Source organism: Streptomyces caatingaensis, from assembly GCF_001187435.1.
Classification (GTDB): Bacteria; Actinomycetota; Actinomycetes; order Streptomycetales; family Streptomycetaceae; genus Streptomyces; species Streptomyces caatingaensis.
The window spans coordinates 112,875-167,647 of sequence record NZ_LFXA01000003.1; the positions used below are offsets into that span (position 1 = coordinate 112,875).

Annotated in this window: 55 protein-coding genes, 2 pseudogenes and 1 riboswitch (1 of these 58 only partly in view); of the genes and pseudogenes, 19 read left to right on the forward strand and 38 right to left on the reverse strand. The window is 75.0% G+C overall.

Annotated elements, in window-relative coordinates:
* A protein-coding gene (locus AC230_RS06935) for a PP2C family protein-serine/threonine phosphatase (RefSeq protein ID WP_049715161.1) crosses the window boundary here: on the forward strand, positions 1–347 show its 3' portion. The gene continues 733 nt to the left of window position 1, outside the view; the window shows 347 of its 1,080 coding nt (coding positions 734–1,080); its start codon lies beyond the left edge, outside the window; the stop codon is at positions 345–347.
* A 36-nt stretch (positions 348–383) separates the two neighbouring features.
* Here AC230_RS06935 and rpsN read toward each other — a convergent pair whose 3' ends face one another.
* On the reverse strand, positions 384–689 hold the full coding sequence (gene rpsN, locus AC230_RS06940; protein ID WP_049715162.1) for a 30S ribosomal protein S14: 306 nt from the start codon (positions 687–689) through the stop codon (positions 384–386).
* A complete protein-coding gene (rpmB, locus tag AC230_RS06945; RefSeq protein WP_049715163.1) occupies positions 689–925 on the reverse strand; it encodes a 50S ribosomal protein L28 in 237 nt (78 codons plus the stop codon). Before rpmB ends, rpsN begins: the two co-directional genes overlap by 1 nt.
* Before the next feature lie 71 nt (positions 926–996).
* Here rpmB and rpmG point away from each other — a divergent pair, with 71 nt between their 5' ends.
* The 4 genes from rpmG to rpsR are packed head-to-tail and all read left to right on the forward strand — an operon-like array spanning position 997 to position 2,873.
* Positions 997–1,161, forward strand: coding sequence for a 50S ribosomal protein L33 (rpmG, locus tag AC230_RS06950; protein WP_049715164.1), 165 nt, complete (start codon positions 997–999; stop codon positions 1,159–1,161).
* 38 nt (positions 1,162–1,199) lie between these two features.
* Positions 1,200–1,457 (forward strand): type B 50S ribosomal protein L31, encoded by a 258-nt coding sequence (locus tag AC230_RS06955; protein WP_049715165.1) that lies wholly within the window; start codon positions 1,200–1,202, stop codon positions 1,455–1,457.
* Positions 1,454–2,605, forward strand: a complete 1,152-nt coding sequence (locus tag AC230_RS06960; RefSeq protein ID WP_049715166.1) for a CobW family GTP-binding protein — start codon at positions 1,454–1,456, stop codon at positions 2,603–2,605. The genes AC230_RS06955 and AC230_RS06960 overlap by 4 nt, the downstream gene beginning before the upstream one ends.
* 31 nt (positions 2,606–2,636) lie before the next feature.
* Positions 2,637–2,873: a 30S ribosomal protein S18 gene (gene rpsR / locus AC230_RS06965; RefSeq protein ID WP_049715167.1), complete on the forward strand. Its 237-nt coding sequence runs from the start codon at positions 2,637–2,639 to the stop codon at positions 2,871–2,873.
* Positions 2,874–2,897: 24 nt separating this feature from the next.
* On the opposite strand, the gene AC230_RS06970 is transcribed toward rpsR, so the two are convergent.
* A complete protein-coding gene (locus AC230_RS06970; RefSeq protein WP_049715168.1) occupies positions 2,898–3,620 on the reverse strand; it encodes an MBL fold metallo-hydrolase in 723 nt (240 codons plus the stop codon).
* 179 nt (positions 3,621–3,799) lie between these two features.
* Here AC230_RS06970 and AC230_RS06975 point away from each other — a divergent pair, with 179 nt between their 5' ends.
* Positions 3,800–4,078 carry a DUF1540 domain-containing protein gene (locus AC230_RS06975; RefSeq protein ID WP_198535468.1) on the forward strand — a complete coding sequence of 93 codons (279 nt, stop codon included), beginning with the start codon at positions 3,800–3,802 and terminating at the stop codon, positions 4,076–4,078.
* 212 nt (positions 4,079–4,290) lie between these two features.
* Positions 4,291–4,575 (forward strand): hypothetical protein, encoded by a 285-nt coding sequence (locus AC230_RS32430; RefSeq protein WP_157868526.1) that lies wholly within the window; start codon positions 4,291–4,293, stop codon positions 4,573–4,575.
* 39 nt (positions 4,576–4,614) lie between these two features.
* Here the strand turns inward: AC230_RS32430 and AC230_RS06980 are convergent, their stop codons facing one another.
* From AC230_RS06980 to AC230_RS06990, 3 genes are all read right to left on the reverse strand, one after another.
* Positions 4,615–9,090, reverse strand: coding sequence for a WD40 repeat domain-containing protein (locus AC230_RS06980; RefSeq protein ID WP_049715170.1), 4,476 nt, complete (start codon positions 9,088–9,090; stop codon positions 4,615–4,617).
* A complete protein-coding gene (locus AC230_RS06985; protein WP_049715171.1) occupies positions 9,087–9,470 on the reverse strand; it encodes an effector-associated constant component EACC1 in 384 nt (127 codons plus the stop codon). The genes AC230_RS06980 and AC230_RS06985 overlap by 4 nt, the downstream gene beginning before the upstream one ends.
* A 63-nt stretch (positions 9,471–9,533) precedes the next feature.
* Positions 9,534–10,142: a TetR/AcrR family transcriptional regulator gene (locus tag AC230_RS06990; RefSeq protein WP_049715172.1), complete on the reverse strand. Its 609-nt coding sequence runs from the start codon at positions 10,140–10,142 to the stop codon at positions 9,534–9,536.
* A gap of 123 nt (positions 10,143–10,265) precedes the next feature.
* On the opposite strand from AC230_RS06990, the gene AC230_RS06995 reads away from it, so the two are divergent.
* Positions 10,266–11,720, forward strand: a complete 1,455-nt coding sequence (locus AC230_RS06995) for a carboxylesterase/lipase family protein (RefSeq protein WP_241833121.1) — start codon at positions 10,266–10,268, stop codon at positions 11,718–11,720.
* A 6-nt stretch (positions 11,721–11,726) separates the two neighbouring features.
* Here the strand turns inward: AC230_RS06995 and AC230_RS07000 are convergent, their stop codons facing one another.
* Positions 11,727–12,584, reverse strand: a complete 858-nt coding sequence (locus AC230_RS07000; protein ID WP_049715258.1) for a YwqG family protein — start codon at positions 12,582–12,584, stop codon at positions 11,727–11,729.
* A gap of 164 nt (positions 12,585–12,748) precedes the next feature.
* On the opposite strand from AC230_RS07000, the gene AC230_RS07005 reads away from it, so the two are divergent.
* The 3 genes from AC230_RS07005 to AC230_RS07015 all read left to right on the forward strand — a co-directional run bounded on the left by AC230_RS07005 (position 12,749) and on the right by AC230_RS07015 (position 16,714).
* Complete coding sequence (locus AC230_RS07005) at positions 12,749–14,332, forward strand: alpha/beta hydrolase (protein ID WP_157868527.1); 1,584 nt, start codon at positions 12,749–12,751, stop codon at positions 14,330–14,332.
* A 104-nt stretch (positions 14,333–14,436) separates the two neighbouring features.
* On the forward strand, positions 14,437–15,933 hold the full coding sequence (locus AC230_RS07010; protein WP_078871040.1) for a M20/M25/M40 family metallo-hydrolase: 1,497 nt from the start codon (positions 14,437–14,439) through the stop codon (positions 15,931–15,933).
* Positions 15,934–16,318: 385 nt separating this feature from the next.
* Positions 16,319–16,714 (forward strand): YciI family protein, encoded by a 396-nt coding sequence (locus AC230_RS07015; RefSeq protein ID WP_049715176.1) that lies wholly within the window; start codon positions 16,319–16,321, stop codon positions 16,712–16,714.
* A 136-nt stretch (positions 16,715–16,850) separates the two neighbouring features.
* On the opposite strand, the gene AC230_RS07020 is transcribed toward AC230_RS07015, so the two are convergent.
* The 5 genes from AC230_RS07020 to AC230_RS07040 form a co-directional block, all read right to left on the reverse strand.
* Positions 16,851–17,417 (reverse strand): DUF4232 domain-containing protein, encoded by a 567-nt coding sequence (locus AC230_RS07020; protein ID WP_053161062.1) that lies wholly within the window; start codon positions 17,415–17,417, stop codon positions 16,851–16,853.
* Positions 17,418–17,712: 295 nt separating this feature from the next.
* Complete coding sequence (locus tag AC230_RS07025) at positions 17,713–18,759, reverse strand: 2-hydroxyacid dehydrogenase (RefSeq protein ID WP_049715177.1); 1,047 nt, start codon at positions 18,757–18,759, stop codon at positions 17,713–17,715.
* A 24-nt stretch (positions 18,760–18,783) separates the two neighbouring features.
* Complete coding sequence (locus tag AC230_RS07030) at positions 18,784–19,398, reverse strand: histidine phosphatase family protein (RefSeq protein WP_049715178.1); 615 nt, start codon at positions 19,396–19,398, stop codon at positions 18,784–18,786.
* Positions 19,395–20,903 (reverse strand): FGGY-family carbohydrate kinase, encoded by a 1,509-nt coding sequence (locus tag AC230_RS07035; RefSeq protein WP_049715179.1) that lies wholly within the window; start codon positions 20,901–20,903, stop codon positions 19,395–19,397. Before AC230_RS07035 ends, AC230_RS07030 begins: the two co-directional genes overlap by 4 nt.
* A complete protein-coding gene (locus AC230_RS07040) occupies positions 20,896–22,440 on the reverse strand; it encodes an FGGY-family carbohydrate kinase (protein ID WP_049715180.1) in 1,545 nt (514 codons plus the stop codon). Before AC230_RS07040 ends, AC230_RS07035 begins: the two co-directional genes overlap by 8 nt.
* Before the next feature lie 251 nt (positions 22,441–22,691).
* On the opposite strand from AC230_RS07040, the gene AC230_RS07045 reads away from it, so the two are divergent.
* Entirely contained in the window at positions 22,692–23,474 is a 783-nt protein-coding gene (locus AC230_RS07045; RefSeq protein WP_049715181.1) for a DeoR/GlpR family DNA-binding transcription regulator, read from the forward strand.
* 42 nt (positions 23,475–23,516) lie between these two features.
* Here AC230_RS07045 and AC230_RS07050 read toward each other — a convergent pair whose 3' ends face one another.
* From AC230_RS07050 to AC230_RS32915, 7 genes are all read right to left on the reverse strand, one after another.
* The gene (locus AC230_RS07050) at positions 23,517–24,965 is read right to left on the reverse strand and encodes a HAMP domain-containing sensor histidine kinase (RefSeq protein WP_049715182.1); all 1,449 of its coding nucleotides are present in this window, start codon (positions 24,963–24,965) and stop codon (positions 23,517–23,519) included.
* On the reverse strand, positions 24,962–25,660 hold the full coding sequence (locus tag AC230_RS07055; RefSeq protein ID WP_049715183.1) for a response regulator transcription factor: 699 nt from the start codon (positions 25,658–25,660) through the stop codon (positions 24,962–24,964). Before AC230_RS07055 ends, AC230_RS07050 begins: the two co-directional genes overlap by 4 nt.
* Before the next feature lie 45 nt (positions 25,661–25,705).
* The gene (locus tag AC230_RS07060) at positions 25,706–27,244 is read right to left on the reverse strand and encodes an alpha/beta fold hydrolase (protein WP_049715184.1); all 1,539 of its coding nucleotides are present in this window, start codon (positions 27,242–27,244) and stop codon (positions 25,706–25,708) included.
* A 118-nt stretch (positions 27,245–27,362) separates the two neighbouring features.
* Entirely contained in the window at positions 27,363–28,649 is a 1,287-nt protein-coding gene (gene thiI, locus AC230_RS07065) for a tRNA uracil 4-sulfurtransferase ThiI (RefSeq protein WP_049715185.1), read from the reverse strand.
* A 126-nt stretch (positions 28,650–28,775) separates the two neighbouring features.
* A riboswitch (cobalamin riboswitch) is annotated at positions 28,776–29,006 on the reverse strand.
* 46 nt (positions 29,007–29,052) lie between these two features.
* Positions 29,053–30,129 carry a Nickel transporter NicT gene (gene nicT / locus AC230_RS07070; RefSeq protein WP_049715259.1) on the reverse strand — a complete coding sequence of 359 codons (1,077 nt, stop codon included), beginning with the start codon at positions 30,127–30,129 and terminating at the stop codon, positions 29,053–29,055.
* Positions 30,130–30,347: 218 nt separating this feature from the next.
* Complete coding sequence (locus AC230_RS07075) at positions 30,348–30,659, reverse strand: hypothetical protein (protein WP_198535465.1); 312 nt, start codon at positions 30,657–30,659, stop codon at positions 30,348–30,350.
* A gap of 16 nt (positions 30,660–30,675) precedes the next feature.
* Entirely contained in the window at positions 30,676–30,837 is a 162-nt protein-coding gene (locus AC230_RS32915; protein WP_198535466.1) for a hypothetical protein, read from the reverse strand.
* A 102-nt stretch (positions 30,838–30,939) separates the two neighbouring features.
* Between AC230_RS32915 and AC230_RS07080 the strand changes: the two genes are divergently transcribed.
* Positions 30,940–31,551: a TetR family transcriptional regulator gene (locus AC230_RS07080; protein ID WP_049715187.1), complete on the forward strand. Its 612-nt coding sequence runs from the start codon at positions 30,940–30,942 to the stop codon at positions 31,549–31,551.
* A gap of 22 nt (positions 31,552–31,573) precedes the next feature.
* On the opposite strand, the gene AC230_RS07085 is transcribed toward AC230_RS07080, so the two are convergent.
* The 5 genes and pseudogenes from AC230_RS07085 to rox form a co-directional block, all read right to left on the reverse strand.
* Positions 31,574–32,920 (reverse strand): tetratricopeptide repeat protein, encoded by a 1,347-nt coding sequence (locus AC230_RS07085; RefSeq protein WP_049715188.1) that lies wholly within the window; start codon positions 32,918–32,920, stop codon positions 31,574–31,576.
* 79 nt (positions 32,921–32,999) lie between these two features.
* Positions 33,000–33,830 carry an ammonia-dependent NAD(+) synthetase gene (nadE, locus tag AC230_RS07090; RefSeq protein ID WP_049715189.1) on the reverse strand — a complete coding sequence of 277 codons (831 nt, stop codon included), beginning with the start codon at positions 33,828–33,830 and terminating at the stop codon, positions 33,000–33,002.
* Between the two features lie 76 nt (positions 33,831–33,906).
* A pseudogene (locus AC230_RS07095) lies at positions 33,907–34,122 on the reverse strand (VOC family protein); the annotation flags it as partial.
* 79 nt (positions 34,123–34,201) lie between these two features.
* Positions 34,202–34,960: an SIR2 family NAD-dependent protein deacylase gene (locus tag AC230_RS07100; protein WP_049715191.1), complete on the reverse strand. Its 759-nt coding sequence runs from the start codon at positions 34,958–34,960 to the stop codon at positions 34,202–34,204.
* A 68-nt stretch (positions 34,961–35,028) separates the two neighbouring features.
* Positions 35,029–36,462 carry a rifampin monooxygenase gene (gene rox / locus AC230_RS07105; RefSeq protein ID WP_049715260.1) on the reverse strand — a complete coding sequence of 478 codons (1,434 nt, stop codon included), beginning with the start codon at positions 36,460–36,462 and terminating at the stop codon, positions 35,029–35,031.
* Positions 36,463–36,698: 236 nt separating this feature from the next.
* On the opposite strand from rox, the gene AC230_RS07110 reads away from it, so the two are divergent.
* The 3 genes from AC230_RS07110 (at position 36,699) to AC230_RS07120 (ending at position 39,458) form a co-directional block, all read left to right on the forward strand.
* On the forward strand, positions 36,699–37,559 hold the full coding sequence (locus AC230_RS07110) for a chitosanase (RefSeq protein WP_053161064.1): 861 nt from the start codon (positions 36,699–36,701) through the stop codon (positions 37,557–37,559).
* A 217-nt stretch (positions 37,560–37,776) separates the two neighbouring features.
* Positions 37,777–38,238 (forward strand): amino acid permease, encoded by a 462-nt coding sequence (locus AC230_RS34255; protein WP_049715192.1) that lies wholly within the window; start codon positions 37,777–37,779, stop codon positions 38,236–38,238.
* The gene (locus AC230_RS07120; RefSeq protein ID WP_049715193.1) at positions 38,202–39,458 is read left to right on the forward strand and encodes an amino acid permease; all 1,257 of its coding nucleotides are present in this window, start codon (positions 38,202–38,204) and stop codon (positions 39,456–39,458) included. The genes AC230_RS34255 and AC230_RS07120 overlap by 37 nt, the downstream gene beginning before the upstream one ends.
* On the opposite strand, the gene AC230_RS31820 is transcribed toward AC230_RS07120, so the two are convergent.
* The 3 genes from AC230_RS31820 to AC230_RS07135 are packed head-to-tail and all read right to left on the reverse strand — an operon-like array spanning position 39,448 to position 42,519.
* Positions 39,448–41,145 carry a hypothetical protein gene (locus tag AC230_RS31820; RefSeq protein ID WP_049715194.1) on the reverse strand — a complete coding sequence of 566 codons (1,698 nt, stop codon included), beginning with the start codon at positions 41,143–41,145 and terminating at the stop codon, positions 39,448–39,450. The two genes, AC230_RS07120 and AC230_RS31820, sit on opposite strands and share 11 nt — an antisense overlap.
* Complete coding sequence (locus AC230_RS07130; protein WP_157868528.1) at positions 41,142–42,173, reverse strand: hypothetical protein; 1,032 nt, start codon at positions 42,171–42,173, stop codon at positions 41,142–41,144. The genes AC230_RS31820 and AC230_RS07130 overlap by 4 nt, the downstream gene beginning before the upstream one ends.
* Position 42,174: 1 nt before the next feature.
* Positions 42,175–42,519, reverse strand: a complete 345-nt coding sequence (locus AC230_RS07135; RefSeq protein ID WP_049715196.1) for a hypothetical protein — start codon at positions 42,517–42,519, stop codon at positions 42,175–42,177.
* Positions 42,520–42,770: 251 nt separating this feature from the next.
* On the opposite strand from AC230_RS07135, the pseudogene AC230_RS07140 reads away from it, so the two are divergent.
* Positions 42,771–43,256: pseudogene (locus AC230_RS07140) on the forward strand (diadenosine tetraphosphate hydrolase); the annotation flags it as partial.
* A 122-nt stretch (positions 43,257–43,378) separates the two neighbouring features.
* On the opposite strand, the gene AC230_RS07145 reads toward AC230_RS07140, so the two are convergent.
* From AC230_RS07145 to AC230_RS07160, 4 genes are all read right to left on the reverse strand, one after another.
* Positions 43,379–43,714, reverse strand: coding sequence for a hypothetical protein (locus AC230_RS07145; protein ID WP_049715197.1), 336 nt, complete (start codon positions 43,712–43,714; stop codon positions 43,379–43,381).
* Positions 43,715–44,108: 394 nt separating this feature from the next.
* On the reverse strand, positions 44,109–45,332 hold the full coding sequence (locus AC230_RS07150) for an N-acetylmuramoyl-L-alanine amidase (RefSeq protein ID WP_157868529.1): 1,224 nt from the start codon (positions 45,330–45,332) through the stop codon (positions 44,109–44,111).
* A gap of 101 nt (positions 45,333–45,433) precedes the next feature.
* Complete coding sequence (locus AC230_RS07155) at positions 45,434–46,573, reverse strand: MBL fold metallo-hydrolase (protein ID WP_078871054.1); 1,140 nt, start codon at positions 46,571–46,573, stop codon at positions 45,434–45,436.
* A gap of 214 nt (positions 46,574–46,787) precedes the next feature.
* Positions 46,788–47,720, reverse strand: coding sequence for a DUF5995 family protein (locus tag AC230_RS07160; RefSeq protein ID WP_157868530.1), 933 nt, complete (start codon positions 47,718–47,720; stop codon positions 46,788–46,790).
* Positions 47,721–47,851: 131 nt separating this feature from the next.
* Here AC230_RS07160 and AC230_RS07165 point away from each other — a divergent pair, with 131 nt between their 5' ends.
* The gene (locus AC230_RS07165) at positions 47,852–48,304 is read left to right on the forward strand and encodes a pyridoxamine 5'-phosphate oxidase family protein (protein WP_049715200.1); all 453 of its coding nucleotides are present in this window, start codon (positions 47,852–47,854) and stop codon (positions 48,302–48,304) included.
* Positions 48,305–48,327: 23 nt separating this feature from the next.
* On the opposite strand, the gene AC230_RS07170 is transcribed toward AC230_RS07165, so the two are convergent.
* From AC230_RS07170 to AC230_RS07190, 5 genes are all read right to left on the reverse strand, one after another.
* The gene (locus tag AC230_RS07170) at positions 48,328–49,230 is read right to left on the reverse strand and encodes a phosphotransferase (protein WP_049715201.1); all 903 of its coding nucleotides are present in this window, start codon (positions 49,228–49,230) and stop codon (positions 48,328–48,330) included.
* A gap of 126 nt (positions 49,231–49,356) precedes the next feature.
* The gene (locus tag AC230_RS07175; protein ID WP_049715202.1) at positions 49,357–49,845 is read right to left on the reverse strand and encodes a universal stress protein; all 489 of its coding nucleotides are present in this window, start codon (positions 49,843–49,845) and stop codon (positions 49,357–49,359) included.
* A complete protein-coding gene (locus tag AC230_RS07180; protein ID WP_049715203.1) occupies positions 49,842–51,104 on the reverse strand; it encodes an SLC13 family permease in 1,263 nt (420 codons plus the stop codon). The genes AC230_RS07175 and AC230_RS07180 overlap by 4 nt, the downstream gene beginning before the upstream one ends.
* A gap of 86 nt (positions 51,105–51,190) precedes the next feature.
* A complete protein-coding gene (locus AC230_RS07185) occupies positions 51,191–51,622 on the reverse strand; it encodes a pyridoxamine 5'-phosphate oxidase family protein (RefSeq protein ID WP_049715204.1) in 432 nt (143 codons plus the stop codon).
* Positions 51,623–52,041: 419 nt separating this feature from the next.
* On the reverse strand, positions 52,042–52,845 hold the full coding sequence (locus AC230_RS07190) for an alpha/beta fold hydrolase (protein ID WP_049715205.1): 804 nt from the start codon (positions 52,843–52,845) through the stop codon (positions 52,042–52,044).
* Between the two features lie 36 nt (positions 52,846–52,881).
* On the opposite strand from AC230_RS07190, the gene AC230_RS07195 reads away from it, so the two are divergent.
* On the forward strand, positions 52,882–53,505 hold the full coding sequence (locus tag AC230_RS07195; protein WP_049715206.1) for a TetR/AcrR family transcriptional regulator: 624 nt from the start codon (positions 52,882–52,884) through the stop codon (positions 53,503–53,505).
* Positions 53,506–53,519: 14 nt separating this feature from the next.
* Here AC230_RS07195 and AC230_RS07200 read toward each other — a convergent pair whose 3' ends face one another.
* Both AC230_RS07200 and AC230_RS07205 read right to left on the reverse strand, forming a co-directional pair.
* A complete protein-coding gene (locus tag AC230_RS07200; protein WP_157868531.1) occupies positions 53,520–54,083 on the reverse strand; it encodes a hypothetical protein in 564 nt (187 codons plus the stop codon).
* 216 nt (positions 54,084–54,299) lie between these two features.
* A complete protein-coding gene (locus AC230_RS07205) occupies positions 54,300–54,743 on the reverse strand; it encodes a hypothetical protein (protein WP_206743343.1) in 444 nt (147 codons plus the stop codon).
* Positions 54,744–54,773: the final 30 nt, after the last annotated feature.

Below are 54,773 nucleotides of genomic sequence, written 5' to 3' on the forward strand. Positions count from 1 at the left end.
TGCACGAGCCGCCGGGCCGGCCGCGCGGGCTGGAGCCGTCGGAGCCGGCGCTCCCCCTGTGCCTCGGCGCCCTGGCCCCCTGCGAGGTCGTGACCGACACGGTGCCGTTCCCGCCGAGCGCGACCCTCCTGCTCCACACCGACGGCCTCACCGAGGCCAGGGACCGCGCGGGCACCTTCTTCGATCCCGCGGCGGCGCTGGCCGGCCGGGACTTCCCCGGACCGGACGAGCTGCTCGACACCCTGCTCGCCGCCGTGGGCCGGCACACCGGCGGCCGCATCACGGACGACATGGCGCTGCTCGCGATCACCCGCGGCGCGGACCGCGGGGGCGCCGGCCCCGGCTGACCGCGGGCGGCGGCCGGCCGGGGCCGTGCCCACGGCTCACCAGGACGACTTCGTCACCCCCGGCAGCACCCCGGCGTGCGCCTGCTCCCGCAGCCGGATCCGCGACAGCCCGAAGCGCCGCAGATGCCCTCGCGGACGGCCGTCGACGACGTCCCGGTTGCGCACCCGCGTCGCGCTGGCATCGCGCGGCTGGCGGCGCAACTCGCGGACGGCGGCGGCCCGTTCGGCTTCGGTGGTGGACGGCCGGCGGATGATCTCCTTGAGTTCGGCGCGCCGGGCGGCGTACCGCGCGACGACCTCCCGCCGCTTCTCGTTCTTCGCGATCTTGCTCTTCTTCGCCATCAGACCTTCACCCCCCGGGCGCGGATGCGGGCCACGGCCGCCTCGACGCCGATGACGTCGACGGTCCTGATCGCGCGGGCGCTGAGCGTCAGCCGGACGTACCGGCCCTCGCCCGGCAGCCAGTAGCGCTTGCGCTGGATGTTGGGGTCGAAGCGGCGGGACGTGCGCCGGTGCGAGTGGGAGACGGCGTTGCCGAAGCCCGGCCGGGCGCCGGTCAGTTGGCAGTGGGCGGACACAACGGTACCTGCCTTCCTGGGAGGGAGGGGTAGTAGATGGAAATGATTTCCATTGCCGTATAGTAGCGCCCATGGCACGCGATGAACTCCGCCCGGTCGTCAAGCTCCGCTCCACCGCGGGTACGGGCCACGTCTACGTCACCCGCAAGAACCGCCGTAACGATCCGGAACGGCTCGTCCTGCGCAAGTACGACCCCGTCGCACGACGGCACGTGGACTACCGCGAAGAGCGCTGAGCAGAACGCCGCCCCCACCCCGATTCGAGGACACCGCCATGAAGCCCGGAATCCACCCCCCGTACGGCCCCGTCGTCTTCCGCGACAAGGCCGCCGACTACGCCTTCCTCACCCGCTCCACCATGACCGGCGACACGACCGTGGAGTGGGAGGACGGCAACACCTACCCCGTCGTCGACGTCGAGATCTCCTCGGCGAGCCACCCCTTCTGCACGGGCAGCGCCCGGGTCGTGGACACCGCCGGCCGGGTCGAGCGCTTCGAGCGCCGCTACGGAGCGCGGAGGGCCGCCCGATGAGGGACCGCTCCGTGCTCGCCGTCGCCCTCGTCGGCGGGATGCACGCCGCCGCCCGCCGGGCCGCGGTGGACGAACTGCTGCGCACGGTGCCGGGCAGCGTCGCACTGCACCACGACCTGGCGCCGGCCGCCGAGGGCCGGGTCCTGCGCACCGTGCGCGACGCCGCCGGGGTGACCGACCGCGGCGAGGCACCGCTGGTCAACGGCTGCGCCTGCTGCGCGCTGCGGGAGGACCTCGTGCCCGAGCTGCGGCGGCTGGCCGCCGGCCGCACCACGCGGCTGGCCGTCGTCGAGCTGTGGGACTCCGTCGAACCCGGGACGATGGCCGAGGTGGTGGCCGCGCACGCCGGACCGTTCGAACTCACCTCGGTCATCACGGCCGTCGACCCGGCGCTCGTCCTGCCGTACCTCGGCGACGGGGACGACCTGGCCGAGGCGGGCCTCGCCGCGGCGGCCACCGACCGGCGCACGGTGGCGGACACATGGGCGCGCCAGGTCGAGTACGCCCCGGCGCTCGCGCTCGTCGACAACGAGGAGGCCGACGACGAGGACCGCGCGCTCCTCGCACAACTCCACCCCACCGCGCGGCGGATCCGCGTCGGCTCGGGGGAGCTGGCGGCCGCGGCCTTCGCCGGTTTCGACGCCGGGGCGGCCGCCGCGGCCCAGCACCCGTCCTGCGCCCTGCTGCCCCAGGAGGCGGACGAGGCGGGGGTCGCCACCTTGGTGTGGCGCCGCCGCCGGCCGTTCCATCCCGGGCGGCTGCACGCGGCGCTGGAGGACCTGACCTGCGCGGCGGCCCGCGGCCGCGGCAGGTTCTGGCTGGCCGACCGCCCGGACACGCTGCTGGGCTGGGACTCGGCGGGCGGCGCCCTGTGCGTGGAGAGCGCGGGCCCGTGGCTCGCCGCGCTGCCCGGCGCGGCCTGGGAGCTGGTCCCCGCCGCCCGCCGGGCCGCCGCCTCCCTGGACTGGGACGACGAACACGGCGACCGCTGCCAGCACCTGGTCTTCACCTCGCCCGGGCTGGACCGGGACGGCCTGGTGCGGCTGCTCGACTCCTGCCTGCTGACCGACGCGGAGTACGCCTCGGGCCGCGAGGGCTGGAAGCGCTTCCCCGCCGCCTTCGACCCTCTCCTCGACCCCGTTCACTGACGCGCTTCACCGACACCCCGAAGGAGCCCCCATGGCCCGCCGCCACCAGCCCCGCACCCCGTTGAGGCCACGCCCCAACCCCCTCGACGCGGCCGGCATCACGTACATCGACTACAAGGACACCGACCTGCTGCGGAAGTTCCTCTCCGACCGGGGCAAGATCCGCAGCCGCCGGATCACCCGCGTCACGGCGCGGCAGCAGCGGCAGCTCGCCGCGGCGGTCAAGAACGCCCGCGAGATGGCGCTCCTGCCGTACGCCGCGCGGTAGTCCGCCGGGGTGCCGCCGCGGACCTCAGTCCACGAGCCGTTCCGCGGCGGCCCGCAGGGCCTCGCCCGCCCCGCCGACGAGGGGCGCGCCGTGGCCGAAGCAGGCGACGTCCGCGTCGAGCGCGGCCTGTCGCCGGAAGGAGGCCACCGCCTGCGCCCGGTCGGTGTTGAAGGTGCCGAGGATCACGTCCGGGTACCGGGCGATGGTGTCCCCGGTGAACAGCACGCGCGCCTCGGGCAGGTGGAGGGCGATACTGCCCGGGGTGTGGCCCGGCACGCCCACGACGCGCGCCTCCTGTCCCCAGTCGAGGACGTCCCCGTCGGCCAGTTCCCGGTCGACGCGGCAGGGCGGCGGGGGCGGTGTGCCGGCGCCGGCGATGCGGGCCTTGACGGACTCGAACACCGGGATCTCCCATTCCTCCAGGACGGGCGGCGGCTCCGGGATCTCGCCCCGGATCACGGCCGCGTCGCCCGCGCCGGCCAGCACCCGCGCGCCGGTGGCCGCGACGAGGGCCGCGGCGTTGCCCCGGTGGTCCTCGTGGTGGTGCGTGAGCACGATCTCCCGCAGCTCCCCGGGCCCCGGCAGGGCGGCCAGCGCGTCGAGCACGGCCTCCGCCTGCCCGGGATCGCCCAGCCCCGTGTCGACCAGCGCCCATCCGCCGGGCCGGCGCACGGCGTAGGCCTGGCCCACGGTGAATTCCAACATCCATATGTCCGGCGTCACTTGCCGCACCTGAAGCGTCGTCATGCAGCCACCGTAGACACGGCTCCGCCCCTCCCCCGGGGTTTTGCGCCCTCGGCGGATTGGGCCGCGGGCGAACGGGGGCTTCCGGGTGAACCCCGGGAGTGCCCGGTGTCACGGTGCGGCCCCGGAGGAACACATCGTCGGACGCCGTTGCCGAACCGTCCGAGGAGAGACCGGTGGAAATGCCGCGAGTGGCCGTGTGCGAGGTCGAGACCTGCGCCTACAACCAGGACAGTGCGTGTCACGCGCTGGCGATCACGGTGGGGGATGCGACGCATGCGCGGTGCGACACCTTCTTCACCTACCCCGTGAAGGGCGGCGACTCGGCCGCCACGGGCCGGGTCGGGGCCTGCAAGATGGCGGGCTGCCTGCACAACCAGGACCTGGAGTGCCAGGCTCCTGGTATCACGGTGGCCTCGCTCCAGGATGCGGCGGATTGCCTCACCTTCACGGCCCGCTGAGTTCATTTTTCTCTCCCGCCCCGCCCTTCCACCGTTTCTTCCGGGGCTCCGCCCCGGGGCGGACCGCGCTCCGCGCGGGCGGAGCCCCCGAAGGCACGGTGAGTCCCGTCCTGGACGGCCCGTGGACCGCCGCACGAGTGTCGCGGCAGACTGGTGGTCATGGTGCACCTACGGTTCTCACGACGAGCGACCGGCCGTTGTGGCGTGAGCGCTTGGCGACGCCCGTCGCTTACAGCGACGGCACGCATCGCGAGGCGGACGGATCACGCCGCTCGCTGAACCGGCCGGTCAGGGTTGGGATGACCTGGGAAGGACAGGTGGCCATGTGCAGCAAGTGTTTCAACGTGGGGTACATCAACGAACAGCTGCAGAACGGGACGCGCCTGGTGCATCCGTGCCCGGCCTGCAACAAAGCCGAGTCGGACAACCGTGAGCCCCGCAGGCAGCCTGCCTGGCTCAGCCGTCTGTCCGGCGCAGACAAGTCCCGCGCCAAATAGGCAAGGAGCGAAAGAGCGACCCTCCCCCGCCCACCCCGCTCACCCGCACCCGTCCCGCCGCCCCACCCCCGGCAGCATCTCCCGCCACTGCCCCTGCGGCACCCGCTCCGAGCGGACGGCGCACAGCTCCGCTCGCAGCCGGGCCATGTCCGTGCCGACGACGACCGTTCTGGCGCCGAGCGCCGCGACAGGGCTCGTGGGGCCGGCCTCGACGAAGAGATCGCCCGTGGTGTCGTCGAGGTCGCGGATCTTCGCGAACTCGTGGTCGGTGAAGAGCACGAGCAGGTCGTCGTCGCCTCCCGGGCGCGATCCATGGGGCTCGGAGACGCGCCAGAGGGCGACGTCCCCGGCGAAGTTGGAGGCGACGGCCAGCCGGCGCGGCCCGGACACGATGAGGTTCTCCATGCGGGGAACCGGGCCCGGCAGGGCGACCCCGCGCTGCGGATCGCGCAGGTCCCAGGCCACGACGCGGCCCTCCTTGGTGAGCGTGAGCACGGCGCGGCCGGACAGGGCGTCGGCGTGGAGGCCGAGGTCCTCGCCGAACGTGTGGGAGCGGTGCGGCGTGCCGTCGTCGTCGAGGGTCCACAGATGCAGCACGGACTCCCGCGTCGGCCGCTTCGCCTCCGTCGTCAGCAACGCGGCGTGCCCGTCCCCGCCGAACATCGAGAACGGGGGCTCGCGCACCGTGCCGGCCCGGCGGGGACGGCGGGCGTCGCGGACGTCCCACAGGCGGACGCCGGCGTTCGACATCACCGCCACGAGGCCGGCGGTGCCGCCGAAGCCCCCCGTGACGTGACCCTCGTCGCGGGGCCACGGCAGTGCGCCGAGGCGCCGGGGGCGGCCGGGGTCGCGGATGTCCCAGAGGCCCATCGTGTCGTCGCCCGACGCGCGCAGCGCGAGCAGGGTGCCGGCCTTGTTGACGGAGAAGTCCAGCCCGTCGCCGTCGTCCTTCGCGCCGCGCGACAGGGCGAACTCGTGGGCGGGGCGCAGCCGTTCGCCGTCCAGGCGCCACAGCCCCAGCCGGGTGCCGGCCGTGTCCTGGCCGATGACGAGCCCGCCGGGGAAGAAGCGGGCCTGGTCCCATCGGCGCGGGAGCTCGGCGATACGGCGCGGGGCGCGCCCGGTGGCGCCGATGTGCCAGAGCCGGACCGGCGGCCGGTCCCGCTGGTAGCCGTCGGTGATCAGGAAGCGTCCGGAGGCGTCGGTCACGGCTCCCGGACCGGCGCCGTGCTCGGTGACCGCCGCCGGAACCGAGCGCGGCGGGGGGAGGTTCACGACGATCCGTCCGCGCTCGTCCCCCGCCACCAGGCCCCGGCCGTCCGGCAGGTAGACGACGGACCAGGCCGGCCCGCCGACCGGCAGGCGTCCGCCCTGCCCGGCGCCGCCGCGCTCGGCGTCCAGGTCGAAGGTGTGGACGGCCCGTTCGGTCGTGGAGGCGGCGGCGATGTGCCGGCCGTCCGGGCTGAACGCGAGCGCGACGTACTGGGGCCGGAGGGTTCCGATGGCGTTCGGCAGGTCGCGGGGGTGCCGGGGGTCCGTCGTGTCCCACAGTCCCAGGTGGTCGAGGGTTCCGGCGACGAGCATGCGCCCGTCGGGCCGGAAGGCCAGGGCGCCGACGGGGTCGCCGTGTGCCGTGGCCAACTGCGCGAGTCCGCGCGGCCGTCCGTGCTTCCAGAGACTGACGGTTCCGTCGTCCAGCCCGGTGGCCAGGACCGTGCCGTCGGGCCGCCACGCGACGGCCCGGACGGACTCGCGGGGGTGGACGCGGACCAGGGCGGACACCGGCCGGGCGGGGTCGCCGACGTCCCACAGCCGTACCCGCCCGTGCTCCGCCGCGACCGCCGCGGTCCGGCCGTCCGGGCTGAGGGCGAGGCCGTCGACCGACTGCCCGCCGCCCGGCAGCCGGGCGACCGGGCGGGGGTGGAGCGGGTCCTCCGTGTCCCAGACGAAGAAGGTGTCCCGGGTGGTCGCGAGGAGGTAACGGCCGTCGGGCCGCCAGGCGATGGCGGCGACGCGCCCGGTCCTCAGCACGGCGCCCGCCGCGGGCCGGTAGGGGTCGCCGACGTCCCACAGGCGCACCGTGCCGTCCCGCGACGAACTGGCCAGCACCTTCCCGGAGGTGTGGAGCGCCAGGTTCACCACGCGTCCCGTGTGCCCCGCAAGCGTCAGGGAGACCGGTGACATCGCGCTGCGCAGCAGGCTCGTGCGGGCCTCGGGGGTGTCGGCCGCCCGGTAGGCGGCCAGGCTGAGGTCGAGGGCGGCCGCCGGATCCCGCGAGCGCAGGGCCTCGGCCTGCGCGGCGATCCGTTTCGAGGCGAGTTCCGCGGCCCGGCCCGCCGAGCGTGCGCGCTCGGACAGGGCGAACGTGCCGACGGCGGTGAGCAGCAGCGCCAGGCATCCCGCGGCCGCCGCGAAGGCCGCCCGGCGCAGCCGGCTGCGCCGGGCGGCGCGCGCCCCGGCCTCGGCGAAGGCCCGTTCGGCTGCGGTCAGTGCCAGGCCGGGGCGGGTGAGGAGGGGACGGACGGCCGCGAGGCGGCTGCCGGTGTAGAGGTAGCCGGGGTCGCGGCCGTGCTCCTCCCAGGCGGCCGCGGCCTCGGACAGCTGCTGGTGGGCGAGGAGTTCGGCGCGGGTCTCGCGGATCCAGGAGCGCAGCCGGGGCCAGGCGCGCAGCAGGGCCTCGTGGGCGATCTGGGCGCCGTCGCGGTCGACGGTGACGAGCCGGGCGGCGGCGAGCCGGTCGCAGACGCCGGTGATCAGCCGGCGTTCGTCCTCCGGGCGGCCGTCGAGCAGGGCGGTCAGGCCGACGCGGCGGCGGACGACGTCCGTGCCGGGGGTGACCTGGATCATGCGGAGGAGGAGTTCGCGCAGCGCGGCGCGGGCGGGGGCGTCGAGCTCCTGGTAGAGGGTCTCGGTCGCGGTGCTGACGGAGGTGCGGATGCCGCCGGTCGCCTGGTAGCCGGCGAGCGTCAGGACGGCGCCGGAGCGGCGGAGCCAGGTCTCGCGCAGGGCGTGGGCGAGGAAGGGCAGGGCGGTGGTGTCGTCCGCCGTGCCAGCGTCCTTCTCCAGGTCGGCGAGGAGCCGGTCGGTCAGGCCGTCCTCCAGGGCGAGGCCGGCGTCGCGGGCGGGGCGTTCGACGGCGGCGCGCAGCGCGTGCCCGTCCAGGGGCGGGACGGTGAACTGCCCGTGTTCCAGGGCGCGGACGAGCCCGGGGTGGGCGAGGCAGCCGCCGTAGTGGTCGGCGCGCAGGCCGAGGACGGTGCGGGGGGTGCCGGGGCCGGCGCAGAGCAGGTGGATGAAGCGGGCGCGTTCGTCCTGGTCGGCGCAGCGGGTGAAGACCTCCTCGAACTGGTCGACGATCAGCAGCCGGACGGGCCGGAGGCCGGGCCGGGGTGCGGGGAGCCCGTCGCCGGCGACGAGCGCGCGGTGGATCTCGTCCGCCGGGCGCCCGGTGGCGTCGGCCCAGCGCTCGGCGAGCGTGCGCAGCGGGTGGGGGCCGGGGGCGGGGAGGAGGAGGGCGGGCCAGGGGGTGCCGGGCTGTCCGGTGGCGTGCCGGTGGTCGAGGCCGGCGAGGAGTCCGGCGCGCAGCAGGGAGGACTTGCCGACGCCGGAGGCGCCGACGAGGACGAGCGGACCGGCGGGGGCGCCGTCGCGGACGGCGTCGAGCAGCCGCCCGGTGAGCTCGGCGCGGCCGTGGAAGCGGTCGTGGTCCTCGGCCCGGAAGGGTTCCATGCCGGGGTAGGGGCAGGGGACGTCGGCCGGGGGCGGCGCGTCGGGCGTCCGGGGCGGGCGGTAGGCGGGGTTGGGGGCGACGACGAGCGAGCCGAGGGTGCCGGCGCTGTGCCGCCGGGGGCGGAGGGGGCCGTCGCGGAACGAGCGGTCGAGGAAGGCGTGGACGTCGTCGAGCGTGAGCAGGGGCGGGCCGGCGGGGTCGCCCTCGTACAGCAGGCGCAGCAGCCGGCCGCCGAAGAGGGTGTGCCGCTCGCCGTCGGGCGCGTAGGAGGGGGCGAGGTGGGTGGCGGAGGTGAGCAGGAAGCTTCCGTCGGGGAGGGCCGAGTCGAGGGCGGCGCGGGGGCCGCCGGGGCCGGGGGCGGCGGCGCGGCCGGAGAAGCAGCAGTCGAGGACGACGACGCTGCCGCCGATGACGGTGCCGAGGAGTCCCTTGACGGCGTGGTACGGGACGCCGTGGGCGATCCTGTCCTCGGCGGGGGTGTCGTGGGTGGCGAGGTAGAGCTCGTCGTCGGGGCCGAGGAGGCCGTGGCCGGTGTAGCAGAAGAGGACGGGGCCGGTGGCCTCGTCCACCGCCTGTTCGACGGCGTCGAGGACGTGGGCGGCGGTGGCGTCGGGCGGGACGCGGCGTATGTGGTCCTCGGGGATGCCGCAGACCTCGTGGAGGGCGCGGGCCAGGTCGTCGAGGGTGGTGGTGACACCGGGCAGGGCGGGGAGGGCGGATCCGGGGGCGTGGCGGCCGGTGCCGACGAGGACGGCGCGGGTGCCGGGGGCGGACAGGGCGGTCACGGGCGGGGGGTGTCGTCGCCGCGCTCGAGGGTGGCGGCCAGCCGCTGGGCCAGCTCGGCCGCCTGGTGCGCGTCGAGTCCCTTGACGTGGGTGGTGCTGAGGGTGAAGCGGGTGCCGTCGGGGCGGGTGACGGTCACGGTCTGGGTGCCGCGGCGGGTGCGGACCCAGGCGACGACGGCGCCGGCGAACGCGGCGGCGACGCCGCCGGGTTCGAGCACGGCCAGCACGGCGTCCGCGGTGGCGCCCATGGTGCCCGGTGCCGGCGGGTCCGCCCGCCGGCTGACCCTGCCGCGCAGGCCGGGCTGCCCGCCGAGCCAGCGTCTCAAGTCGTCCGGTCCCGAGGGGCCGTTGGCGCTCTCCACGGTGATGGTGGCCTGCATGGCCGGGATGGTAGTGAAGGGAGGGGGTCCGCGGGAGAGGGGGGTGCCGGGCGGCCGGGCCGTTCAGGCCCCGGCGTCGTGGGCGAAGAGTCCGTCCAGGTGGTGGTCGACGGCGGCGAGGACGTCGTCGGCCGCGAGGACGCCCAGTTCGAGGAGGGGGGTGAAACCGCTGAGGGCGAGGAGGAGGTTGGTCTCGACGACGGGGTCCCGGTCGGGGGCGATGTGGCCGTCCGCGATGGCCTCGCGGACCAACCGCTCGACCTGGTCCCGCCCTTGGAGGAGCCCCTCGCGGGCCCGCGCGTGGATCGTCTCGTCGTGGAGCGCCTCCAGGACGTAGGCGGCGCCCATGCGGCTGGTGGCGCGGGAGTCGGGGTGCAGGGGGAGCAGCTCGGTGAGCATGAGCCGGAGCATGGCGCGGGGGTGCGGCGGGTCGCCGAGCCCCTCCCGTGCGCGGGCGACGCGCAGCGCGGACTGTTCGGACGCGAAGTCCATGGCGAAGGAGAGCATTTCCTCCCGGGACGCGAAGTAGTGCTGGAGGTGTCCGTGGGAGAAGCCGGCCTCCCGGGCGACCTCACGCACCGTCAGGTGGGAGATGCCGCGCTGTTCCACCACCCGCCACAGTGCCCGTGCGATCGCTTCGCGGCGTTCGCGGTGGTCCACCTGTTTGGGCATCCCTGGTCCTCCTGACCGTTTTTACCTTACGGTTGACATATTACAACTGGCCTATGAAGCTGGCCATGGAGCTGGTAACTCCCCGCGGAGGAAGGAAGCAGCAGCGTGAGCGATCAACCAAGGGTGCGTACTGCCGAGGGAGTTGTCGAGGGCCGGTGGCGTCGGGGACGGGCGGAGTTCCGCGGCGTCCCGTACGCGCGGCCGCCGGTGGGGCCGCTGCGGTTCGCCGCGCCCGTTCCGCCCCGCCCGTGGGAAGGCACCCGGCGGGCCGTGGAGTTCGGGCCCGCCGCCCCGCACGGGGACGGCGACTGGCTGACGCTCAACGTCTGCACCCCCGATCCGGGCGCGGCGGGGCTGCCGGTGCTGGTGTGGATCCCCGGCGGCGGCTATCTGACGGCGGACGCGAGCGACCCGATGTACGACCCGATGGCGCTCGCCGGGGCGGGGCTGGTCGTGGTGGGCGTCAACTACCGGACGGCGGCGGAGGGTTTCGCGCTGCTGGAGGGGGCGCCGCCCAACCGCGGGTTCCTCGACCAGATCGCGGCGCTGCGGTGGGTGGAACGGAACATCGCCGCCTTCGGCGGGGACCCCGGCCGGGTCACCGTCGCCGGGCAGTCCGCCGGGGCGGGCTCGGTCGCGGCCCTGCTGGCGATGGAACCGGCGCGCGGCCTGTTCCGGCGGGCCGTCGCCCACTCCGTACCCGGCCTGCACTGCACCCCCGCCCTGGCCGAGCGGACCGCGGCCGAACTCGCGGCCCGGCTCGGGACGTCGCCCACCGTCGCGGCCCTCTCGGACGTCACCCCCGAGCGCCTGGACGAGGAGCTGATGGCCCTCTGCTCCGACCTGCCCGCCCACCGCGAGACCTGGGGGCGGCTGGCCCACGCCGGGATCGCCATGTGTCCCGTCGTGGACGGCGAGATCCTCCCCGACACCCCGTGGGACGCGCTGACCGGCGGGCGCGTGACCGGGACCGAGCTCCTGGTGGGCCATACCCGCGACGAGTTCCGGCTGTTCAGCGTCATGACCGGGCGGCGGGGCACGTTCACCGAGGACGACGCCCGCACCGCTCTGGACGTCTTCGCCCCCGGGCCGGGCGGCGCGGACGCCTACCGCGCGGCCCATCGGGGCGCCGCCCCCGGGGAGTTGCTGGAGCCGGTGTACTCCGACGCCCTCTTCCGGATGCCGTCGCTGCTGCTGGCCGAGGCGAACGCCGCCGCCGGCGGCACCTCCTATCTCTTCGAACTGTCCCTGGAGGGCACCCTGGGCGCCGTCCACAGCCTGGACGTGCCCCTGGCCTTCGGCACGCTGGACAGCCCCGTCGCCCGGCAGCTCCTCGGCGACCCGCCCGTCCCCGGGGCCGTCGAGGTGTCGCGGGAACTCCGGCAGGGCTGGACCGGCTTCGTCACCTCCGGCGACCCCGGCTGGGCCGCCTACCGCCCGGACGGGCGGCTGACCCGCGTCCTGGACGCCGCCCCCCGGACGGTGCCCTATCCGGAAGAGACCTCCCGCCGTATCTGGGAGGGACGCCCGCCGGCCCCCTTCGACCTCGTGGCACCGGAGCCGGCCGCCGCCCGGTGAGGACCGTCAGGCGCACTGCCAGGTGAACATCGCCCGGTCGAAGCGCCGTCGGGCCAGATCCTCGGGGCGTACGAGCCAGTAGAGGGTGCCGCAGTCGCCCCACATCATGCCGGCGTCGTCGTCCGAGTCGAACTGGGCGAGCAGGGTCCAGCGCAGGGCCTCCTGCGCGATGCGGGGGTCGTCCCACGGCGGGCTGCCGAGCGCCCCGCGGGCGACCTCCGACTCCACCTCGTCCTGCACGGGCTCGGCGTGGCCGCCGACGCGGTGCTCCGGGCTCTCCGAGAGCTCCCACAGGGCGTCCTCGAACTCCTCGTCCCGCAGCGGGTGGTCGTCGGGCACCGCCCCGAACTCCCGGTGCACGACGGGGTGCCACAGGTACGGCGCTGTGGTCACCGGGCGTGCCGTCAGCGGTATCGCGGGGTACGGCCGGATCCCCTCCGGTGCCGGGTGCTCGACGAGGCGGACGCCCTCCGGCACGTACAGCACCCGTGCCCCGGCCCGGCTGCCGGGGTCGTCGGGGGCGACCACCGCCTCGCCGTCGTCCACCTGCCCGTCGAAGAAGAAGAACGCGAGTGTGCCGTCGGCCGGCAGCGCGATGTCGAGGCCGGCCGACGGCAGGGCGGCGCAGTCGAGCGAGGCGACGAACGAGAGCGGTCCGTGCCCCTCCCACACCGGCCGCTCCTCGTTCTCCGGCAGCTCGGGCAGGCCGCCGAGCCGGCCCACGACCGGCTCGGCCGCCCCCTCCGCGGCCCTCTCCAGCCGCAGACCCGGCCTCAGCAGGCCGATCCAGCGCTCGGCGACGTCCTCCGGAAGGTGCCGGCGGGCGAGCGCGTGCAGTGCGTCATCGGTGGTGCTCCGTGTCATGGGGACGATGATGCACGGCCCCACTGACAACGGGCCGTCCGGAGCGTGACGTTCCGGGCCCGTCCGCCGCCCCGGCGCTTTCACCTGATCGCCGCCGCGAAGACCGCGGACTTTCCGTCCCGGTGTGTTTATGTCGGATCCGATCATCTGTGAGGGAGTGGCGCGTGAGACGGCTTTCGGTGATTTCGTCCCTGGTCCTTCCGCTGACGCTCGCCGCGTGGCTGTCCCCCGCGCCGGCGCAGGGCGCCCGGGCCCCCTCCGCGCCGCCCCTGGTGTGGGGGGCGTGCCCCCGGCTCTCCCAGGGGGCCGTCCCGGCGGGATGGCAGTGCGGGAGCCTGGAGGTCCCGCTCTCCTACTCCGGCGGGGCCGGGAGCCGGCAGACCGTCAGGCTCGCGCTGGCCCGCCGGCCAGCGCGCGGGCCGGGCCGGCGGCTGGGCGTCCTGTTCGGCAACCCCGGCGGCCCCGGCGCCGACGGCCTGGGCTTCACCGGCCTGTTCCAGACCGTGGTGGGCAGGGCCGCCGACCGCTACGACCTGGTGACGTGGGATCCGCGCGGCGTCGGGCACAGCAGGCCGGCGCTGCGCTGCGGCCCCGAGGAGCGGATGGAGGAGCTGTACACGCACCAGGCCGACACCCGCTCCGACAAGGGGGTTCGCGAAAAGGTCCGCAACGACCAGGAGGCGGCCCGGCTCTGCCGGGCCAACGCCGCGGCGCTGATCTCCCACATGTCCACGACGGACACCGTCCGCGACCTCGACCGCATGCGGCAGGCCCTGGGCCGGCCGAAGCTCGACTTCATCGGCTTCTCCTACGGGACGGTGATCGGCGCCGTCTACGCCAACCTCTTTCCCGCCCGCACCGGGAGGATGGTCCTGCACGGCGTGGTCGACGCGCGCCGGTGGATGAACGACCTCCCCGCCTTCATGCGCAGCGACACCGCCGAGGGCGAACGCACGCTCCGGGCCGCGCTCAGGGCCTGCGACGCCCACCCCGCCGACTGCGCCTTCGCCGGCGGCGCGCAGCGCAAGTTCGACCGCCTGGCCGCCCGGCTGCGCCCCGCCGGCGCCCGCGTGCCGGACCCGCGCGTCACCTGGCGCCGTCTCGTGCACGACGCCCTGGTGGTCTCCACCCCGGGCGCCACCGGGCGGGAGGCGGCCGGTGACCTCCAGGCCATGTACGGCGCGGTGTTCGAGAACCGGCCCTACCACCAGGCGCAGGCGCTCCCCGACGTCGAGACCGGGCTGCCGGCCCCCTGGGGGCTCCCCGCTCCGTACCGCCGGGAGTCGGACGGCTACTCGTTCAACATGTACGACAGCCGCAACGCCACGCTGTGCCTGGACTTCCCGCCCGCGCCCGCCGATCCCGGCTGGTGGCTCCGGCAGGTGCGGGACGCGGAGCGCGCCAGCAGGGTGTTCGGCGCGTTCCGCGTCCTGGACAACGCCGTGTGCGCCGGGTGGCCGTCCCGCCAGCCGCGCGGCTACATGTACACCGGCCCCTGGAACCGCGGCTCCGCGCAGCCGCTCATCGTCAACGAGCGCTGGGACAACGCCACTCCCCTGGCCTGGGCGCAGGCCATGCGGGCCGCCCTGGGCCCGGGGGCGCGGCTCGTCGTCAACGAGGGCTTCGGGCACGGCGCCGTGACGCGGTGCAGCGTGCACCATGTGGCGACGTACTTCCTGACGGGCCGGCGGCCGGCGGACGGGACGGTGTGCCGCGGTGGCCGCACCAACCCGTTCCAGGAGGACTGAGGCCGTACGACCGCGCCTTCGCCCGGTGCGGTCGCGCCGGCCGGGGCCCGGCGGGCCGAAACCGGGCCTTGCGGGAGCGCTGTTGCGGCCGTGACGATGGCGGCATGACGCAGCCGGGCGAGGACGCGGGCAGCAGACACAGCGGTCACGACGGGCACAGTGGTCACGACGGGCACGGCGGGCGGGGCACGGCACGGCGTACGGTGCTCGGCGCGGCCGCGGCCGGTGCGGCGGCCCTCGGGGCCGCCGGGCTGCCGCCGGAAGCGGCGGCGGACGCACCCGCGCAGGCGCCCGGAGGGCCCGCCCACCACCGCCCCACCCGCCAGCCGCCCCCGCGCGAACTCCGCTCCCTGCTGCGGGAGATCGACCCGCGCCGCATCGAGGCGACCGTCCGCAAACTCGTCTCCTTCGGCACCCGGCACACGCTGTCCGCCCAGGACGATCCCGTACGCGGCGTGGGCGCCGCCCGCGACTGGCTCCTCGCCGAACTGCGCCACCGCGCCCGGGCCTCCGGGGGCCGGATGACCGTGGAACTCCAGTCGTACGTGCAACAGCCCGCGCCCCGCGTCCCGGTGGCGACCAGGATCACCAACGTCCTCGCCACGCTGCGGGGTTCGCTCACCCCCGAGCGGATCTACGTGGTCTCGGGGCACTACGACACACGGTGCAGCGACCCCATGGACGCGGCCGGCGACGCGCCCGGCGCCGACGACGACGCCTCCGGGGTGGCCGTCGTCCTGGAACTGGCCCGGGTCTTCGCGGCCCGGCGGCCGGCCGCGACCGTGGTGTTCGCGGCGGTGGCCGGCGAGGAGCAGGGGCTGTACGGGTCCGGCCACATGGCCCGGACGTACCGGGGCCGGCAGGCCGACGTGCAGGGCATGTTCACCAACGACATCGTGGGGAGCCCGACCGCCGAGGACGGCTCGCGCGACCCGTACACCATCCGGCTGTTCGCCGAGGGCGTGCCGACCTCCGAGACCCCGGAACAGGCCGAGGTCCGGCGCTCGGTGGGCGGCGAGAACGACTCGCCCTCGCGCCAGCTCGCCCGCTTCGTCCGGGACACCGCCGAGAACGACGCGACGGGCATGCGGGTGCGGGTGGTGTACCGCCGCGACCGCTACCTGCGCAGCGGCGACCACATCCCGTTCCTCCAACAGGGCTATCCGGCCGCCCGGTTCACCGAACCCGCCGAGAACTACGCGCACCAGCACCAGGACGTCCGGGTGGTGGACGGCAAGCAGTACGGCGACCTGCCCGAGTTCTGCGACTTCGGCTTCATCGCCCGGGTGGCCCGGGTGAACGCGGCCGCCCTGTGGTCCCTCGCCCACGCCCCCGGCACCCCCCGCGGCGCGAAGATCCGCACCGCCGCCCTCGGCAACTCCACCGAACTGGTCTGGGAACGCGGCCCGGATCCGGACCTCGCCGGCTACGAGGTGGTGTGGCGGGAGACCACCGACACGGAGTGGACGCATGTCATCCCGGCCGGGAACACGACCCGGCACACCGTCGACCTCTCCAAGGACAACGTCTTCTTCGGCCTCCGCGCCGTCAACCGCTCCGGGCTGCGCAGCCCGGTGGCCTTCTGCACGCCTCAGGCGTGAGGCGGGGCGGACGGCCGGCCCGCCGGCATGGGCACGATGGGCGGCCTGATGCGGCAGGGAAACCAGCGGCGGACGCCGCAGCGCAGGTGAACTCCTCCGCCGCCCACCCCGAACGCGTCGAACGGCTTCGGGCGGAGGCCGCTGTGCTGCTCCGCTTCGTCGACGTGGGCGGGAGGCCGTCCCCGCCTGCTCAGCCGTAAGGACGAGGACTTCGTCCTCGACCCCGTCCGGACCCTCTCGTTCTCCCCCGCGAGACCGCGAAGCGGGCGGGGAGTCCCGCCGCCCTTCGTCGGATCCGGACGCCGATGTCGAGAACCCGTGCCCCGGCACCTTCCCCACCGCGAAAGCACCACAATGGGTCACACCCGCACCGAGGAGGACCACGATGGCCAAGTACGTTCTGCTCAAGCACTACCGCGGCGCCCCGGCTTCGGTCAACGACGTGCCGATGGACCAGTGGGCGCCGGAAGAAGTCACGGCTCATGTCCAGTACATGAACGACTTCGCGGCCCGGCTGAAGAAGACCGGTGAGTTCGTCGACAGTCTGGCGCTGGCCCCCGAGGGGGCGTGGGTGCGTTACGACGGGGAGGGGCGCCCGCCGTTGGTCGACGGGCCGTTCGCGGAGGCCAAGGACCTCGTCGCCGGCTGGACGATCATTGACGTCGACAGCCGTGAACGGGCCGTCGAGCTGGCCGGGGAGCTGTCGGCCGCACCGGGGGCGGGCGGGAAGCCGATCCACGAGTGGCTGGAGGTGCGCCCGTTCCTGACCACGCCGCACTGAGCGGGACCGACGACCAGGAACGGTCCGTCACCTCCTACCGTGTGGCCGGTGTCCTGGTCACGTCCTGGCACCTGGGCCCGGGGCCGGGGCCGGGCCCCGGCCATCCCGGCCCCGGCGCCCTGACGCAGCCGGGCGATCAGTAGGAGAGCGCCCGGTCCGCGGTGCTCTGCCAGAAGGTGACCCACGCCGAGTCGTCGAAGTACGTACCCGGGACGCGGGGCCGCGCCGGGCCGCCGACGGAGCCCTGGCCGGCGGCGTCGGTGAAGTAGACGTCGATGCCGGAGACGCGGTGCCCGTGGGTTCCGCTGCCGTCGGGCGACTCGCTCATGATGCCCGCGTACGCGGACTGGCCGGGCTTGAGGATGACGACGGCCTGCGGAGCGCTGTCCCGGAGCACGGTGACGGGCGCCTGCTGCCCGGCGTCCCAGCGCAGCGCCGGGGCGTGGTAGGCGGCGCAGGTGGTCCTGCCGGTGTTGGTGGCGGTGAGCAGCAGGTGGTTGAGGGGCCGGGGGACGGGGGTCACGGTCACCTTGGTGTTGTCGGCCGTGCAGGGGGCTGTCCGCTGGGCCGCGGCCGGCTTGGACGCGGCCGGCTTCGAGGTGACGGTGGAGGCGCCGGCGGTCTGGGTGCCGGCGAGCGTGAGGGCGGCCGCGGCGGCTGCTGCGGCGGCGAAGCGGGCCGCGGTGGTGGTCGTGACGTTCATGTGACGTGCCTTTCCTGTGGGCTGTGGTTGTGCCTGTGGGTCTTCCTGCGCCTGCCCCGGTGAGGCGTGCGTGACCGCCTGACGGGGCGTGGAGCGCGGGGAGCGGACGCCTCGGCGGCGGGGGGACCGCGGCCGTCGTCCGGTGATCAACAGGCTGCCCGGCGGGGTGCGGCGGGCACAACGGCTGCGCGCAGTTGCGGGACGCCGGAATGCGGAAAGCACCTCTGACCTGCGGGAATGCGGGTGCCCTGGAACGCCGGGCCGGGACGCGGGGGCGGGGGGAAGGGGGCGGGCGTCAGCTCGTCAGCACCTCGGGGTTGGCGCAGTGGGCGAGCGGCTCGCCGCGCAGGAAGCGGGCGGTCTCGGCGGCGACGATGCGGGCCGCCCTGCGGGCGACCTGGCGGCTGGCGCCGGCGATGTGGGGGGTGAGGACGACGCCGGGGGTGGTGAGCAGGCGGGCGCCGGCCGGGACCGGCTCGGCCGGGTAGACGTCGAAGCCGGCCCCGGCCAGGTGCCCGGATTCCAGGGCGTCGCACACCGCGTCGTAGTCGAGGAGCGCGCCGCGCGCGCAGTTGACGAGGACGGAGCCGCGGGGCATGGCCGCGATCTCGGCGCGGCCGATCAGGCCACGGGTCTCGTCCGTGACGCGGGCGTGGAGGGACACGATGCGGGAGCGGGCGAGGAGTTCGCCGAGGGAGACCGGTTCGGCGATGCCGGTGAGCGCGTCGGGGCGCACGTACGGGTCGTGGACGAGGACGCGGGCGCCCATGGCGGCCAGGACGCGGGCGACGCGGGAGCCGATCGCGCCGAAGCCGACGAGGCCGACGGTGGTGCCCTCGATCTCGATGCCGCACCGGTCGTAGTCGTAGTGATCGCCGCGCCACGTGCCGTTCCTGAGGTCGGTGTGGACGTCGCCGACGCCCCGGGCGGCGGCGAGGAGCAGGGCGAGGGTGTGCTCGGCGGTGGCGGTCGCGTTGCGGCCGGGCGCGTAGCAGACGGCGACGCCGTGCCGGGTGGCGGCGGCGAGGTCGGCGTTGACCGGGCCGCCGCGGCTGACGCAGCAGAGCTCCAGCCCGGGGCAGGCGGCCAGGACGCGTTCGGTCAGGGGCGCCAGCTGGGTGACGCAGACGCGGGCGCCGCGCAGGGCCTCGATCATCTGCTCCTCGGTGCCGGACGCCTCGTCGACCCCGGCGACGGGGCCGAAGGGCGTGTGCGGCCAGGGCAGCCGGAGTTCGCGTATGGCGAGGGGCGTGGTGGCGGGGACGGCGGCGCGGAGTTCCTCGCCGAGGAGGCGCGGCAGGACGAAGTGGTCGCCGGCGGCGAGGACGGTGGTGGTGCTCATGGGTTCTCCTGGCGGCGGGGGGCGTCAGCGGGCGGGCAGGGCGGGGGCGTTGAGGCGGAGCAGGGCGGCGCGGCCGGCGCGGAGCCGGAGTTCGGTGAGGGCGCCGTTCTCCAGGACGGGGAAGACCTGGCGGTAGCGGGAGAGGGGGATCTCCAGCAGCCGGCAGAGGGCGAGACGGACGAGGGTGGAGTGGGCGACGACGAGGACGCGGCCGTCGGGGAGCTCCCGGGCGGTCTGCGTCAGGCAGTCGAGGGCGCGGTCGGCGGCCGCGGCGGGGTCCTCGCCGCCGGGGAGGTGGTGGGCGACGGGGTCGGCGAGGAAGGCGGCGAGGGCGTCGGGGAACGCGTCGGCCATCTCGTCGCGGGTGAGCCCGTCGCCGCGGCCGAAGTCCACTTCCACCAGGCGTTCGTCGACGCGCGGGGCGAGGCCGAGGGCGGTGGCGGCGGGGCGGGCGGTGAGCCGGGCGCGGGAGAGCGGGGAGCAGAGGACGGCGTCGAGCCGCTGCCCGGCGGCCCAGGCGGCCAGGTCCTCGGCCTGCCGGAGGCCGTGTTCGGTGAGGGGGACGTCGGTGCGGCCCGCGTAGCGGTTCTCGGCGTGCCAGGTGGTCTCGCCGTGGCGTACGAGGAGGAAGTCGGTCACTGCTCGGCCTTTCTGCGGGCGTGCGCGGCCAGGGTCTCGTCCAGCAGTCCGCGGTGGGTCAGTTCGTCGACGAAGGCGCGGTAGACGGGGAGCAGCCGGGCCGTGCGGGCGGGGTCGGGGGGCAGTTCGTCCCGGATCCGCACCATGGCGGCCGCGGCGTCCTCCAGCCTGGTGCCTTCGGCGGTCGCGGCGAGGACCGCCATGCCGGTGGCGCTCCCGTCGTGCTCGGGCAGCCGGACGGGGCGGCCGAGGAGGTCGGCCCGCAGCTGTGACCAGTAGGTGTTGCGGGCGCCGCCGCCGGTGAGGGTGAGCGGGCCGTCGACGGGGGCGCCGAGGAGGTCGAGGCGGTCGAAGCAGAGCCGTTCGACGCAGGCGACGCCGAGGAGGCAGGCGTGGAAGTGCTCGGCGTCGTCGGCGGGCCGGCCCAGGACGAAGGCGGTGGCGCCGGGGGCGCGGAAGGGGAAGCGCTCGCCGCCGGCGGTGGCGAGCGGGTAGACGACGGCGGCCGGGCCGCGGGCGGCGAAGGAGGCGGCGGCCCGGCGGGTGAGGGCGTCGAGGTCGGCCCCGGGGAAGCGCCGGGCGATCACTCCGGCGCCGCTGCCGGAGGCGCCGCCGGGCAGCCAGGTGCCGCCGGGTCCCCGGTGGCTGTAGACGGTGCCGGCGGGGTCGCGGACGGGGCGGGAGCTGACGCCCTTGAGGACGAGGGTGGTGCCGAGGACGGAGTTCCAGGCGCCGGGGGCGAGCGCTCCGGCGCCGATCTGCGCGGCGCAGCCGTCCGTGGTCCCGGCGACGATCGGGGTGCCGGCGGGGATGCCGGTGGTCGCGGCGGCGTCGGGGTGGACGGTGCCGATGACGGTGCCGGGGCGGACGACGTCGGGCAGGAGTCCGGACGGGACGCCGAGGGCGGCCAGTTCGGCCTCGGGCCAGCGGTCCTCGGCGAGGTGGTAGCCGGTCTTCAGGGCCTGGCCGGTGTCGGTGGGCAGGGGCCGGCCGGCGAGCCGCCAGGTGATGAGGTCCGCCTGGTGGAGGAGCCTGGTCCCGGGCGCGGGCTGGGTGGTGTCGAGCAGCCGGAGGAGTCTGGGCAGCGCCCAGGAGGCCGGCATGGTGCGGTAGCCGAGCGCGTCCCAGACGGCGGCGCCCACGGCGTTGACGCGGTCGGTGTACGCGTGGGCGCGTCCGTCGTCGTACATCACGCCGGGCGTCAGGGGTCTGCCGTGCCCGTCGGCGAGCAGGATGGTGCCGGAGGTGGCGTCGACGGCCAGGCCGCGGACGCGGCGGGGCGCGATGCCGGCGAGGGCCTCGCGGGAGGCGGCGGCGACGGCGGACCACCAGTGTTCCGGGTCCTGTTCGTGGCGCGGGCCGTCGCGGTGGCCGGTGAGCGGGCGGGCGGCGGCGGCGAGGAGGCGGCCGGTGCCGTCGACGGCGACGGCGCGGGCGCTCTGCGTGCCCAGGTCGATGCCGAGGAGGACGGCGTCGGGGTCGAGGAGGGGTGCGGCGTCAGGCATGGGTGGCTTTCCGTACGGGCTGTGCGGTGGCGGGCGGGGGGACGGCGGGGGCGGCGGCCGGGGGTGCCCAGCCGAGGGCGCGGGCGGAGCGGCGCCAGTCGAGGAAGGAGGCGTGCAACGCGTCGTAGAAGGCGCCGCGTTCGGGGTCGGGTTCCCAGCGGTCGCGGACGCGGACGAGGGCCGCGGCCGCGTCGTGCGCGCTCGGCTGCGCCCCGGTGGCCACCAGAGCGGTCAAGCAGGCGCCCTTCGCGCCGAGTTCGGTGCCGTCGCAGCGGGCGGTGGGCACTCCGGTGACGTCGGCGATCAGGCGGCACCACGCGTCGCTGGCGGATCCGCCGCCGCACAGGCGCAGTTCGGTCACCGGGGCCCGGGAGGCGGCCAGGCAGTCGCGCACCACCATCGACAGTCCCTCGAAGACGGCGCGGGCGAGGTGGGCGGGCGTGTGGTGCAGGGAGAGGCCCCAGAAGGCCCCTCGGGCGCGGGGGTCGAGGAAGGGCGCGCGCTCGCCGGCCGGGGAGAGGTAGGGCAGGAACGCCAGCCCGCCGGCGCCGGGCGCGGTGCCGAAGGCGAGTTCGCCGAGGGCGGCGGGGCCGGGGACGGCGAGGGTGCGGGCCGCCCAGTCGAGGACCTCGGTGCCGGAGAGGGTGGGGAAGGCGCGCAGCAGCCGGTTCCGGCCGCCGTAGGCGATGGTGATGCCGCAGGGTTCCCCGGTGGTGTCGGGGGCGCCGGTGACGGTCTCCGTGCACAGGGTGGTGCCGAGGATGCCGCACGCCTGGCCGGGATCGACGACGCCGGCGCCGAGGGCGGTGGCGGCGATGTCGTAGGGGGCCATGACCACGGGCAGGCCGGCGGGCAGGCCCAGTTCGGCGGCGGCCGCCGGGGTGAGGTCGGCGACGCGTTCGTCCTCGCCGAGGACGCGGGGCAGCAGGCGCCCGGCCCACGGGAGGCCGAACAGGTCGAGCAGGTACGGGTCGTAGGCGCCGGTGGCGTGGTCGAGGAAGGGGGCCGACGCGTCGGACTCGTCCACGGCGGTGATCCCGGTGAGCCGCAGGAACAGCCACCCGGCGCAGGTGAGGGCGGTGCGGGAGCGCGCCAGGCGCTCGGGGTCGCGGGCGGCGAGCCAGGCGAGGACCGCGTTGGGCATGCCGCCGCAGGTGAGCGAGCCGTTGCGGCGGAACGCCGCGTCGAGGACGCCGTCGGCGGCCCAGCGGGTGAGCAGGCCGGCGGCGCGGCCGTCGGACCAGAGGACGGCGGGCCCGGTGGGACGCCCGTCGGCGCCGACGAGCCAGCAGCCGTCGCCCTGGGCCGTGAAACCCACCAGCCGCACCGGGGCGTGGCCGGGCCCGAGCCGGGACAGGGCGGTCCGCGCGGTGCGGACGACGCCGTCCCACACGGCGTCCATGTCCTGTTCGGCCCGGCCGGGGCGGGGCCGCAGCACCTGCGTGGCGACGCGTGCGACGGCCGCCTCGCGTCCCTGGTCGTCGAAGACGACCGCCTTGATGACCGACGTGCCGACGTCGATGGTGAGGACCGACATGACTCCGGGTACCTGCCTCTTCGCAGTGCCGCCGCCGGTGCGCGGCGGTTCGCGCAGTAGCGAAACGCGCCGCCGGACAAGGCGTCAATCGGCCGGGGAGAACTTCCCGTTCCGCGCCCCGGCCGGGCTGTGAGGGCCGTGTCCGGGCCGCCGTCCGGCGGGCGCCGCCCCGGCCGGGCCGTGTTACGTTCGTGTGCAGTTCACAGCTCCGCTTCCGTCGCGGGCGGGGCGGTCCGGGAGGGGGGCGGCGCATGACCGGCCGGGACGCGCAGGAGGAGCGCCGGCGCCGGCTGCGCGAGCTGGTGACGGGCAGGGGCTTCGTCCGCACCGCCGCGCTGGCCGAGGAGTTCGGGGTCAGCGTGATGACGGTGCACCGCGACCTCGACGCGCTCCAGTCGCAGGGCTGGCTGCGCAAGGTGCGCGGCGGGGCGAGCGCGCTGCCGTCGGCGCACTTCCACGGCAGCGTCGCGGAGCGGCTGCGGACGATGTCGCGGACGAAGCACCGCCTCGCGGCGGCCGCCGCCGAACTCCTCGCCCCGGGGCAGGTGGTGATGATCGACGACTCCACCACCTGTCTGCCGCTGACCCGTCACCTGCCCGGCAGCACGCCGCTGACGGTCGTCACCAACTCGCTGCCGGCGGTCTCCGCCCTGGCCAGGGAGCCGGGCGTCTCGCTGATCGCGCTGGGCGGCACGTACTTCCCCGCCTACGACGCGTTCATGGGCCCGCACACGGCGCAGAGCGCCGAGGCGTACCGGGCCGATGTGCTGTTCCTGTCCACGACGGCGGTCACCGGGGGCCGCTGCTACCACATGTCGCCCGAGACGGTGCAGGTCAAGCGGGCGATGATGGCGTCGGCGGCGCGCCGGGTGCTGCTGGTGGACCACACGAAGTTCGCCCACCAGGGGCTCCACGCGCTCGCCCCGCTCACCGCCTTCGACCTGGTCGTGACCGACGAGGCGGCCCCGGCGGCCGAGGTGCGGCGGCTGCGGGAGCAGGGGGTGGCCGTGCGCGCCGTCCCCGCCGGCCGATGAGGCGCGGCCGTCCCGTGTGAACGTCACACGCCCTCCACACCGTCAGCGCTCCCGGAGCCGCCCCTCTCCCCCGCCGTCCGGCGGTCCCGCCGCCGTTCCCGGCGCCCCGCGCGCACGCCTCCGCGGCGCCGGGCCGTCGGGCGCGGCACGGCCGTACGGCGGGAGGCGGAAGCCGACTTCCGCGCCGCCGCCCTCGGCCGTGGTGGCGAAGACGGTTCCCGCGTCGGCCGTGACGATGTCGTGCACGATGGCGAGACCGAGGCCGGATCCGGGGGTCGCCTGCGTCCGGGAGCCGCGGTAGAAGCGGTCGAAGACGGCGTGCCGTTCGGCGGGCGCGATGCCCGGCCCCCGGTCGCGTACGGCCAGTTCGCCGCCGGCGACGCGCACGGTGACCGGGGTGCCCTCGGGGCTGAACTTCACCGCGTTGCTCAGCAGGTTGTCGACGCACCGCTGAACCGCGCGCGGCCGGGCGCGCACCGGCACCGGCGGGTGCGCGTCGTCCTCGACGACGAGGACGGTGCGCCCGGTCCGCCGGCGGACGCGCCGCGCCCCGTCCTCCGCGGCGACGGCGAGATCGACGGCCTCGGGCTCCTCCTGGGCGTAGCGGTCGGTGGCCAGCTCGACGAGTTCGCGCACCAGGTCGTCGAGGGCCGCGGTCTCGGTGACCAGGGTGGTGAGGATCTGCTCCTCGTCCTCGGGGGCGAGCCTGCCGCGCGCCCGCTGGAGCAGCTCGGCGCTCCCGCGCACCGAGGTGAGCGGGGTGCGCAGTTCGTGGCTGGCGTCCTGGACGAGCCGCCGCTGCTGGTCGCGGGAGCGGCGCAGCGCGGCGAGCATGTGGGCGAAGCTGTGCGTCAGTTGGCCGATCTCGTCGGATCCGGCGGGCGGCAGGGGCGTGGCGAGGTCCTGTGTGGTGGTGATGCGCCGGGTGGCGCCGGCCAGCCGGCGGACCGGCCGCAGGATCCGGCCGAGGACGAGCCAGCCGAGGACGGCCGCGAGGGCGACGGCCGCCGCGGTGGTCCAGGTGATCCGCCACAGGAACTGGTCGTCGACGCGCGCGGCCCTCTCGTGGCTCTGCCCGACCATGACGGCCCCGCCCCCGGGCAGGGGCCTGGTCAGCGTGCCGTACTCGGTGCCGCCGACGAGGACGTCCGCGCGGGCCTCCCCCGTGCCCGTGCGGGCCACGCGCAGCGCCTCCGGCGGGACCGGCAGCGCGGCGCGGCCGGGCGTCAGCGGCCGGACGGTTCCCCCGGCGGAGACGGTCTGCTCGGTCGTGCCGGGCCGGGCGGGCGGGGTGCGGCCGGCGGCGAGGAGGGTGGCGACGGTGCTCGCGCGGTCGTCGAGGCCCCGCTCCAGCTCGTCGCCGACCAGGGCGCCGACGCCCCGGTACGACATGACGGCGGCGAGGGTGATGGCGAGCGCGGCGGTCGCGGCGAGCACGGCGGTGATCTTCGCGCGGAGGGTGCGGAACCGGCGCGGTGTGCGGGGCTTCACGCGGGCCGGATCGTGTAGCCGACGCTGCGGACGGTGTGGATCAGGCGGGGCTCGCCGCCCTGTTCGGTCTTCTGGCGCAGGTAGCCGATGTAGACGTCGAGGGAGCGGGAGGTGGTGTCGAAGTCGTAGCCCCAGATGCGTTCGTAGATCTGCGACCGGCCGAGGACGACGCCGGCGTGCTCCATCAGCAGTTCCAGCACGTCGAATTCGGTCTTCGTCAGGTCCAGCGGCCGTGTTCCGCGGCACGCCCGCCGCGCCGCCGGGTCGAGGGTGAGGTCCGCGACCGCCAGGGGCCCGCCGTCCGCGGGCGGTTCGGTGCGCCGCAGCAGCGCCCGGATGCGGGCGAGGAGTTCCTCGGTGGCGAACGGCTTGGCCAGGTAGTCGTCCGCGCCGGCGTCGAGCCCGGCGACCCGGTCGCCGACCTCGTGCCGGGCCGTGAGGACGAGGACGGGCAGCCGGTCGCCGCGCCGGCGCAGCATCCGGCAGAGCCCGAGGCCGTCCAGGCCCGGCATGACCACGTCCACCACCGCCAGGTCGGGCCGTTCGCGCTCCAGCAGGCCGAGCGCCTCCAGGCCGTCGGCGGCCGGGAGGACGCGGTAGCCCTCGAAGCGCAGGAGCTGGTCGAGGGTGCTGCGCACGCCCGGGTCGTCCTCGGCGACGAGCACGGTCCGGCGGTTTCCCGTTGCATCGCTCATGTGATCATCTTCGCCGGTGGGGGACGTGGTCGTGACGGCGGCCCGTCAGTCGCGGACGGGGGTGACGGTGATCGGCGGGAGGGCGCGCAGGCAGGAGGTGTCGCCCGGCGTACCGGTCCGCAGGAAGCGCGAGGAGACGCCGGTGACGCAGCCGCTCGGCTCCAGCTCGGGGACGTGCCCGGTGTTGCGGACCGACAGGAACCGGCCGTGGCGGAACTGGCGGGCGGCCTTCTCCCCGCTGGCGTCCGGGGTGTTGGCGTCGAGGTCGCCGGAGAGGACGAGGACGGGGACGTCGGGCAGCCGGATCCCGGTGGGCCGCGGGCCGGGGGTGTTCCCGCGCGGCCAGCCGATGCAGTCGTCGCCGCCGTCGGTGTGTCCCTCGGTGAAGCCCTTGGCGCTGAACGCCCCGTGCTCACCGGGCCGCACGGCGGCGAGCGCGGCGCGGTACTGGCGCCACCGTACGGACGGCGGCGCCTCCTTCGACCAGGCCGTGCCGTAGTCGTTGCAGGCGACGGCGATGTACGGCGCCTGGTCCGCCGTGCCGGCCGTGGCCCCCTCCTTCTGCACGAGCCGGCGCAGCGGCGCGGCGTCGCCCCGGACGAAGCGGTGGAGGGCGTGCGGGAGTTCGCCGAGCAGGGACGGCTTGTCCGGTGCGTGGCCGACCTGGCTGCTGGCCGCCTCGAAGAGCAGGTTGGCGAGCTTGTCCTCGGTGAACTTCTCCTGGTACACGCCGTGTCCGGTGGTGACGGGCACGGTGAGGGGCCGGGTCCGCAGCCGCGCGGCGGTGGTGGCGAGGTCCCGGACGGCCCGCTTCCCGTCGCAGGCGGCGGGCCGGGCGCGCTCGCAGACGCGGCGCAGGGAGAGCGATACCGCCTGGGCGCTGGGCCGCGCCAGGGGGTCGTCCCGCAGCGGGAAGGCGCCGGAGAGGACGATGTTGCGCACGTGTCCGGGGTGGCGGGAGGCGTACACGGGCATCAGGTACGTGCCGTAGGACAGCCCGTAGAGGCTGAGGCGCCGGACGCCGAGGCGAGCGCGGATCGCGTCGAGGTCGTCCGCGGTGGCCGCCGAGGTGTAACCGGCCGCCTTGGGCCCGAGGTTCCCGGCGCAGCGTTCGACCGCGGCCCGCTGCCCGGCCCGCGGTGCGAGGCGGTAGGCGGCGTCCGTGACCCCGCAGGGGACCGGCTGCGACGCGCCGGTGCCGCGCGGGTCGAAGAGCAGCAGGTCGTGGTCCTTCAGCAGGCCGTCGAGGCCCCGGGCGAAGTCCTCGGCCCTGTCGATCGAGGTCTCGCCCGGGCCGCCGGGGTTGACGGCCACGGTGCCGCGGGCGGGGCCGGGCGCGCGGTGCCGGACGACCGCGTAACTCACCTCGACCGTACCGAGTTCCGGCTTCCCCGCGACGAGCGGGCGGTCGAGCCGGCCGCAGTCGGTGCGGTGCCCGTCCACGGCCGGGCACCAGGTGGGTGCCGCCGTGGCCGCGGGGCCGGCGGGTGCGGAGGCGGCGGCGGCCGCCGGCAGCAGGGAGGCCGTCACCGCCATCATGCTCACCGCCAGTCCCGCCCGCCGCGCCGTGCTCTTGAACGTCATCGCCCTCTCCTGTTCCTCGGGTGCGGGCACCACGATGCCGGGCGCGTGTCGAGGGCACGGCAGAGCGACGGCAAAACCGTGTAAGAACCCACCGGGCAAGGGCCCGTGGGCGGACCGGCTAGGCCCCGCAGACCGGCCCGGCGGCCGCCGGCAGGCCCGTGGCGTCGCCGCCCCCGGCGTCGTCCGCTCCGGGGCGCAGGCACTGCGCGGCGCGCAGCAGTCCCTCGATGACCTCGTCCATGTCGAGCCGTTTCTCGACCCGTTGGACGTCGGGGAGCTGGGCGCGGGTGCTGACGTGTCCGGGCGCGAGGAGCTTGCAGCAGTCCTCGTCGGGGAGGACGGAGACGGGGGCGGTGCCGATGGCGCGGGCCTCGTCGATGATCTCCTGCTTCTCCCAGCCGAGGAGGGGGCGCAGGACGGGCAGCGTGGCGGCCTCGTCGATGGTGGCCAGGTTGGTGAGGGTCTGGCTGGCGACCTGGCCGAGGCTGTCGCCGGTGACGAGGGCCTCGGCGCCGGTCCGACGGGCGAGGGCGCTGGCGGCGCGGACCATCAGCCGGCGCTGGGCGACGACTTGGTACTTTCCGGCGCCGGCGATGGCGAGCTGCTTCTGGGCGGTGCCCAGGGCGATGACGTGGAGGCGGCCGGCGGGCTGGTAGCGGTTGAGCTCGCGGGCGAGGGCGTAGGCCTTGTAGACGGAGGCGGCGTTGGTGTAGGGGGCGCCGGTGAAGTGGACGAAGTCGCAGCGCAGTCCGCGGCGCATGGCCCGGTAGCCGGCGACGGGCGAGTCGTAGCCCCCGGAGAGCAGGACGAGGGCGCGGCCGCTGGTGCCGACGGGCAGGCCGCCCTGTCCCTTGTGGCGTTCCCACGACACGTACGTCTCGTGCCTGCCGACCTCGACGGAGACGCGGACGTCGGGGTCGCGCAGGTCGACGGGCAGGCCGAGGGTGCCGTGGACGACGCCGCCGACGTACCGTTCGAGCTCGGTGGAGGTGAGGGAGAAGTCCTTGTCGCGGCGGCGGGCGCGGACGGCGAAGGTGAGGCCGGGGCGTCGGGCCCGGAGTCCGTCCAGGGCGTCCAGCACGGTCGCGGCGATGTCCTCGACCGTGCTGGGCACGCGGACCGCGGGTTCGACGGCGCTGAAGCCGATGACCCGGCGGGCCCGTTCCACCAGTTCCCCGACGGGGACCTGGCCGCCGAGGACGGTCACGTTCTGGCTGCTCTTGATCCAGGTGGATCCGCCGACGCCGCGCAGGGCGTAGCGCAGGTTGTCGTGCAGCCGCTGTTCGAACCGGTCCCGGTTGCGGCCCTTGAGGAACGCCTCGCCGGGCTTGAGGAGGACGCAGGGGGCGGGCCCGGAGGGGCGGGACGCTCCTCCTGCCGGGGCCTTGGGCTGCTGCCGGGGCACGGGACTCTCCTTCGCGCATCGCGTCGCGGGCCCCGGGCGGGCGCGAAGGGCCCGGCGCACCCGGTGGTGCGTGCCGCGCGTCCCCGCGTCGCCCTCCCTCGGGGCCACCGGTCGGCCGCGCGTGACCGCCACGCGCGGGCAGCGGCAGGTCTTCGGACTCGCGGGCGCGTCCCGTGCCGGGTGGCGGGCACGGGCGTTCCTACCGGCCGTCGCTTCCCGGAGCCGCGGGGCTCCAGTGCTCGTTGACGGCGGTCGTTCCCGCTCACCGCTGCGGGGCAGTCCCGGATTCCCACCGGGTTCCCTCTTGCGACGCTCCCGCCTGGCCGACGGGGCGAACCAGCTGCATCCTCCAGGTTAAGCGCACGCCGGCGGGGAGGGCGGTCCGGGTGCCGGGGCGGGCGGGTCAGTCGGCGACGCCCACCCGCCCGCGACGGACGGAGGCGCTCCACCTCTCCTCGATGCGGGCGGCCTTCCACACCACCAGGGCGAGGAGCCAGGTGGCCAGGAACAGCCCGACGACGACGAAGCCGACGACGTTGAGGTCAAGGCCGGCGATCCGGTCCCAGAACGGCCCGTGCAGGCCGAGCCGGTCGGCGAGCAGGCCGAGGAGTTCGGCGGTGCCGATCAGGAGGGCGACGGCGACGGACAGTCCGGTGACGGCGAGGTTGTAGTAGACCTTGCGGACGGGCCGGGAGAAGGCCCAGCCGTAGGCGAAGTTCATGAACGTGCCGTCGACGGTGTCCAGCAGGGACATGCCGGCGGCGAAGAGCACCGGCAGGCACAGGATCGCGTACCAGGGCAGACCGGAGGCCGCGCCGGAGCCGGCCAGGACGAGGAGGGCGACCTCGGTGGCGGTGTCGAAGCCGAGGCCGAACAGCAGGCCCAGCGGGTACATCTGCCAGGGCCGGCTGATCGATTTCGTCACCCGGCCCAGCAGGCGGTTCAGCAGGCCGCGGCCCTCCAGCCGCCTCTCCAGCTCGGCCTCGTCGAAGTGGCCGGTGCGCATGCGCCGGAAGACCTTCCAGATCCCGGCCAGGATCACCGCGTTGACGACGGCGATCACATAGAGGAAGACGCCGGAGACGCCGGTGCCGATCCAGCCGGTGACGGCGTGGAGCCCGGATCCCTCGTCCCGTACGGGACCGGCGAGCCGCTTGACGCCGAGGGCGAGCAGGAGGGCCAGCGCGAACACCACGCTGGAGTGGCCGAGGGAGAACCAGAAGCCGACCGACAGCGGCCGCCGGCCGGAGTGCATGAGCTTGCGGGTGGTGTTGTCGATCGCCGCGATGTGGTCGGCGTCGAAGGCGTGCCGCAGACCGAGCGTGTAGGCGGTCGCCCCGATGCCGATCCCGAAGGAGCCGGTGCCCACGCTGTAGTGCTCGGGGGCCACGAGCGCGACGAGCGTGCCCCACCCGACGACGTGCAGGGCGACGACGGTGGCGGCCATGCCGCCGATCCGCCGCCATTCGTGGCGCGATATCGCCTTCGAGGCGCTCTGTGGGAGGGACGCTCGTGTGCCGGGGGCGGTGGAGGAGCCGGTGGCCATCGGGGGTTTCCCCTTCCTGCGGCGGACCAGGGACGGCACACCGTAGGCGCGGCCGATTTCCACCTGCAATACCGGTGCAACAGGCCCCGGGAGCACGGGCCGGCGGCGGGCGCGCGGCCGTCGGCGCACGCCGGGGGCGGCCCGCGGCCGGATCAGCCGCCGAGGCTCCAGGAGAGCGTGTGGTCCGCGGCGGCGAGCGCCAGCAGGACGGCCAGGTCGGCGGCGCCCAGGGCGAGGCCGAGGAGGGCGCGGCCGCGGCGGGCCGTGCCGCGGACGAGGGCGACGGCTCCGAGGCCCAGGGCCAGCGGACCGAGCACCAGGTTGAAGACCAGCAGGCCCGTCAGACCCAGGACGAAGGAGGCGACCGCCATCCCGTCGGCCCGGGCACCGCGCCGGGGGCGCGCGGCCGGCCGGGCCGGCCCGGCGCCGTTCGTCGTGGAGTTCTCCGTCCGGGTGCTCCGCATGGCGACGCGCTCCATCTCAACGCCCCTCCGTCCGGCTCCGGTTGCGCTCGCGGAGCGCGAAGACGAGCAGCCACACGGCGATGAGCGCGGCCGCCGGCAGCAGGACCGGAAGCGGGGTGTGGGCCGCCGCGCCGAGCAGGACGCCCATGACGAGAACGGCGGCCATGAGGAAGAACACGGTTCCGCACCTCCTTGAGTGAACACTTGGAACAACAGTCGTTCACTGAAATCAGCGTACCGCGAACTGGCCCGCCACGGCAAACAGTTGTTTACTGAACCCATGAGCAGCACGACCGGGGTCCGCCAGGCACAGAAGTTGAGGACGCGTCAGGCCCTCATGGACGCGGCGCTGCGGCTCCTGGAGGAACAGAGCCTCAGCAGCCTCGGCCTGCGGGAGGTCACCCGGGTCGTGGGGGTCGCACCGGCCGCGTTCTACCGGCACTTCAGGGACATGGGCGACCTGGGGGTGGCCCTGGTCGAGGAGTCGCTGGGCAGCCTGCACGTCGTCATCCGCAGGGTGCTGGCCGGGCCGGAGGATTCCGACGAGGTGACCGACCGCTCCGTCGCCGTCGTCGCCGAGCACGTCCGCGCCCACCGGGCCCACGTCCGCTTCCTCGCCCGCGAACGCCACGGCGGCGTACGGGCGGTGCGCGAGGCGATCGCGGCCGAACTGGCGCGCTTCGGGGACGAGGTGGCCGACGCGCTCGCGGCGCAGGAGGTCTCACGCGGGTGGAGCCGGGAGGACGTCCGGATGCTCGCCGGGCTCTACGTCGACCACCTCGTGATGACGGCGTCCGCCCTCCTGGAGGCCGCGCCCGGGGAGGAGGACCGCATCGCCGACACCGCGCGCCGCCAGCTCCGGCTCATCACCCTGGGCCGCCGTCACTGGTGACCGTCCCGGCGAAGAGGGGTCCTCAGGCGCTCGTGCGCCGCAGGAGGCGGGCCCAGGCGGACCGGTTGTAGGGGCAGGCGGCGCGGAGGTTGAGGCGTTCGCTCAGGAGGGTGCGGGCGAGGTCGTGGCGGGTGGTGCGGAGGGACGCTTCGAGGAGCGTCTTCTGGAGGGCGTCGCGCTGGGCGTGGCTGCCGCCGAAGTCCTGGAAGCGGTGCCGGATCGGGAGCAGCAGGTCGACCACGTCCTCGTGGCGGCCCTGCCCGTAGGCGATGACCGCCCGGCACGCGGGCAGGCCGACGCGGGCGGTCATCGGGACGTTGGAGAGCGTGGGGGCTGCGTCGCGCAGCCACGACTCCCGGTCGCGGACGAGCCGTTCGGCCTCCGGGACACGGCCCGCGCCGACGTAGGCCATGACGGCGTGGACGTCGTTGAAGGCGTAGTAGGCGCCGTCGGCGCGCCGCGCCCAGGCGTCTGCCAGCGCGGCCCAGCGGCCGCCGGTGTCCGCGCCGGCCAGGTACAGCCGCCACAACAGGGCCGACGCGTCGAGGAGTTCCATGGCGGCGCCGCCGGACCCGTCGTGGTGCAGGGCGGCGTCGTAGACGGCCAGGACCTTGTCCGTACGGCCCGTCTCCATCAGGTACAGGGCGTAGTGCCACCAGTTGTGGACGTTCAGGTAGTTGCCGGACGCCCAGTCGTCCGTGCGGGCGTCGAGGTAGCGGATGCCGTCCTCGTGCCTGCCCTGCATCTCGTAGGAGTGGACGACGGCGTGGATGCCCCAGACGTCGCGGGGGTTGCGTTCCACGGCCTCCAGGCCGACGCGTTCGGCCAGGGCGTAGTGCCCGGCCTCCTCCAGACCGAACGCGTACATGCCCCGCAGCAGCCCGTGGTGCGGGTCGTCGGTGTCCCAGGCGGCCAGCGCGCCGCCGATGCGGTCGCGCAGCAGCACGGCGTTGCCGGTGAAGAAGTCGATCTGGTGGCCGACGGCGAGGGCGAGGGCGTCCTTCGGGTACGTCACGACGAGGTCGGCCAGGAGGCGTCCGGCTCCGTGCAGGTCGCCGTCCAGCCAGGCGGAGGCCGCCGCGACGTGCATGCGCTCGCGCGGGGTCGCGCCGGGGCCGGGCACCTCCCTCCGGTACGCGCGGAACGCCCGGGCCGCCTCCGCCGCGTCCTTCTCCTCCGTGCCGAGCAGGCCGAGGTAGGCCCGGAAGACGTTCCCCATGACGGACCGGGGCGCGGCGCCGAGCAGCGCCGCGACCTCGTCCCCGACGTCCTCGCGGAAGAAGAGGAGGCTGTCCAGGGCGTTCTCGTAGTGCCGCACCGCGTCGGCGCCGGTGTGCGTCATGGTGTGGGCGTGCCGGTCCGTAGCCACGCTGTCCTCCCGGGGGTTCCGCGCCGGGGCATTCCTGCCCATGGCCCGAGGACCGGCAAACCGCCCTCGCGGAGCGGCCTCAGGGGGCGATCGGCAGCTGGCGCTTGTGCTCGGTGAGGCGGTAGCGGCGGACGATCGTCCCGAAGGCCCGCTCGTCGACCGGCTTGCCCTCCAGGAAGTCGTCGATGTCGTCGTAGGTGACGCCCAGCGCGTCCTCGTCGGCCTTGCCCGGGTCGAGGGTCTCCAGGTCGGCCGTCGGGGTCTTCCAGACCAGCTCGGCGGGCGCGCCCAGCGCGTCCGCGACGGCGCGCACCCGGCGCTTGGTCAGTCCGGTCAGCGGGACGAGGTCGGCGGCGCCGTCGCCGAACTTGGTGAAGAAGCCCGAGACGGCCTCGGCGGCGTGGTCGGTGCCGACGACGAGCCCGCCGTGCGCGCCGGCCACCGCGTACTGGGCGATCATGCGCTGCCGGGCCTTGATGTTGCCGTGGACGAAGTCCTGGTGGTGGGCGTCGCGGAAGGTCAGGCCGGCGGCCAGCGCCGCCTCCAGCGCGGCGTCGCTCGCGGGCTTGACGTCCACGGTCAGCACGTGGTCGGCGCGGATGAAGGACAGCGCGAGCTGGGCGTCGCGCTCGTCGGCCTGGACGCCGTAGGGCAGGCGCATCGCGTGGAAGCGCGCCTCGTGGCCGGCCGCCCGGGCGCGCTCCACGGCGAGCTGGCACAGCCGGCCGGCGGTGGTGGAGTCGACGCCGCCGCTGATGCCGAGCACGAGGGAGCGCAGACCGGTGGAGACCAGCCGCTCGGTGAGGAAGGCCACGCGGCGCTCGATCTCCCGCTCGGCGTCGAAGGTCTCGGCGACCTGGAGTTCCCGGGCGATCTCCTGCTGCACGGCGATGGCCGCGGGCTCGGTCACGTCTGCTCCTCGTTCCGGTTCACGGTGTGGCGTCGGGTGGTGGGCCCCAGCCTACCCAGGGAGACGTTCCGGCCGGTCAGCGGGCTCTCACGGGCGGGATCCGGACCGGCAGGAGGCAGAACCCGTTGCCTTCCGGGTCGGCCAGGACGTACCGGCCGCCGCCGCTCCGCCCGGCGTCGACGGGCGCGGCGCCGAGGGCGAGCAGGCGCGCCGGCTCGGCGTCCTGACCGTCGTCGGTGGGACTGACGTCGGCGGCCTCGACGACCAGCTCACTGACGCGGCTTGCCATGGCCGTCGGCGTACGGGGCGCGCCGGCCGGGCCGTCCGGCCCAACCGGCCGCGAAGGTCCCGTAGTTGGAGGACGCGTCCGCTCACTCGGCGGCCAGCCGGTCGAGCAAGGCGGGCAGCGCCGTGCCGATCGGCTCCCTGACGACCTCGTCGGCGCGCCCGTCGTACGGCGTGGGCTCCGCGTTGACGATGACCAGGCGCGCGCCGTGGTCGGCGGCGAGCCCGGCGAGGGCCGCCGCCGGGTGGACGGTGAGGCTGGTGCCGACCGCGACGAAGACGTCGCACGCCTTGGTGAACGCCACCGCCTCGCCCAGCACCACGGGGTCGAGGGCCTCGCCGAACATGACGGTGGCCGACTTGAGGATCCCGCCGCAGTGCTCGCACGCCGGATCCGGGTCGCCCGCCGCCACCCGTTCCAGCGCCTCCGCCATCGGGGAGCGGGCCGCGCAGCCGGTGCACACCACCGACCGGACGTTGCCGTGCAGTTCGAGCACCTTGCGCTCGGGCAGGCCGGCGAGCTGGTGGAGCCCGTCCACGTTCTGCGTGATGACGCGCACCGGCGTGCCGGAACGTTCCAGCCGCACCACCGCCTCGTGGGCGGCGTTCGGCCGGGCGCGGAGGGTGGGCGCGTCCCGGCGCATCCGCCACGACCGGCGGCGGATCTCCGGGTCGGACATGTAGAAGTCGTACGTGACGAGCTTCTCCGCCCCGGGGTCGCGCCGCCACAGGCCGTCGGGGCCGCGGTAGTCCGGGATCCCGGAGTCCGTGGAGATCCCCGCGCCGCTGAGGAGGACCACGAGGGGCTTCTTCGTCCGGCCCGGACCGGCCTGCTCACCGCTCATGCGAGGAGCGTACGCACCGGCCGGGCGCGCCGCGAACGCGTTTCCGCCCGGTACCGCCCCGACCGGCCTCAGCGGGCGGCCGCCGCGCCGAACCACTGCGCCAGCGGGCCGCGCAGCTCCCGAGGGTCCTCGCCGACCCAGGCGACGTGCCCGTCCGGGCGCAGCAGCGCCGCCGGCACGCCGTCCAGTTCCTCGCAGGGGTCGGTGACGTGGTCGACCCGGTCCTCCCATCCGGCGACCGAGAGCCGGCCGGTCCGGTCGAGCAGCAGTCCGCGGCCGCCGCGCATCAGCTCGTAGAGACGGCCCCGCTTCAGCGTCATGTCGCGCAGCCGCCGGCCGAGCAGTGCGTGACCCTCGCCGAAGTCGTAGCGGATGCCGGTCGCGGTGATCTTCTCCATCAGGCGCCGGTTCACCTCCTCGATGTCGATGAGTTCCGACAGGATCCGGCGCACCGCCCGAGGGCCCGGCTCGGTGGACATCAGCTCCATCTGCGCGCGCGTGTTGTCCAGGACGTCGGCGCCCACCGGGTGCCGTTCGGCGTGGTAGCTGTCCAGCAGGCCGTCGGGGGCCCGGCCGCGCACCTCGGCGGCCAGCTTCCAGCCGAGGTTGAAGGCGTCCTGGAGGCCGAGGTTGAGGCCCTGCCCGCCGGTGGGCGGGTGGACGTGCGCGGCGTCGCCGGCGAGCAGCACCCGGCCGTCCCGGTAACGCTCGGCCTGCCGGGTGGCGTCGCCGAAGCGGGAGAGCCAACGCGGCGCGTGGACGCCGAAGTCGGTGCCCGCGACGGCCCGCAGCCGCTGCCGGACGTCCTCCAGGGCCGGCGCGACCGTGCGGTCCCCGGCCACTTCCGCGGCGGGCACGACGACGCGGTACACCCCGTCCTCCAGCGGCATGAGGCCGAACCGCTGGTGCGTCCTGCGGACTTCGGCCACCACGGCCGCCACCTCCTCCGGCGGCGCGGCGACCCTCATCTCGCCCAGCAGCGTCTCGTTCCGGGCGGGTTCGCCGGGGAAGCCGATGCCGAGCAGCTTGCGGACGGTGCTGCGGCCCCCGTCGCAGCCGACGAGGTAGCGCGTGCGCAGCCGCGCGCCGTCGGCGAGTTCGACGGTCACCCCTTCCTCGTCCTGCGCCAGCCCGGTCACCTCGTGGCCGCGCCGGATCTCGGCGCCGAGCTCGGTGGCGCGTTCGGCCAGCAGGCGGTCGGTGATGGTCTGCGGGATGCCGAGGGTGTACGGGTGCGCGGTGTCCAGCCCCTCGGGCCAGACCGAGCCGAGGCCCGCGAAGAAGCCGCCGACGCGGTACTTCCGGCCGTGCTCGAGGAAGCGCTCCAGCAGGCCGCGCTGGTCCAGCACTTCGACGCTGCGGGCGTGCAGGCCGAGCGCGCGGACGACCGGCGTCGGCGCCGGGTCCCTCTCCAGCACGAGCACCCGCACGTCGTGCAGGCGCAGTTCGGCAGCCAGCATGAGGCCGGTGGGTCCGCCGCCGACAACGATCACGTCACACATGAGCACCTTGTTTCCGCAGGTCCGGTGGGTCAGGCCGCCGATTCTGCGGGAGCACCGGGGCCTTGTGGCAAGGCCCCCTGTGCGCTATATGTTGAGAGTGGCAAGGAGAGGGGTAACCTCCTTGCCCTTTCTTTTTGGTCCGGCCGCTTGTTTCCCTTGCACGAACATGGCCTGTTTCGTACGCAATTGCCTGCGTGACGCTTGTGACGGATGAGCCGGAAGCGTTTCAATGCCCCATGCCGCAGCGCACGAAGAAGCTCCCCCTCACCGCCCTCACGGGCATGGCGCTCGCCCTGCCCGCCCTCGTCCTCGGCGGGACGCCCGCCGCCTCCGCCGCCGCCCCGGCCGGTGCCGTCGCGCCGTCCGCCCGTGTACGGGCCTCGGCGCCGGGGCTCGACGACCCGCACATGAAGGACATCGCCATGCGGCTCGTCTGCAGCGCGGAGAACTCCTCGCTGGAGTGGCGGAGGTTCTTCGCGTACATCGAGCCCTACGACGACGGCCGCGGCTACACCGGCGGCATCATCGGCTTCACCTCCCGCACCGGCGACATGCTGGAGCTGGTCGAGAACTACACCCGGGCCCGGCCCGGCAACCCGCTCGCCGCGTTCCTGCCCGCCCTGCGCAGGGCGAAGGGCTCGGACTCGCACGCCGGTCTGGGCAAGCCCTTCGAGGAGGCGTGGCGCGAGGCCGCCCGGGACACGGCGTTCCAGCAGGCCCAGGAGGACCTGCGCGACCGCATGTACTTCGACCCGGCGTTCCAGCAGGCCAAGGCCGACGGGCTGCGCGCGCTCGGCCAGTTCGTCTACTACGACGCGATCGTCATGCACGGCCCCGGCGGCGACGAGGACAGCTTCGGCGGCATCCGCAAGAGCGCCCTCGCCAAGGCCAGGCCCCCGTCCCGGGGCGGCGACGAGAGGGCGTACCTGAACGCCTTCCTCGACGCCCGCAAGAAGGTCATGAAGAAGGAGGAGGCGCACAGCGACACCAGCCGGGTGGACACCGCCCAGCGCGTCTTCCTCGACAACGGCAACTTCGACCTCCGGCCGCCGCTGAAGTGGAAGGTGTACGGCGACTCGTACCGCATCGACGAATGAACCGCGTCATCGGCGAATGGCCCGCACCGGCAAGCAGCCCGCCCCGACGCACGGCCCGCGCAGGCAGGACGCGTCGGTTGTGCGGCAACCGGCCGGGCGCCCTCCGCGCACCACCCGCGCCGGGGCGGAAGAGGGGTGAGCGCCGAGCGTCCTCCGCGCACGGCGACTACCCTGACGCTACCGAGGGCGATGGCGCACTCACGGCGGGACGGGGCGTATGGCGATTCCGGGGGCCCGGGACGGTGGTTCGCGGCCGGCGGCCCCGGGGAGCGAGGACGAGGCGCGCCGGCTGTCGGTCCACGAGCTGGTGGGCCTGGCGGTCGGCTGCATGATCGGCTCCGGCTGGCTGTTCGCCTCGCTCGACGAGCGGCGCCGCGGGTTCGCCGCGCTGTGGACGTGGGGGCTGTGCGGCGCGCTGATGGCCGTCCTGGCGGCGGTCATGGTCGAGTTGGGGACGGCGCGGCCCAAGACCGGCGGGTTGATCTTCCTGCCGTTGCAGAGCAGCGGACCCCTGGTGGCGACGGTCATGGCCGCCGGTCTGTGGATCTTCTACCTGACCAACGGGGTCAGCGAGTCCATCGCGATGACGAAGGTCTTCTCGATCCCCTGGCCCGGCCTGCGGGACGCCGCCGGGCTCACCGGGTGGGGCTGGCCTGCGCCACGGGGTGCCTCGCGCTGATCGCCGCGGTGAACCTGCTGCCCGCCCGGCTGTTCGTCCGGCTCGTCCTGGGGCTGGCGGTGTGGAAGGTCGTCTTCCCGGTGCTGGTGGTCGTCGCGCTGTTCCGCTCGGGGGTCGACTTCCACCCGGCGCTGCACCAGCGGCGGGACGGCGGCGGAGGCGCCGCCGCCATGTCCGGACTGGTGAGTTCCGGCGTGCTGTTCGCGTACATCGGCTTCCAGGCGCCGCTGGACTTCGCGGGGAACGTCAAGCGCGAGGGCATCGGCGAGGAGGCCCGGCTGCGCAGGGCGGTGTACGGGACGCTGGCCGGTGCGGTCGTGCTCTACTGCGCCGCCCAGGTCGCCGTGCTGGGCCATCCCGGGCTCGCCGGGATCAACGCCGGCGACCCGGCGTCCCTGCTGCGGGTCGCGGACGAGCTGCGCTGGCCCCGGCCCGTCGTCCTGACCGACGCGCTGGTGGCGCCGCTGGGTTCGGGCCTGGTCTTCGCCTACGCGCTGACCCGCGAGGTCGCCGCGCTCAGCGCCGCGCACCTCACGCACCGCAAGCTGCAGACCGTCGGGGGCACGTTCCTCACGGTCCGCGGCCGCCCGTACGAGGTCTACTGGAAGGTGCTGCTGGTCAACTTCGTCCTCGGCACACTGCTCCTGTTCGGGGTGCACGGCGCCTGGCGGACGGTCACCTCGATGAACGGCATCCTCACCCTGGTCGTCTACGCCATGCCCGGAGTGGTCCTGGTGGCGCTGAACCCCGCGTGCTCCGGGCGCCGGCGCGTCGTCCGCGGGATCCTGGCGCGGACCGGCTTCCTCGCCATCGCGCTGGCCCTGTACTGGGCCGAGGGCGGTGACCTGACCTGCGGGATGACCGCCCTGCTGCTGGGCGTCGTCCTCCTGCTGGGCCTTCCCTCGCTGGCCCGCTCCGCCCTGCCGGTCGTGGGACGGGGCGTCTACGACGCCAAGGAGCAGCTGACGCTGCTGCGGCGGTGGCGCACCGACCCCGCGGCCGGGGCGGCCGTGCTGTTGCTGGGGTACCTGGGCGCGCTGACGCTGCTGCGCTCGCTGACCGAGGAGGGCGCGGCGGACGTCCGGGCGGGGGCGAGCCTGTGCGTCCTGGCGCTGGCCGCCGCGGTGTTCGAGGGGCTGGTGCGGCTGTCCCGGCGGCACGGGCGGCCGGACCCGTCCGCCGTTCCCCGGCGGGACGCGGCCGGCTCGGTCAGCAGCTGACCGCGGCGGCCTCCGCGTCGAACCCGGCCTGGCGCAGCCGCCGCACCGCGCCGTCGCGCAGGTGGGCGTCGGTCCAGCGGCCCACCGTCGCGGAGAGCAGGGCCCGCCAGGCGGCCGGGTCCGCGACGGCGTCGCGGAGGTGGCCGACGATCAGGCCGACGTCCTCGGGGGTGATCCGCTGCTCGTTCTCCAGACAGCGTTCCAGCAGGTTCGTCGCGTCGGCGGTCAGCCCCGACCGGTACAGGCGGCCGGCGACCACGGTCACGAGCGTGACCCAGGCCCGGTGGTCGTGGCCCGAGTGCGAGGCGTCCGCGATCTCCTTGAGGGTCGTGTCGATGGTGTGGGTGTCCCGGGCCTCGCGGAGCGCGGTGAGGTAGCCGACGACGACGCCGGCGACCTCGCTGTCCGCGCCGAGCGCCAGCGCGGTGAGCCGCTCGGCGATCGTGCGGGCCGCCCGCCAGCGGTCCCCCCGCCGCTCGACCCGGTGCAGCAGGGCGGCGATCTCCTCCCCCGGGCGGCCGTCGACGTGCTCCGCCGCGACGAGCCGGAGCAGGCGGCCGCACTCCGGGTCGGCCCGGACGTGGCGCAGCGACTGCGCCAGGCCGTCCAGGTCGGCGACCGGTCGCGGTCCGTCCTGCGCCGCGGTGCCCGTCGCCACGATGTCCTTGAGCAGCTCGCGGACCGTCTTCGCCAGGCCCTCCGCGCTCCGCCAGTCGGCGACGATCTCCGCCAGCTCCCGCAGGCCGGTGCGGGCCGCGACGTGCCGGCGGACCGCCGCGCACTGCTCGGGGGCGTGCCGGGCCAACTGGTCGCAGAGGGGGACGATTTCGTAGCGTCCCCAGTGGCGGCCGATGTGCTCGGTGAGGGGGTCCGGGCCGCCCGTCGGGCGGCCGGCGAGGAGGCGGACGACGAGCCGGATGGTGGCCTCCACGCGCCCCAGGTCGCGCAGTTGCCCGTCGATCCACCGTTCCAGGATCCGCTCGGAGGGGCTGATCTCGTGCAGGGCGCCGACGAGGTCGTCGAGGCGCGCGGCCGGTCCGGCGCCGGCGGGGTGCGCGGCGGCGTCCTCGTCGACGGCGGCGAGCGTGCGGCTGAGCAACTCGGCGGCCTCCTCGTCGCATTCCTCGTCGCGCAGCGCGACGTAGAGCATGGCCTTGTCGGAGTTGCGGCGCCCCGAGCTGCTGTCGGTGAAGGCGCGGAGCGTCTTGGCCACCAGCGCGTCCCCGCCGAGGCGGCGGCACTCGCGGACGAACGCGGCGACGTCCGGGACGGTCCGCTGGCGGGCGATGTCGCGGACGATGTCGTCGGTCTTGGGCGTCCGGCCGCCGTCCGGGCCCGACTCCGCCTCCCACTGGCGGCTGGTGAGCTCGGCGGCCTCCTTCACGCTCCGGCACAGCGCGGCGGTCGCCAGGACGCTGACGGCGTCGCGGTAGCCGAAGTGCCCCCGCTGTGCGGCCTCGATGAGGTCGGCGGTCGGGCGTCCGACCGCGAAGGCGTGCAGGGCCCGCATGGCGGTGGCGGGGCGGGGCGGCTCGCTGGTGTCGGTGACGGGCCGCTCCCCCTCCCGGATGGCCTGCATCCTGCGGACGAACTCGCCGATGCCGCACGCCGTCACCCAGGTGTAGCCGAAGTCGGGCCGGTCGCGGGGCTCGTCCGCCGCGTCCCGGGGCGGGGGGTCGTCGGTCATGGGCGCAGCGCCCGCTCCGCCTTGTTCCAGTACCGGGCGAAGTCGCGGGGGGACCGGAACCTGAGGGATGCCTGTTCGTCGATGCGCCGCGCGACGGCGGCGGCGCCTTCCCGGTGCGAGGTGCGCAGCAGGGCGACCACGTCGCCGGTCTTGCGGGGGTCGTTCAGCAGCTCCTCCAGGTCGCAGTCGCTGCCCCGCAGGAGGGCGGCGGCCCATTCCTCGGCGCCGACGGGGCTGTCCGGGCGCGGGGCGCGCCTGGCGGGGTCCATCCGGTTGGTGAACAGGGCCCGGCCCTCGCGGGCGTCGTTGAGCAGCATCCGGGGCCTGTCGTGGGCGAACCGGCAGCGGCGCATCTCGTTCTCCACGGCGTCGCGGAGCATGCCGAGGGTCAGCTCGGGCTGGTGGTCGGTGGTGCCGTTCCTGAGGACGTCGAGCGTGTGCCCGCTGAAGGGCGTGCACTCCGCCAGCGGACCCGGGAGGGCCTCGCAACCGAGCGGCCAGGCCCGGACGTTGTCGTCCTTGAGCGCGGTCAGCACGCAGGTGCCCTGGCCGGAGTCGTCGAGGACGCCGGGGAGGGAGTCGAGGCCGTTGCCCAGGTGGGGCAGCATGTTGGAGTAACAGCAGTCGGCGATCAGGACCTTGAGGTCGGCCCGGCACAGGCGCATCGCCCGGTACAGGTACCAGCTCGACAGCCAGGTCCAGGGCTTGTCCTTGTACGACGAGCCGACGGAGAAGTGCACTTCGGCGCCGGGGACGTCGCCCCAGTAGGCGCCGTGCCCGATGTAGACGACCATGAGGATGTCGCCCGGCCCGGTGCGGCGGGCCTCCGTCTCCAGGGCCGACATCACGCTCTCGGCGGTTCTGACCTCCTCGGGCATCAGCACGCGGCAGCGGTCCTTCCCCCACATGGGGTTGCCGGCCAGCACCTCGCCGTACTGGACGGCGCTCACGCCGATCTCGTCGTAGCGCGGGACCCCCGAGTCCGGGGCGTACTCGGCGGGCCCGATCACCAGCGCCCGGGAGGTCACGTCAGCCGCCCGGGCCGTCGGGGCCGGTCCCGCCGGCGGCGTCGGCACCGGTCACGGACGACGTGTCGACGCGCGCCCGCGGCGGGTCGTCCAGCCGCTCCGCGCGCCAGCGGGCGACGCACCGCTTGACGGCCTCCAGCGCGTACTCCAGGGACATTTCGGCGCCCTTGGCGATCACGGCCTCCAGCAGGATGTGCGAGAGATCGCCGGAGAGGGCGGGCCCCTCGTCGACCTCCTCGCAGCGCCAGGACAGCCGGGTGGCCCGTTCGAGCTCGTCGCGCATGCGGCGCGGCCCGTCCAGCCCCAGCCGTCCCTCGACGGCCACCGTGACCCTCGTCGCCTCCATGCACGCCCCCGTCCCGCTCCCCTGCCCCACTGCCCGGCCGGGCCCAGTATCCCACCGGGCGATCAGCCGCGAGGGACGCCAGGGGGCTCTCCCCACAGCGCAGTTGGTCGGAACACGGCGCACGACAACCGCACGCGCGCCCCTGCCGCCGCACCCCCGTCCGGCACGCGCTCCGCCGTCGACGACAATGGGCACGGCGGCGCACGCGCCTCGCGGACGAAGAAGGAGACGAAAGAGAAGAAGGAGAAGACGTGACCACGGCGGAGACCACCGACTGGCGCCGCGACCGCATCGGCAGCGCGCTGCGGGGCGAGAACCCCACCGTCCTGCGGCGCTTGGGGGCGGGCTTCGCGGCGATCGGGGACACCCAGTTCCTGCCGGGCTACTCGGTCCTCCTCGTGGACGACCCGGGCGTGCAGCGCCTCGGCGACCTGACGCGACCGCGCCGGCGGGCGTTCCTGGAGGGTCTGGACCTCCTCGGCGAGGCCGTCGAACGCGCCTGCCACGCCCACGATCCGGCGTTCCGCCGCGTGAACCTGGAGATCCTCGGCAACACCGACCCGTACCTGCACGCGCACATCTGGCCCCGGTACGACTGGGAACCCGCCGAGCTCGTCCGCCTGCCCGTCTGGCTGTACCCGCGCGACGGTTGGACGGACGCGCGGCACGCCCTCGGGCCCCGGCACGAGCCCCTGCGGAGGGCGATAGGCGCCGAACTCGACCGCCTGGCGGCCGCTGCGGAGAGGGAAGACCCGGACGGGCCCGGCCTCCCCGGCGGCGGAAGCGCCTGTCGACCGTCATGCGGGTCCGCCGGACCGGCATGACGGCCTGTCTGGGTCGGGCCGACGGCGGTGACCGCTCAGCCGAACTTCACGAACGTCGGGAACGGCGCGGAGTAGACGTCGGACTGGCGGGAGCCGAGGAACCGGCTGCTCGACGTGCAGCCGCTGTTCGTGTAGAGCCGGGCGTCCGTGTCGGTGTCGTTGGTCGCCTGGCGGGCGCCGCCGGGAATGGCCAGGCACTGGCCGTTCGGTGTCGAGCCCAGGAAGGTCTCGGCTCCGGTGTCGGCCCGGGTGTAGAAGAACGTCCCTTCCGCCGCCTGCGCCGATGCGGCCACCCCGGTCAGCGCCATCAGCGCCGCCGCCCCCGCGGCCGCCACGATCCTGGCCGAACGCCTCAGCGTCGGTGCGTACATGGTCGGGCTCCTTCCTTCGAAGGGAACTGCCGGTACGGACAATCCGTCACCGGCCGAACAAGCGTCTCTTGCTCCCCTTCGAAGGAAAATCACCCACAAGAGGGGCGTAAGTCCGACAAGGAACAGCATTCCCTCACGCCCGGGAGCGAGCGGCGGAACCTCCTCCCCGAGCTTTTTCACCAGCGACGTGGAGGGGTCCTGTGCGGGCGCCCTCCCCCGCGGCCAGGGATCTGCCGCGGGGCGGCCGCACGGGCCACGGAGCGCATAGCCGCGCTGAATTGACGAGGCGTCACGTATTCGACGGTGCCGACCTGGCCGGCCCCGCGTTGTTGACGAGGGCGTCGAGCCGGCCGTGCTCGGCGATCACCTCCGCCCTCCTCGGACGCGGCGCCCGTTACCGGGCCTGCTCCATGCGCCCGGCGACCTGCTCACGCAGGGTGGGGAGCAGCGCGTAGAGGTCCTCGCCCGGGCAGAGCGTCTGGTACACGTCGCGGTGGCCCGAGATGACGTCCACCGTGCGCGGCTTCTGGCCGGGGAAGTCCAGGACGGCCTTGCCCCGCGGTGCCAGCTCGTACTGGGCGCCCTTCCAGGCGAGGATGTCGCGGACGCCCTCGAGCATGTCGTTCCCCGGCTTGCCGCCGCCCTTCTCGGTGGGCTCGAAGTTGCCGAGGGTGGCGACGCCGAGGGTGCCGGTGTTGTAGCCGGCGGCGTGGCCGCCGAGGATCGCCTTGGGGTCGGCGGAGGGGTTGGCGGCGATGCTGCCCCGGCGCCCCTCCCATATGCCGCCGAAGCGGTCGACGACGAAGTGGTACGGGAAGTCGCCGTACTTCTGGTTGTCGATCTTGTCGGCGTAGATGGCGCGCATCAGGCTGGGCACGTCTTCGGGGCGGTAGTCGTTGCCGTTGACGGTGTGGTGGACGACCATCGCGCGGACGGTTGCCATCCCCTTGAGCCCGGGGTCGGCCTTGGACTCGTCCGCGCCCCAGTCGGCACGGGTGTGGACCGCGGGCATCAGCCGGTCGGCGGCGGAGGTCCCGGCCGTGCCGACGGCGGCCGCGACGGGCTTCATGGTCAGACGCGGGGCCCGCCCGCCGCGGCCCGCGTCCGCCTTCTTGTCCGGGTTGATGAGGGAGAGCCGCAGGTTCTTGGGGAGTTCGCCCTTCTCCGTGGTCAGGCGCAGCTGGACGCCGTCGGAGGTGTCGGAGAAGAAGACCCCGGAGCCGGCGCGTCCGGCCTCGTCGGAGTCCTGGTCGCCGGCGAGCGGGACGTCCTGCCATGCGGTCCACGCGCCGTCGCGGTGGAAGCGTGCTACGGCGTGCGCCCCGCGGTCGAGGCGCACGCCCTTCTCCCAGGAGAGGCTGACGGCGCGGAACGGTGCGGTGGAGTTCTTCTCCACCGTGATCTCGCGCCCTGTCCTGCCGGACGCGGTGCCGGGCCGCGGTTCGCCCGTCGAACCGGTCAGCGGGACGTTCGTCATCTGCGTCGTGGGCGCGACGTCCGCGACGGGTGCGGCGAGGTCCGACGGGGTGGGCGGCTGCTGGGCCGTCAGGACGGCGGCGGCGAGGACGCCGCCGGTCAGCAGAGTGGTGGCCGCTCGGAACATGCGTATGCGTGGCATCGGGGAGTTTCCGGTGAAACGGGCCGGCCGGCCCGAAATGATCATGGACATACGCAGTACATCACAACGAGCGGGGAGGAAACAGCACTTATGGCCGAGAACTAGCGCAGGGCGATGCGCTGCAGGTCCTCGCCGACGACGACCGGGCCCCGGTAGCCGTTCCGGGCCCACGCCTCCCACCTGCCGGTGTCGATCCGGGGGGCGGCCATGTCGGCGATGTGGCTGAGCACCAGCTTCTTCGCGCCCGAGCGCTCCGCGACGGGCCCGAGCTTCTGCACCTCGACGTGGGACTGCAGCAGGTGGTCGCGCAGGGCGGGCGGCATGGGCGCGCCCTGGACGTTGATCGCCTCGTGGACCAGGATGTCGGTGTCCTGGGCGAGGGCGGGGAGGTTGTCGGTGTAGGTGGTGTCGCCGGAGAACGTGACCGAGCCGTACGCGGTGTCGAAGCGGAAGGCGAACGACGGGAACACCGGCCCGTGCGGCACCAGGACGGCGGAGACGCGCACCTTCTCGTCGCTCATCACCGGGAACGGCCGCATCGTGGGCGCCGTGCGCCGGTAACTGGCGCCCGCGGAGGCGGGAACGGCGATCTCGTGGACGTTCATCAAGGTGGTGACGTCCGGGGAACCGGCGTCGCGCAGGAAGACATTGCTGGAATAGGCGTGGGCACGGTGGCAGTTCTCGGTCATCGCCCGGGTGCCGGGGGTCGGGTCGGACGGGCAGATCACCGGCGCCGGGCCGCCGCCGGAGGCGGGCGGCAGCCCGCCGGCCGGGCCGGGCCCGTACACGTCGACCGGTCCGGCGGCGCCGAGGGGGCCGTGGGGGTCGTTGCCGCCGAGGACGAAGTAGTCGTAGTAGTCGGCGACATGGTCGATGTGCAGGTGGGTGAGGAAGATCGCGCGAATCTTGTCGAACGCGAGCCCCGCCCTCACGAATTGGGTCACGGAGGCGCGCCCGCAGTCGACGAGGTAGATCCGGCCGTCCACGACCAGGGCCGTGGATATCCCGGCACGGTCCGGCCTCGGCGGCGGCCCGGCCTGGGTGCCCAGCAGGACGAGTTCCAGCCCGGCGCCGGCCGCCTTGCCCTCCCGGGGCGCGGCGGAGGCGGCCGGTGTGCCGAATCCCCCGCCCGCCAGCCCCAACGCCAGTCCGGCGCCGCCGGCGGCCGCCAGCAGTCGCCGGCGCCCTATTCGCGTCGCGTCCTGGGTACCGGTCCCGGTGCCGTCGCACGATCCACACATGGCGCGTCCCTTCCCGTCGTTGCCCGTACCGTCGTTGCCCGTCCCGTCGTCGGCCGGATCCCGCACACAGCCGCACGCGACGACGTCGTCCCCGCCGAACCGCCGTCTGCTCGCTGCTCGCGGGGGCAGGAGTGATCACGCTACCTCCCGGCTGCGGCGTGGCGGGAGGCCGAGTCCGCACAACCGCCGGTCTCCGGGCGGCCGGACGCGCCGTTCACCCGCCTTCCGGCAGCCGCCCCGACGCCAGCGACGGCGGTACCTGCGGCGGCCGCCAGGCCGTGGACGGGGGCACCGGTCCGCCCGGCCGGCCGACGCGGCAGTACCCGTCCCGTACGAGGCGGTAGCCGGGCACCTGCACGGCCGCCAGGAGCGTCCCCCAGGCGGCGGCGTTGTCCTCGACGGCGCGGGACGCCGTACGGAACTCCTCGTCGGTGCGGGCCGCGGACAGCCGCTCCGCGTAGTGCCACGCGTTGCGCCGCCACAGGACGAGCAGTTCGTGCGCGGTGAGGCCGGCGACGGGGTTCCACTGGGCGTCCGCCGTGGCGAGCAGCGGGTCGTAGTGGCGGGCGATGTCCTGGACGGCGGGCTCGTACGCGCGGTCCAGGACGGCCTGCGCCCGGTCGAAGTCCGGCCTGCGCGAGGTCCCGTCGGGGGCGACGAGGCCGGTCTCGGCCAGCACGTAGGACATGTCGCGCTGGATGTGGGCGTTGGCGCCCAGCAGCGCGTCCTGTGCGGCGTTGGTCTGCCCCGTGCGCGCGGCGGTGAAGGCGATGCGCCAGGCCCGCGGCACCTCCCGCCCGTCGCGGTCGGACCGGTAGGCGTCCAGATAGCGGCCCACGAACGCGGCGTTGAGGTCCCGTGCCGCCCACCCCGGCTCGGCGAAGAAGCCGGGGTGCTCCCTCAGCGTGTCCCGCAGCGCCTCCTGGACGCGCACGTACAGCGCGGCGAAGGGCCCGCGGTGATCGCAGCCCAGCTCGTCCCGGACGGCGGCCAGGGTCCGTTCGAGCCTCCGGACGCAGGCCGGCGCGGGCCCCTCACAGGCCACCAACCCACCGGCCGGTTCGTGCGCTTGGGCCGCCGGCGGCCCGCCGGCGCACAGGACGACCACGGCGACCGCTGCTGCGACCGTCCGTACAAGGGCGGACATGCGGCTGCCTCCGGGACGGACGACGGCGACCTGGCACGTGCCCAACGAGCGACGCGCCGGCCCGGATACGCCGCCGCGGCGATTGCGCCCTCCGCCCTCCGCGCGGACCCCGCCGGTGCGAGAGTGGGGGGATGGCGACTTGGGAGCAGTTCGAGAGCGAGGCCGCGGACCTCGCCTCCACGGTGAAGGCCCGGTTCGAGAAGGCCGCGACACACGTCCTGGCGACGCTGCGCAAGGACGGCTCGCCGCGTGTCAGCGGGTCCGAGGTCGCCTTCCTCGGGCCCGACCTGTCGTTCGGGTCGATGCCGGACGCCGTCAAGGCCCTGGATCTCCGGCGGGACGGCCGGTGCGCGATCCACGCCCATCCGGACGGGGAAGGCGACGCCAAGGTCTCCGGGACCGCCGTCGAGGTGACCGATCCCGAAGAGAAGAAGCGCTACACGACCGGCACCGAGCCGCCGGGCGGATTCCACGCCTTCCGCCTCGACCTCCGGGAGGTCGTGCTCACGGTTGTCGAGGGCGGCGAACTCGTCGTCCGCCTCTGGCGTCCGGGCCGCCCGGTGGAGACCTTCCGCCGCACGTGATCGTGGCCGGGGCGGCCGTTCGCCTAGGTGCCGTCCGATCGGCGGCGCCGGAGCGCGGCGACGCACCGCTCGACTTCGGCCCGTATGGCGGGAGTACGGGCGCTCCTGCGCGCGTCGCTCGTGACGGCCTTCAGCTCGCACAGGTCCCGCAGGACGGGAAATCCCGGCCACTTGACGACGTCGAAACCGTAGACGGCGGCGAACTCCCGGCACCGCGCGGGTCCGTGGCCGGAGCGCCGGCAGTGGACCTCCCTCATCGCCAGGTCCCATTCGGGCTGTCCGTAGGCCACCGTGTCCCAGTCGCACAGGACCGCCCGGCCGCCGCCGGCGTGCAGCGCGTTGTGGTGCCCCGCGTCGCCGTGCACGACTCCCTCCGGCAGGACGAACCCGACGTCGCGGAGGGCGGCCGTCAGGCGTTCGAGGCGCTCGGTGAGGAAGCGCACGACGGGATCCGGGAGGGAGGCCGTCGCGGCCAGGGACGCCCTGATCGCCTCGGGGACGTTCAGGCGGCCGGGGCGCAGCGGGGGTTCGGCCAGCGCGTGGAGGGAGCGGAGCGGCGGGGCGATCTGCGCGGCGCCGGGCGGGTGTCCGGGCTGGGGCAGGTGGGTCCAGAAGGTGACGGCGTGGCCGTCGACGACGACGGGCTGCCGCGCGGGTGCCGGGTGCAACGGGACGGTGGGGAAGCCGCGTTCCATGAGCCATCGCACGAAGGCGACGGTGTCGGCCACGGCGGCGGGGTCGGTGCCCCGCCGGGCGATCCTGACGACGACGGGTGCCGTGGCCAGGCGGACGACGGCGTTGGTGCGGCCGCGCAGGAGGGCCGCGCCGGTGCCGTCCAGGCCGGCGCGGGCGCAGGCGCGGCGGAGCAGCCCGCACATCTCGCCCGGGTCGAACCCGCCGTACGTCGCGCTGGTCGGTGCCGCCATGCGGCCAAGGCTGGCGGACGGGCGCGGGCGGTGTCACCCCGGCGCACGGCTCTCGCGGCGCACGGCTTCTCGCGGCGCACGGCTTGTTCGGGCGCACGGCTTGTTCGGGCGCACGGCTCCTTCGCGCTAGGGACGGCGCGGCGGGGGCGGGATCGTCCCCACGTCCGGTGCCGGCTCCGGCCAGACGAGGAGGACGGGGCAGGGCGCGTGGTCGACGACGAAGCGGCTCTCGGGGCCGAGGCTGCGGGGGCCGAGACGGTTCCGGTCGCCGTCGCGGGCGAGGACGAGCAGGCCGGCCCCCTCGGCCGCGGCCACGACCTCGCGTTCGACGCGGCCGGTGCGTTCCAGGCGGGAGCACGGGCGTCCGAGCCGCGCGGCCGCGGCGTCGAGCAGTTCCGCGGCGGACGCGGCGGCCGCGCGTTCCAGCCGGGCGCCGGGGTCGCGTTCGGGCCGGCCCCGGCCGAGGAGCCCGGCGTAGGCGCCGCACGCGGCGCCGGGCACGTCGGGGGCGGTGACGTGCAGGAGGACGATGCCGGCGGGTTCGGGCGCGAGGGCGCGGGCGGCGTCGACGCAGGCGGGCCAGGTGCCCTCGGCGATCCAGACGACGGTGGTCACATTCGGCCTCCGGTGGCGTGCAGCGCGGCCCACAGTGCCACCACCGCGCCGGCCAGGGCGGTAGGCACGGCGAGCAGGCCGAGCCGGGTGAACTCGCGGAGGTCCACGTCGGTGTCGTGTTCGTGCACGATGCGCCGCCACAGCAGCGTGGCCAGCGATCCGGCGTAGGTGAGGTTGGGGCCGATGTTGACGCCGAGGAGGACGGCGAGCACGGCGCCGGGGCCGGAGGGGGCGGTGAGCGGCAGCAGGACGAGCACGGCGGGGAGGTTGTTGATGAGGTTCGCCAGGACGGCCGCGAGCGCCGCGACGCCGAGCAGGGCCGGCAGCCCGGTTCCCGCGGGCACGAGGTGTCCGAGGGCTTCGGCGAGGCCGTTGTCGACCACGGCGCGCACCACGATCCCGAGGGCCAGGACGAAGGCGAGGAAGGGCAGGGCGGCGGAGCGCGCGACGGCCGCGGGCGTGGTGCGGCCCCGGGCGAGGGCGCGGACGGCCAGAACCAGCGCGCCGGCCAGGGCGGCCCACGCCGGGCTGACGTCCACGGCGGAGGCGAGGACGAAGCCGGCGAGGGTGCAGCAGACGGTGGCGAGCGCGAACACCGGCCTCCCGGCCGGCCCGGGGGCGGCCGGGGCCCGGGCCCCCGCGTCGAGGTCGGTGGCGAAGAAGCGGCGGAAGACCAGGTATTCGGCCGCGACGGCCACCAGCCAGGGCAGCGCCATGAGCACGGCGAAGCGGGTGAAGGACAGGCCGCCGGCCGTGAACGCCAGCAGATTGGTGAGGTTGGAGACCGGCAGCAGCAACGAGGCGGTGTTCGACAGGTGCGTGCAGGCGAACACGTGCGGCTTCGGGCGGGCGCCGATGCGGGCGGCCGTCGCGAACACGACGGGGGTCAGCAGCACGACCGTGGCGTCCAGGCTGAGCACCGCCGTGACCACGGAGGCGATCACGAACACCCAGGCCAGCAGCCCCCGCGGCCGGCCCGCCGCGGCGCGGGCCATCCACGCGCCGCAGGCGTCGAAGAGCCCTTCGTCGTCGCAGAGCTGCGCCAGCACCAGCACGGCGGCCAGGAAGCCGACCACCGGCCCCAGCCGCTCCGCCTCCGCGCGGGCGTGCCCCAGCGGGATCGCCCCCGTGCCGATCACCAGCCCGGCCGCGGGCACGGCGACGACCGCCTCCGGCCACCCCCACGGCCGCACCACCGCGCAGACGAGCACCGCCACCAGCAGACCTGCGGACAGGAGTTCCGCGGACAACGTGTTCAGATCGCACTCCTTGCGGGCGGGGCGGCTACGCGCGCCCGGCCTGCGTCGGACGGCTGGTCCCGGTCATTCTGCCCGGCCGGCCGCGTTCATCCGCCGGGCCGCGGGTGGATGCGGAACCCCGTCACCATGTCGAGTCCGATGCTGACGACGTGCGTCATCCCGCCGCCCACCCACGGCTCCACGGCGTCCCGGTACCGCCGCCGCAGCCGTGGGTCCGTCACGATGCGCGCGGCTCCGGTCACCACGACGCTCCATCCGGTGCGCCGCTCCACATCGAACGCGTCCGCCTCGTACGCCACCACGGCACCGTCCCGGGCCGGTCCGAGGAGCGCGGCTCCGTGGTGGGCGCGGATGACGACGAAGTCGTCGAGGAGCACATGGTTCACGGGCCGTACGGCCGGCAGTGCCTGGTGGCTGAAGACCAGCCGTCCGATGGGGACGCTCCCGAGCAGCGCGAGCGCCTCCTGGCGCCCCAACTGCTCCGTGGGGCTGGCGGTTTGGTGGAAGGATGCGGTCATGTGCGGTGCTCCTGGCAGGACCGGCCGCCGGGGGGACGACGGATTCGAGCAATGCTTCCCATTGGACGGTGCCGCCGGAAACGCTGCTAGGGCTGAACGGCCCCCAGGGGCCACCGACCGGTGGTGGGCCGGGGAGACCCACGAGAAGGGGGAGGCACCCACGCCGGACGGAGACCTCGTCCTCAAGACGGCCCGCGAACTCGTCCCGCTGATGACCACCCGCCAGGTCTCCGCACGCGAGGCCCTGACGGGCGGCGGTGCCCGAGGGGCTGCCCACCGGGCTGCAGATCATCGGCCGCCAGGGCGACGACCTGGGCGTGCTGCGCATGGCTGCCGCCGTGGAGGCCGCGACCGCACGTGGCGGAGGCTCCCGCGGATCGCGCGCCGAGCGCTCCCGGGGCGCCTTCCGCCGGCACCGCTCACCGGGCGGCGACCGCCAGCCCGTTGAGCAGCCGCGCCAGCTCCGCTGGTGCCTCGGCGTGGGCCATGTGCCCCTGGCCGGGCAGCACATGGACCCCCGCCCCAGGGGTGCGCCGCCGTACGTCCTCGAACGTCGTCCCGTACGGAGCCTTTCCGCGGTTGAGCTCACCGACGATCAGGTCGACGCGGCCGGCCCGGCGCGCCGTCCCGTCCGGCGGCAGGGCCGCGTTGAGCGCGGCCAGCTCGGCGTGCGCCGGTCTGCTCAACCGCCGCATGGTCTCCCACGCTTGGGGATCGGCCCGCAGTGCGTCGACGTGCGCCGCGTCGGCACCGGCTATCCTCCGGTGCACCGTCTCGACGGTGACGTCCCAGTCCCCCGCCTCCTCGGCGGCCTTCAGGTCCGGCAGCACGTGGGCGGCGAACGGCCGCATCACGGGTTCGTAGGCGACGACGTGCCGCAGCGGACGCACGTCGGCGGCCAGCAAGGCGATCAGGCCGCCGTAGCTCCAGCCGAGCAGCGCCTCGGTGTCCGCGAACCCGTCGAGGACCACGCCGAGATCCTCGACCTCCGTCCGCAGCGAGTAGGCGTCGGTCAGCGGGCCGGAGGGGGCGCGGCCGCGGCGGTTGACGACCGCCACGGACGGCCAGGCGTCGAGGGCGGTCGCGACGTGGCGCCACGCGTGCGCGTCGCTCAACGCCCCCGGGACGACGACGAGTCCCGGAGCCCCGGGCTCCCCGTACACGTCGACCGTGACCCAACTGCCCCCGCCGACGGGCAGCTTCTTCTGAATCGTTCGCTCCATAAATCCATTATGGAGCGGCCGCTCTACAATGCAAGGGTGCCCCAGCAGAACCGTGGACGACCACGCTCCTTCGACCGGGACCGCGCGGTCCTCGACGCCGCCCGCCTCTTCTGGCGGCGCGGCTACTCCGGGACGTCGACCCGCGCCCTCACCACCGCCCTCGGCCTCTCCACCTCCAGCCTCTACGCCGCCTTCGGCAGCAAGGCCGGGCTGTTCGAGGAAGCGGTGCGGACCTACGCCGAGCCCTACCGCGAGATCTACCGCCGGGCCGTCGCCGAACGCGACTTCACGACCGTCGTCGAACGCGTCCTCGTCGACTCCGTCCACGAGTACACCCGGCCCCCCGACACCCACCCCGGCTGCCTCCTCAGCAGCGCCGCGATGACCGACAGCACGAGCACACTCGACACCAGCGCCTACTACGCCGAACTCCACGGCTGGAACGAGCGGGCCCTCCTCGCCCGCACCCGGCAGGCGGTCCGCGACGGCGAACTGCCCGCCGGCACCGACGCGCCGGCGCTGACCGGACTCGTCCAGTCCGTCGTCCACGGCCTCTCCGTGCGCGCCACCCTGGGGGCGTCGCGCGAGGACCTGCTGGCGGCGGCGCGGCTCGCCCACGACCTGATCGGGCGCCGGCTCACGGCGCCACCGACAGCCTGACCGGGGTCACCGGCTCACGCCAGCCCTCCGAGGGCGTACCGGTCGAAGGCGTCGTAGAGGTCCTCGTCGTCGGGGACGGCGTTGTCGGCCGAGGGCGCGGCGGCCGTGGCGAGCAGGGCGGTGAGCCGGGCGAGGGCGGGGAAGTGCGCCTCGGCGTCGGGGTGCACGGCCCGGGCGTCCGCGAGGAGGGGCGCCGACTCCGCGTCGCCGACGGGGAGTCCGCCCGTGACGTACACGGTGCGGGGCGCCGCGGCGATGCCGGCGAGGGGGCCGCCGGCGGCGAGGCTGCGCAGGCAGTCGGCCAGGGGGGAGGCGGAGCGCTCCGGCGCGCGGTCGTGCTCGGTGTGGTCGACCGCGTAGTGCGGCACGGTACGCACCCTGTCCACGACCTCGCGGCGTACGGACGGGGCCAGGCCCGTCCAGTCCGCGCCGGGCGGGAGGTCCGCGAGCGCGGCCCCCGCGCGTTCCTCGGCCTCGTCGAGACGCCGGGTCTCCACGGCGAACGTGGTGAGGGCGTAGGCCGGACGAGGCCGTCCGGTGCGGTCGGTGACCGCGAGGAAGAGGGTGTACCCGTTCATGTCGTCCATCCGTCGCTCGCCTGTCGCTCGCCTGTCGCTCGCCTGTCGTTCGCGATGAAGCATGGACGCCATGAAGCCTGGACGCCATGAAGCCTGGACGCCCTGACGCCCTGGGGCCCTGGGGCCCTGGGGCCCTGGGGCCCTGGGGCCCTGGGGCCTTGAAAGGTGGCCGGGTGCGGCCGGCCGGCGTCGGGGCCGCACCCGGCCACCGCGCGCCTACTTCTTGATGCAGATCTTGCCCTGGCTCTGGTTGGTCAGGGTGGTGGTGTGCGCCTTCCCGCCGGCGGTGATGGTGAAGGTCGCCTTCGCGGAGTAGGCGTGGCACTCCCCCTTCGGGGGCGGCCAGTTGGCCACGACCCGGGCCTTGAACTTGTTCTTGCCCGAGCCGGTGTTGTGCGCGACCTGGGTGCCCTCCTTGAAGAGGGTGACGGAGATCGAGTACTCCGGCATCTTCTGCTTGCAGCCCTTGAGGTCGGCGTGGACGTTGATGACGTCCGGGTTGGTGTGCGACGCGTGCGGCGAGTCGAGCGCGGCCTCGCACTTGTCCCACACGGCGTCCGCCGACTCCGCCGCCGGGGCGGCCGGTGCCGCGGCATGGGCCTGGAAGGGTATGAGCAGACAGGCGGCGGCGAACGTGCCGGTGAGGATGCGCCTTCGCATCATGTGCCTCCGAAAAATCGGGAATACCCG

Excerpts from the sequence above, each read along its gene's own strand:
- AC230_RS07205 (WP_206743343.1), bottom strand. The coding sequence starts at position 54,743 with ATGCGAAGGCGCATCCTCACCGGCACGTTCGCCGCCGCCTGTCTGCTC.
- AC230_RS07135 (WP_049715196.1), bottom strand. The coding sequence starts at position 42,519 with ATGGAGGCGACGAGGGTCACGGTGGCCGTCGAGGGACGGCTGGGGCTG.
- AC230_RS06990 (WP_049715172.1), bottom strand. The coding sequence starts at position 10,142 with ATGCCCAAACAGGTGGACCACCGCGAACGCCGCGAAGCGATCGCACGG.
- AC230_RS07075 (WP_198535465.1), bottom strand. The coding sequence starts at position 30,659 with ATGCGGAGCACCCGGACGGAGAACTCCACGACGAACGGCGCCGGGCCG.
- AC230_RS34255 (WP_049715192.1), top strand. The coding sequence starts at position 37,777 with ATGGCGATTCCGGGGGCCCGGGACGGTGGTTCGCGGCCGGCGGCCCCG.
- AC230_RS07060 (WP_049715184.1), bottom strand. The coding sequence starts at position 27,244 with ATGACGTTCAAGAGCACGGCGCGGCGGGCGGGACTGGCGGTGAGCATG.
- rox (WP_049715260.1), bottom strand. The coding sequence starts at position 36,462 with ATGTGTGACGTGATCGTTGTCGGCGGCGGACCCACCGGCCTCATGCTG.
- AC230_RS07010 (WP_078871040.1), top strand. The coding sequence starts at position 14,437 with ATGACGCAGCCGGGCGAGGACGCGGGCAGCAGACACAGCGGTCACGAC.
- AC230_RS07150 (WP_157868529.1), bottom strand. The coding sequence starts at position 45,332 with ATGCCACGCATACGCATGTTCCGAGCGGCCACCACTCTGCTGACCGGC.
- AC230_RS07000 (WP_049715258.1), bottom strand. The coding sequence starts at position 12,584 with ATGACACGGAGCACCACCGATGACGCACTGCACGCGCTCGCCCGCCGG.
- AC230_RS07025 (WP_049715177.1), bottom strand. The coding sequence starts at position 18,759 with ATGAGCACCACCACCGTCCTCGCCGCCGGCGACCACTTCGTCCTGCCG.
- AC230_RS07015 (WP_049715176.1), top strand. The coding sequence starts at position 16,319 with ATGGCCAAGTACGTTCTGCTCAAGCACTACCGCGGCGCCCCGGCTTCG.
- rpmG (WP_049715164.1), top strand. The coding sequence starts at position 997 with ATGGCACGCGATGAACTCCGCCCGGTCGTCAAGCTCCGCTCCACCGCG.
- AC230_RS07020 (WP_053161062.1), bottom strand. The coding sequence starts at position 17,417 with ATGAACGTCACGACCACCACCGCGGCCCGCTTCGCCGCCGCAGCAGCC.
- AC230_RS31820 (WP_049715194.1), bottom strand. The coding sequence starts at position 41,145 with ATGACCGACGACCCCCCGCCCCGGGACGCGGCGGACGAGCCCCGCGAC.
- AC230_RS07045 (WP_049715181.1), top strand. The coding sequence starts at position 22,692 with ATGACCGGCCGGGACGCGCAGGAGGAGCGCCGGCGCCGGCTGCGCGAG.
- AC230_RS06975 (WP_198535468.1), top strand. The coding sequence starts at position 3,800 with ATGCCGCGAGTGGCCGTGTGCGAGGTCGAGACCTGCGCCTACAACCAG.
- AC230_RS07035 (WP_049715179.1), bottom strand. The coding sequence starts at position 20,903 with ATGCCTGACGCCGCACCCCTCCTCGACCCCGACGCCGTCCTCCTCGGC.
- AC230_RS07100 (WP_049715191.1), bottom strand. The coding sequence starts at position 34,960 with ATGAGCGGTGAGCAGGCCGGTCCGGGCCGGACGAAGAAGCCCCTCGTG.
- AC230_RS07080 (WP_049715187.1), top strand. The coding sequence starts at position 30,940 with ATGAGCAGCACGACCGGGGTCCGCCAGGCACAGAAGTTGAGGACGCGT.
- rpsN (WP_049715162.1), bottom strand. The coding sequence starts at position 689 with ATGGCGAAGAAGAGCAAGATCGCGAAGAACGAGAAGCGGCGGGAGGTC.
- AC230_RS07165 (WP_049715200.1), top strand. The coding sequence starts at position 47,852 with ATGGCGACTTGGGAGCAGTTCGAGAGCGAGGCCGCGGACCTCGCCTCC.
- AC230_RS07185 (WP_049715204.1), bottom strand. The coding sequence starts at position 51,622 with ATGACCGCATCCTTCCACCAAACCGCCAGCCCCACGGAGCAGTTGGGG.
- AC230_RS06955 (WP_049715165.1), top strand. The coding sequence starts at position 1,200 with ATGAAGCCCGGAATCCACCCCCCGTACGGCCCCGTCGTCTTCCGCGAC.
- AC230_RS06960 (WP_049715166.1), top strand. The coding sequence starts at position 1,454 with ATGAGGGACCGCTCCGTGCTCGCCGTCGCCCTCGTCGGCGGGATGCAC.
- AC230_RS07160 (WP_157868530.1), bottom strand. The coding sequence starts at position 47,720 with ATGTCCGCCCTTGTACGGACGGTCGCAGCAGCGGTCGCCGTGGTCGTC.
- AC230_RS07145 (WP_049715197.1), bottom strand. The coding sequence starts at position 43,714 with ATGTACGCACCGACGCTGAGGCGTTCGGCCAGGATCGTGGCGGCCGCG.
- AC230_RS06985 (WP_049715171.1), bottom strand. The coding sequence starts at position 9,470 with ATGCAGGCCACCATCACCGTGGAGAGCGCCAACGGCCCCTCGGGACCG.
- AC230_RS06970 (WP_049715168.1), bottom strand. The coding sequence starts at position 3,620 with ATGACGACGCTTCAGGTGCGGCAAGTGACGCCGGACATATGGATGTTG.
- AC230_RS07040 (WP_049715180.1), bottom strand. The coding sequence starts at position 22,440 with ATGTCGGTCCTCACCATCGACGTCGGCACGTCGGTCATCAAGGCGGTC.
- AC230_RS07110 (WP_053161064.1), top strand. The coding sequence starts at position 36,699 with ATGCCGCAGCGCACGAAGAAGCTCCCCCTCACCGCCCTCACGGGCATG.
- AC230_RS07170 (WP_049715201.1), bottom strand. The coding sequence starts at position 49,230 with ATGGCGGCACCGACCAGCGCGACGTACGGCGGGTTCGACCCGGGCGAG.
- AC230_RS07055 (WP_049715183.1), bottom strand. The coding sequence starts at position 25,660 with ATGAGCGATGCAACGGGAAACCGCCGGACCGTGCTCGTCGCCGAGGAC.
- AC230_RS07190 (WP_049715205.1), bottom strand. The coding sequence starts at position 52,845 with ATGGAGCGAACGATTCAGAAGAAGCTGCCCGTCGGCGGGGGCAGTTGG.
- AC230_RS07155 (WP_078871054.1), bottom strand. The coding sequence starts at position 46,573 with ATGTGTGGATCGTGCGACGGCACCGGGACCGGTACCCAGGACGCGACG.
- rpsR (WP_049715167.1), top strand. The coding sequence starts at position 2,637 with ATGGCCCGCCGCCACCAGCCCCGCACCCCGTTGAGGCCACGCCCCAAC.
- AC230_RS07200 (WP_157868531.1), bottom strand. The coding sequence starts at position 54,083 with ATGAACGGGTACACCCTCTTCCTCGCGGTCACCGACCGCACCGGACGG.